The 55059-nt window shown below is 70.5% G+C and carries 56 protein-coding genes and 1 pseudogene (1 of these 57 only partly in view); 41 read left to right on the forward strand and 16 right to left on the reverse strand.

Annotated elements, in window-relative coordinates; all coding sequences use genetic code 11:
- From ACODT0_RS11575 to ACODT0_RS11595, 5 genes and pseudogenes are all read left to right on the forward strand, one after another.
- A pseudogene (locus ACODT0_RS11575) lies at positions 1-119 on the forward strand (branched-chain amino acid ABC transporter permease); the annotation flags it as partial.
- A gap of 90 nt (positions 120-209) precedes the next feature.
- Positions 210-1679: a GDSL-type esterase/lipase family protein gene (locus ACODT0_RS11580; protein WP_489041344.1), complete on the forward strand. Its 1470-nt coding sequence runs from the start codon at positions 210-212 to the stop codon at positions 1677-1679.
- Between the two features lie 60 nt (positions 1680-1739).
- Positions 1740-2504: an SDR family NAD(P)-dependent oxidoreductase gene (locus ACODT0_RS11585; protein WP_422099669.1), complete on the forward strand. Its 765-nt coding sequence runs from the start codon at positions 1740-1742 to the stop codon at positions 2502-2504.
- Positions 2505-2515: 11 nt separating this feature from the next.
- Entirely contained in the window at positions 2516-2773 is a 258-nt protein-coding gene (locus ACODT0_RS11590; protein ID WP_057597808.1) for a hypothetical protein, read from the forward strand.
- Positions 2774-2946: 173 nt separating this feature from the next.
- Positions 2947-3345 carry a hypothetical protein gene (locus ACODT0_RS11595; protein WP_422099670.1) on the forward strand — a complete coding sequence of 133 codons (399 nt, stop codon included), beginning with the start codon at positions 2947-2949 and terminating at the stop codon, positions 3343-3345.
- Between the two features lie 15 nt (positions 3346-3360).
- Here the strand turns inward: ACODT0_RS11595 and ACODT0_RS11600 are convergent, their stop codons facing one another.
- Positions 3361-4344 carry a Bug family tripartite tricarboxylate transporter substrate binding protein gene (locus tag ACODT0_RS11600; RefSeq protein WP_261215100.1) on the reverse strand — a complete coding sequence of 328 codons (984 nt, stop codon included), beginning with the start codon at positions 4342-4344 and terminating at the stop codon, positions 3361-3363.
- 291 nt (positions 4345-4635) lie between these two features.
- Here ACODT0_RS11600 and ACODT0_RS11605 point away from each other — a divergent pair, with 291 nt between their 5' ends.
- Positions 4636-5013: a VOC family protein gene (locus ACODT0_RS11605; protein WP_261215102.1), complete on the forward strand. Its 378-nt coding sequence runs from the start codon at positions 4636-4638 to the stop codon at positions 5011-5013.
- Positions 5014-5017: 4 nt separating this feature from the next.
- Here the strand turns inward: ACODT0_RS11605 and ACODT0_RS11610 are convergent, their stop codons facing one another.
- Genes ACODT0_RS11610 through ACODT0_RS11630 form a run of 5 tightly spaced genes read right to left on the reverse strand, consistent with a single transcriptional unit; the run spans position 5018 to position 12098 of the window.
- Positions 5018-5599: a superoxide dismutase gene (locus ACODT0_RS11610; RefSeq protein ID WP_413761743.1), complete on the reverse strand. Its 582-nt coding sequence runs from the start codon at positions 5597-5599 to the stop codon at positions 5018-5020.
- A 49-nt stretch (positions 5600-5648) separates the two neighbouring features.
- Entirely contained in the window at positions 5649-6335 is a 687-nt protein-coding gene (locus tag ACODT0_RS11615; RefSeq protein ID WP_489041345.1) for a helix-turn-helix transcriptional regulator, read from the reverse strand.
- 50 nt (positions 6336-6385) lie between these two features.
- Positions 6386-7885, reverse strand: a complete 1500-nt coding sequence (locus ACODT0_RS11620) for an efflux transporter outer membrane subunit (protein ID WP_489041346.1) — start codon at positions 7883-7885, stop codon at positions 6386-6388.
- The gene (locus ACODT0_RS11625) at positions 7882-10992 is read right to left on the reverse strand and encodes a MexW/MexI family multidrug efflux RND transporter permease subunit (RefSeq protein WP_489041347.1); all 3111 of its coding nucleotides are present in this window, start codon (positions 10990-10992) and stop codon (positions 7882-7884) included. Before ACODT0_RS11625 ends, ACODT0_RS11620 begins: the two co-directional genes overlap by 4 nt.
- Complete coding sequence (locus ACODT0_RS11630) at positions 10989-12098, reverse strand: efflux RND transporter periplasmic adaptor subunit (RefSeq protein ID WP_057593589.1); 1110 nt, start codon at positions 12096-12098, stop codon at positions 10989-10991. The genes ACODT0_RS11625 and ACODT0_RS11630 overlap by 4 nt, the downstream gene beginning before the upstream one ends.
- Positions 12099-12373: 275 nt before the next feature.
- On the opposite strand from ACODT0_RS11630, the gene ACODT0_RS11635 reads away from it, so the two are divergent.
- Positions 12374-12700, forward strand: coding sequence for an ArsR/SmtB family transcription factor (locus ACODT0_RS11635; protein ID WP_093355146.1), 327 nt, complete (start codon positions 12374-12376; stop codon positions 12698-12700).
- Positions 12701-12722: 22 nt separating this feature from the next.
- On the opposite strand, the gene ACODT0_RS11640 is transcribed toward ACODT0_RS11635, so the two are convergent.
- Positions 12723-13139 (reverse strand): DsrE family protein, encoded by a 417-nt coding sequence (locus ACODT0_RS11640; RefSeq protein WP_261215120.1) that lies wholly within the window; start codon positions 13137-13139, stop codon positions 12723-12725.
- A gap of 123 nt (positions 13140-13262) precedes the next feature.
- On the opposite strand from ACODT0_RS11640, the gene ACODT0_RS11645 reads away from it, so the two are divergent.
- The 21 genes from ACODT0_RS11645 (at position 13263) to ACODT0_RS11745 (ending at position 30655) form a co-directional block, all read left to right on the forward strand.
- Entirely contained in the window at positions 13263-14216 is a 954-nt protein-coding gene (locus ACODT0_RS11645) for an MBL fold metallo-hydrolase (RefSeq protein ID WP_489041348.1), read from the forward strand.
- On the forward strand, positions 14213-14683 hold the full coding sequence (locus ACODT0_RS11650; protein ID WP_489041349.1) for a thioredoxin domain-containing protein: 471 nt from the start codon (positions 14213-14215) through the stop codon (positions 14681-14683). Before ACODT0_RS11645 ends, ACODT0_RS11650 begins: the two co-directional genes overlap by 4 nt.
- 164 nt (positions 14684-14847) lie before the next feature.
- Complete coding sequence (locus ACODT0_RS11655) at positions 14848-15150, forward strand: c-type cytochrome (protein ID WP_409976580.1); 303 nt, start codon at positions 14848-14850, stop codon at positions 15148-15150.
- A gap of 19 nt (positions 15151-15169) precedes the next feature.
- On the forward strand, positions 15170-16513 hold the full coding sequence (gene soxC / locus ACODT0_RS11660) for a sulfite dehydrogenase (protein ID WP_057593580.1): 1344 nt from the start codon (positions 15170-15172) through the stop codon (positions 16511-16513).
- Entirely contained in the window at positions 16497-17555 is a 1059-nt protein-coding gene (locus tag ACODT0_RS11665; protein WP_489041350.1) for a c-type cytochrome, read from the forward strand. The genes soxC and ACODT0_RS11665 overlap by 17 nt, the downstream gene beginning before the upstream one ends.
- Positions 17556-17604: 49 nt before the next feature.
- Positions 17605-18060, forward strand: a complete 456-nt coding sequence (gene soxY / locus ACODT0_RS11670) for a thiosulfate oxidation carrier protein SoxY (RefSeq protein ID WP_057593578.1) — start codon at positions 17605-17607, stop codon at positions 18058-18060.
- Between the two features lie 47 nt (positions 18061-18107).
- Complete coding sequence (gene soxZ / locus ACODT0_RS11675) at positions 18108-18419, forward strand: thiosulfate oxidation carrier complex protein SoxZ (protein ID WP_172705585.1); 312 nt, start codon at positions 18108-18110, stop codon at positions 18417-18419.
- 9 nt (positions 18420-18428) lie between these two features.
- Positions 18429-19232: a sulfur oxidation c-type cytochrome SoxA gene (soxA, locus tag ACODT0_RS11680; RefSeq protein ID WP_057593576.1), complete on the forward strand. Its 804-nt coding sequence runs from the start codon at positions 18429-18431 to the stop codon at positions 19230-19232.
- A gap of 11 nt (positions 19233-19243) precedes the next feature.
- Positions 19244-19909 (forward strand): sulfur oxidation c-type cytochrome SoxX, encoded by a 666-nt coding sequence (gene soxX, locus ACODT0_RS11685; protein WP_057593575.1) that lies wholly within the window; start codon positions 19244-19246, stop codon positions 19907-19909.
- A 22-nt stretch (positions 19910-19931) separates the two neighbouring features.
- Positions 19932-21659 carry a thiosulfohydrolase SoxB gene (gene soxB / locus ACODT0_RS11690; RefSeq protein ID WP_057593574.1) on the forward strand — a complete coding sequence of 576 codons (1728 nt, stop codon included), beginning with the start codon at positions 19932-19934 and terminating at the stop codon, positions 21657-21659.
- Positions 21660-21709: 50 nt separating this feature from the next.
- Positions 21710-22819, forward strand: coding sequence for a YeeE/YedE family protein (locus ACODT0_RS11695; protein ID WP_093355170.1), 1110 nt, complete (start codon positions 21710-21712; stop codon positions 22817-22819).
- Positions 22820-22901: 82 nt separating this feature from the next.
- Positions 22902-23942, forward strand: a complete 1041-nt coding sequence (locus ACODT0_RS11700) for a MerR family transcriptional regulator (RefSeq protein WP_413761735.1) — start codon at positions 22902-22904, stop codon at positions 23940-23942.
- 50 nt (positions 23943-23992) lie between these two features.
- Positions 23993-24700 (forward strand): phytanoyl-CoA dioxygenase family protein, encoded by a 708-nt coding sequence (locus ACODT0_RS11705; RefSeq protein WP_296732194.1) that lies wholly within the window; start codon positions 23993-23995, stop codon positions 24698-24700.
- Positions 24701-24762: 62 nt separating this feature from the next.
- A complete protein-coding gene (locus tag ACODT0_RS11710; RefSeq protein WP_489041351.1) occupies positions 24763-25164 on the forward strand; it encodes a PaaI family thioesterase in 402 nt (133 codons plus the stop codon).
- A gap of 142 nt (positions 25165-25306) precedes the next feature.
- Positions 25307-25429 carry a hypothetical protein gene (locus ACODT0_RS11715; protein WP_296732183.1) on the forward strand — a complete coding sequence of 41 codons (123 nt, stop codon included), beginning with the start codon at positions 25307-25309 and terminating at the stop codon, positions 25427-25429.
- On the forward strand, positions 25426-25524 hold the full coding sequence (gene kdpF, locus ACODT0_RS11720) for a K(+)-transporting ATPase subunit F (protein WP_057593567.1): 99 nt from the start codon (positions 25426-25428) through the stop codon (positions 25522-25524). The genes ACODT0_RS11715 and kdpF overlap by 4 nt, the downstream gene beginning before the upstream one ends.
- A gap of 1 nt (position 25525) precedes the next feature.
- The gene (kdpA, locus tag ACODT0_RS11725; protein WP_489041352.1) at positions 25526-27331 is read left to right on the forward strand and encodes a potassium-transporting ATPase subunit KdpA; all 1806 of its coding nucleotides are present in this window, start codon (positions 25526-25528) and stop codon (positions 27329-27331) included.
- Positions 27332-27344: 13 nt separating this feature from the next.
- Positions 27345-29522, forward strand: coding sequence for a potassium-transporting ATPase subunit KdpB (gene kdpB, locus ACODT0_RS11730; protein WP_296732176.1), 2178 nt, complete (start codon positions 27345-27347; stop codon positions 29520-29522).
- 12 nt (positions 29523-29534) lie between these two features.
- Positions 29535-30116 carry a potassium-transporting ATPase subunit KdpC gene (kdpC, locus tag ACODT0_RS11735; RefSeq protein ID WP_057593564.1) on the forward strand — a complete coding sequence of 194 codons (582 nt, stop codon included), beginning with the start codon at positions 29535-29537 and terminating at the stop codon, positions 30114-30116.
- Positions 30117-30144: 28 nt separating this feature from the next.
- Positions 30145-30528 (forward strand): hypothetical protein, encoded by a 384-nt coding sequence (locus ACODT0_RS11740; RefSeq protein WP_057593563.1) that lies wholly within the window; start codon positions 30145-30147, stop codon positions 30526-30528.
- Positions 30518-30655 carry a hypothetical protein gene (locus ACODT0_RS11745; RefSeq protein WP_172705584.1) on the forward strand — a complete coding sequence of 46 codons (138 nt, stop codon included), beginning with the start codon at positions 30518-30520 and terminating at the stop codon, positions 30653-30655. The genes ACODT0_RS11740 and ACODT0_RS11745 overlap by 11 nt, the downstream gene beginning before the upstream one ends.
- A 35-nt stretch (positions 30656-30690) precedes the next feature.
- On the opposite strand, the gene ACODT0_RS11750 is transcribed toward ACODT0_RS11745, so the two are convergent.
- Entirely contained in the window at positions 30691-32055 is a 1365-nt protein-coding gene (locus ACODT0_RS11750; RefSeq protein ID WP_489041353.1) for an MFS transporter, read from the reverse strand.
- A gap of 113 nt (positions 32056-32168) precedes the next feature.
- Between ACODT0_RS11750 and ACODT0_RS11755 the strand changes: the two genes are divergently transcribed.
- The 4 genes from ACODT0_RS11755 to fusA all read left to right on the forward strand — a co-directional run bounded on the left by ACODT0_RS11755 (position 32169) and on the right by fusA (position 38283).
- Complete coding sequence (locus tag ACODT0_RS11755; protein WP_489041354.1) at positions 32169-34907, forward strand: DUF4118 domain-containing protein; 2739 nt, start codon at positions 32169-32171, stop codon at positions 34905-34907.
- A gap of 5 nt (positions 34908-34912) precedes the next feature.
- Positions 34913-35605, forward strand: a complete 693-nt coding sequence (gene kdpE, locus ACODT0_RS11760) for a two-component system response regulator KdpE (protein ID WP_093355193.1) — start codon at positions 34913-34915, stop codon at positions 35603-35605.
- A 111-nt stretch (positions 35606-35716) separates the two neighbouring features.
- Positions 35717-35953 (forward strand): hypothetical protein, encoded by a 237-nt coding sequence (locus ACODT0_RS11765; RefSeq protein ID WP_489041355.1) that lies wholly within the window; start codon positions 35717-35719, stop codon positions 35951-35953.
- Between the two features lie 311 nt (positions 35954-36264).
- Complete coding sequence (gene fusA, locus ACODT0_RS11770; RefSeq protein WP_489041356.1) at positions 36265-38283, forward strand: elongation factor G; 2019 nt, start codon at positions 36265-36267, stop codon at positions 38281-38283.
- Positions 38284-38330: 47 nt separating this feature from the next.
- On the opposite strand, the gene ACODT0_RS11775 is transcribed toward fusA, so the two are convergent.
- From ACODT0_RS11775 to ACODT0_RS11800, 6 genes are all read right to left on the reverse strand, one after another.
- A complete protein-coding gene (locus ACODT0_RS11775) occupies positions 38331-39461 on the reverse strand; it encodes a zinc-binding dehydrogenase (protein ID WP_057593558.1) in 1131 nt (376 codons plus the stop codon).
- 112 nt (positions 39462-39573) lie between these two features.
- Positions 39574-40176 carry a dual specificity protein phosphatase family protein gene (locus ACODT0_RS11780; RefSeq protein ID WP_489041357.1) on the reverse strand — a complete coding sequence of 201 codons (603 nt, stop codon included), beginning with the start codon at positions 40174-40176 and terminating at the stop codon, positions 39574-39576.
- Entirely contained in the window at positions 40173-40664 is a 492-nt protein-coding gene (locus ACODT0_RS11785) for a hypothetical protein (protein WP_057593557.1), read from the reverse strand. Before ACODT0_RS11785 ends, ACODT0_RS11780 begins: the two co-directional genes overlap by 4 nt.
- Positions 40661-41809 (reverse strand): MGDG synthase family glycosyltransferase, encoded by a 1149-nt coding sequence (locus ACODT0_RS11790; RefSeq protein WP_057593556.1) that lies wholly within the window; start codon positions 41807-41809, stop codon positions 40661-40663. The genes ACODT0_RS11785 and ACODT0_RS11790 overlap by 4 nt, the downstream gene beginning before the upstream one ends.
- A gap of 330 nt (positions 41810-42139) precedes the next feature.
- Complete coding sequence (locus tag ACODT0_RS11795; RefSeq protein WP_489041358.1) at positions 42140-43585, reverse strand: nicotinate phosphoribosyltransferase; 1446 nt, start codon at positions 43583-43585, stop codon at positions 42140-42142.
- A gap of 72 nt (positions 43586-43657) precedes the next feature.
- Positions 43658-44731, reverse strand: coding sequence for a bifunctional nicotinamide-nucleotide adenylyltransferase/Nudix hydroxylase (locus ACODT0_RS11800; protein WP_261215180.1), 1074 nt, complete (start codon positions 44729-44731; stop codon positions 43658-43660).
- A gap of 206 nt (positions 44732-44937) precedes the next feature.
- Here ACODT0_RS11800 and ACODT0_RS11805 point away from each other — a divergent pair, with 206 nt between their 5' ends.
- The 6 genes from ACODT0_RS11805 (at position 44938) to ACODT0_RS11830 (ending at position 50068) form a co-directional block, all read left to right on the forward strand.
- Positions 44938-45738, forward strand: coding sequence for a pseudouridine synthase (locus ACODT0_RS11805; RefSeq protein ID WP_057593553.1), 801 nt, complete (start codon positions 44938-44940; stop codon positions 45736-45738).
- Positions 45705-46838 carry a winged helix DNA-binding domain-containing protein gene (locus tag ACODT0_RS11810; RefSeq protein ID WP_489041359.1) on the forward strand — a complete coding sequence of 378 codons (1134 nt, stop codon included), beginning with the start codon at positions 45705-45707 and terminating at the stop codon, positions 46836-46838. Before ACODT0_RS11805 ends, ACODT0_RS11810 begins: the two co-directional genes overlap by 34 nt.
- Before the next feature lie 194 nt (positions 46839-47032).
- Entirely contained in the window at positions 47033-47689 is a 657-nt protein-coding gene (locus ACODT0_RS11815; protein WP_057593551.1) for a response regulator, read from the forward strand.
- On the forward strand, positions 47686-49071 hold the full coding sequence (locus ACODT0_RS11820) for a sensor histidine kinase (RefSeq protein WP_057593550.1): 1386 nt from the start codon (positions 47686-47688) through the stop codon (positions 49069-49071). The genes ACODT0_RS11815 and ACODT0_RS11820 overlap by 4 nt, the downstream gene beginning before the upstream one ends.
- Before the next feature lie 124 nt (positions 49072-49195).
- Positions 49196-49528, forward strand: coding sequence for a hypothetical protein (locus ACODT0_RS11825; RefSeq protein WP_261215183.1), 333 nt, complete (start codon positions 49196-49198; stop codon positions 49526-49528).
- A 198-nt stretch (positions 49529-49726) separates the two neighbouring features.
- Positions 49727-50068 (forward strand): hypothetical protein, encoded by a 342-nt coding sequence (locus ACODT0_RS11830; protein WP_057593548.1) that lies wholly within the window; start codon positions 49727-49729, stop codon positions 50066-50068.
- Between the two features lie 82 nt (positions 50069-50150).
- Here ACODT0_RS11830 and aqpZ read toward each other — a convergent pair whose 3' ends face one another.
- Both aqpZ and ACODT0_RS11840 read right to left on the reverse strand, forming a co-directional pair.
- Positions 50151-50894, reverse strand: coding sequence for an aquaporin Z (gene aqpZ / locus ACODT0_RS11835; RefSeq protein WP_261215185.1), 744 nt, complete (start codon positions 50892-50894; stop codon positions 50151-50153).
- A 183-nt stretch (positions 50895-51077) separates the two neighbouring features.
- Positions 51078-52085, reverse strand: a complete 1008-nt coding sequence (locus ACODT0_RS11840) for a zinc-dependent alcohol dehydrogenase family protein (protein ID WP_489041360.1) — start codon at positions 52083-52085, stop codon at positions 51078-51080.
- Between the two features lie 98 nt (positions 52086-52183).
- On the opposite strand from ACODT0_RS11840, the gene ACODT0_RS11845 reads away from it, so the two are divergent.
- The 3 genes from ACODT0_RS11845 to htpG all read left to right on the forward strand — a co-directional run.
- The gene (locus tag ACODT0_RS11845; protein WP_057593545.1) at positions 52184-53092 is read left to right on the forward strand and encodes a LysR family transcriptional regulator; all 909 of its coding nucleotides are present in this window, start codon (positions 52184-52186) and stop codon (positions 53090-53092) included.
- A 54-nt stretch (positions 53093-53146) separates the two neighbouring features.
- Positions 53147-54187 carry an ABC transporter substrate-binding protein gene (locus ACODT0_RS11850; RefSeq protein ID WP_489041361.1) on the forward strand — a complete coding sequence of 347 codons (1041 nt, stop codon included), beginning with the start codon at positions 53147-53149 and terminating at the stop codon, positions 54185-54187.
- Positions 54188-54334: 147 nt separating this feature from the next.
- Positions 54335-55059 carry the start of a molecular chaperone HtpG gene (gene htpG / locus ACODT0_RS11855; protein WP_057593543.1) on the forward strand. It continues 1312 nt past the right edge of the window, so the window shows 725 of its 2037 coding nt (coding positions 1-725); its start codon is at positions 54335-54337; its stop codon lies beyond the right edge, outside the window.

Here is a 55059-nt window from a genome sequence, read left to right on the forward strand (position 1 = left end):
TGACCATGGTCACGGGCCTGATCTTCGTGATCTGCGTGCTCGCCTTCCGCAAGGGAATCATGGGCGAACTGAACAGCCTGATCGAGCGCCTCGCCGAGGGCCGCAAGCGCGGCAGGTAGCCGCGGTCCCTCTCCCTTCTTTCTCGATCAGCGAGGTGTCGATGTAGAGCGCGAATCCAACCCGGAAAGTCAGCAACTCAAGGAGGCAACATGAAAAGAAAGTTCGAAACGTTGTTCGTGGGCCAGGTCCTGTTCAAGACGGTATGGCGCACGGCCTGGGCGACGGTGGTCGTCGGGGCCGTGGCAGCCTGTGGTGGTGGAGGCGGCGACGACAACGCAAACGCCGCGGCGATCGCGGCGGTCGTTGCCGCCAATGCGGCAGGGTCCTCGGGCCCGCCTCCACCCGCCGTCGTGCCCGTGCCGCCGGTCGAGCCGTCGGTGCCGACGGAAGTGGCTCCTACCGAGAAGAAGACCAAATGGGCCACGACCTGGCAGGCCGCGCTGTACCCCAACATCCCGCAGAACGAAAACTCCGACACGGTCCGGATGCGCATCCGGACGAGCGTGGGCGGCGAGGGCGTCCGGATCCGGCTGTCCAATGTCTTCGGCACCGCCACCATGCGCGTCGACCATGCCAGCGTGGCGCTGCCCGATGCCGGCAAGGCCTCGGATCCGACGGCCATCGACCTCGGCACGCGCAAGGTCCTGACCTTCAATGGCGGCAAGACCCTGGCCGAGGTTCCCGCGGGGACGGAGTTGCTGAGCGATCCCGTGTCGATGAACGTGCCGAAGCTCTCCGACCTGCTGGTCACCCTGCATTTCCAGGGAAGCACCCAGTATGCGGACATGCACATGGAAAGTGCCGTCCCGCTTCCCGGGTACTTCGTGGTGAGGAATCGCGATGTCTCGGGCGAAGCATCGATCAAGGCGGCGGCACCGAACTATCAGACCTACAACGGGGCTTTCAGCCTCAGCGAGGTCAAGGTGCTCGCGCCCGAAGAGACCCGCGTCGTCATTGCGATGAGCGAATCGATCACGGCCGGATTCGGCGCCAAGGGCATTCAGGAGCCATGGCCCGCCGTCTTGTCGAAGCTGGCGAATTCCAATGGCGAACCGCTCGGCGTGGGCAATGCGGGCATCAGCGGCAACTCCATGATCGACTCGGGCAGCGGCCCCTCCCTGCGCAGCCGGTTCGAGCGCGACGTGCTGTCCCGCGATCCGACGGACATCGTCATCCTGGCCGGCGACAACGACCTCAACCGCTACACCCCGGAACAGATCATCGAGCAGTACAAGCATTTCGTCCAAACGGCCCGCGAGAGGAAGATCAGGGTCTATGGCGGCGTCAACACGCCGATCGGAAACATTCCCGGCATCGGGGAAGCGGGCAGGACCTATTTCGTCGACAACCCCGCCAACTACGGCAAGTGGCTCAAGATCAACGAATGGATCAAGACGCCCGGAAACTTCGATGGCGTCATGGATTTCCCCGCGGTGGTGAGCAATCCCGCGAGCATGCCGCTCGCGCTCTCGAGCGATTGCTACATGCCGGGCAGTCCCATCCACCTGAACACGCGCGGTCTCGACGTGATGGGGACCCTGGCCTACGACGTCCTGTACGGAAAGAAGGAGAAGCCGGCCGCGCCTTGCAACGGGCTCGAATTCCCGCCATCCAACTGAGCGGACCGGGCATGGAGGAGGGCAGCGGCGTCTCCTCGGCGCGATGACTATCATCGCCCCATGCCCACCTCCCACCTCTACCTCATCACCGGCGCATCGCGCGGCCTCGGCCGCGCCATGGCCGAACAGCTGCTGCAGCCCGGCCACGTCCTGCTGTGCATCTCGCGCCGCCAGAGCCCCGAGCTCGCCGAACAGGCGAAGGCGGCCGGCGTCGAACTCGTGCAATGGGAACAGGACCTGTCCGATCCCGTCGCCTCGGCCGCGCGCCTGCGCGAATGGCTGACGGCGCAGGACGCCCAGCGCTTCGACGCCGTCACGCTGATCAACAACGCGGGCACGGTCGGCAATCCGGCGCCGCTCGCGGCCGCGGTCGATGCCGAGCTCTCGCAGGCGCTGCGCATCGGGCTCGAAGCGCCACTGCTGCTGACGGCGGCCTTCCTCGGCGGTACGCGCGGCTGGCGCGGCGCGCGCAAGGTGCTCAACATCTCCTCGGGCCTGGGCCGCAACGCGATGGGCAGCCAGGCACCGTACTGCGCGGCCAAGGCCGGCATGGACCACTACTCGCGCGCGGTCGCGCTCGAGGAGGCGAACCTGCCGAACGGCGCGCGCATCGTGTCGCTGGCGCCCGGCGTGATCGACACCGACATGCAGGTGCAACTGCGTGGCGCCTCGGCCGAGAACTTCCCCGACCGCACGCGCTTCGAGAAGCTCAAGAGCGAGGGCCTGCTCGACAGCCCCGCGAGCGCGGCCGCGAAGGTGCTCAAGTACCTCGCGCGCGCGGACTTCGGCGCCAAGCCGGTGGCCGACGTGCGCGATCCGGACTGAGCACCCGCGCCATGGCCACCGCCCAGGGCATCGACACCGGCGAGTACAAGCTCTTTCCCTCGCCGCGCAACCGGCACCGCGTCGTCTTCACGCACCAGGTCTTCGTGCCGTACCCGTACGCGCTGATCGTGATGGACGAATTCGGTTTCCAGGGCCGCTACAGCCTGTTCGCGGCCTGCCGCGCGAGCGACGGCAAGATGGGCCAGCTCGCGGCCTTCGAGCTCGAGTCGGACGTGGCGGTGTTCAACCGCAAGTTCGTGCCGGACTGAGACGGGCTCCGGATGACGAGAACGTAACCGGGCGGATAAGTCCGCGTCGGTTTGCGTTCCTAGTGTGTGGGCGTGGAGAGATCGACGCCCCGGATGGCACGCCCACGCACCTCGCCGTATCTCCACCCCCGCGCCTGACATCCAGCCGCGGGGAACAACCACAGGAGATATGCATGTCGAACAGAAAAATCCTCGCGCTCGCGGCCGCTTCCGTCCTGGCTGGCCTCGTGCCGGCCGTGGCCCTTGCCCAGCAGAGCGTGCAGCACGTCGATGCGCCTTCGCACTTCGCGGCCAACGAAGCGGGCATCAAGACCCATGCGGAACTGGCCGGCTCGGGCAAGTCGACGGACCAGGTCGGCCAGGAGCTGGCGACGGCGCGAAGCGATCCGAAATGGAAGAACTTCCTGGCCTACGGCACGCCGGTTCCGGCGACCAATGCCCAGCCGAAGACGCGCGCCGAAGTGACGGCCGAACTCGAGCGTGCGCAGCGGCACCCCGGATGGGACCGGGCTTCGCGCTCGGGCGCGCCGCTGGTGCTGCCCGCCGCGCCGATGCCCGTGTCGGCGCGCTGAGGTCCGGCGTCGCGCTTACTCGATGGTCGCGCCCGAGGCCTGCACGATGCCCTTCCACTTCTCGTAGTCGGTCTTGAGCAGCGTGCCGAACTGCTCGGGCGTCATGCTCTGCGGTTCGGCGCCCTGCGCGATGATCGCGGCCTGCATCTCGGGCGTGGCCAGCAGCTTGTTGACCTCGGCGTTCAGGGTGGCGATCACGTCCTTGGGCGTCTTGGCCGGCACGAACAGGCCGTACCAGGTGCTCACGTCGAAGCCCTTGTAGCCGAGCTCGGCCACGGTGGGCGTGTCGGGCAGCGAGCTGCTGCGCTTGGCCGAGGTCACGGCCAGCGGGCGCAGCTTGCCGGCCTTGATCTGGGCCATGGCCGAAGGCACCGACGACACCATCAGGTCGACGTTGCCCGCGAGCACGTCCATCATGGCCGCGTTCGAACCCTTGTAGGGCACGTGGCGCATCTTGATCTTGGCCGCGCCGTTGAAGATCTCGCCGGCCAGGTGGATGGTGGTGCCGTTGCCGGGCGAGCCGTAGGTGACGGTGTCGGGCGCGGCGCGCGCGGCCTTCACCACGTCGTCGAGCGTCTTGTACTTGGAGTTGGCCTGCGTGACGATCACCACGGGCGTGAAGGCCACGTGGGCCACCGCGGTCAGGTCCTTGGTCGGCTCGTAGCTGAGGTTCTTGTAGAGCCAGGGCGCGACGACCATGTTGTCCTTCTGGCCCATCACGATGTCGTAGCCCGTGGGCGCGGCGCGCGCGGCCTCGGCGATGCCGATCGTGCCGCCGGCGCCCGCGCGGTTGTCGGGCACCACGGTCCAGTGGTTGGTCTCGGTGAGCTTCTGGGCCACCAGGCGCGCCAGGATGTCGGTGCCGCCGCCGGGCGGGAAGGGCACGATCATGCGCACGGGCTTGGCGGGCCAGGCCTGGGCCTGAGCGGTGGAGGCGGCGCCGAAGGCCAGCGGAAGCGCCAGCGCGAGGGCCAGCGGACGAAGGAGTCTGCGGATCATGGGTGTTGTCTCTGCTCTAGGGGTTGGGGCCTGGCGCCGGCCACCGGGGCGGGTCTCGCCGCGCCGGGGATGCAGTGTGCCGGAAGCGCTCGGCGCGGGTTTTCGCGCTTCGCGATGGCCCTCGTCTCGGTGCGCGCTGGCCCGGGGACGGCGATTCTCTCCGATGAGCCCGCGCGGCGCCGCGGCAACGGCTTTGTGACGAGCCTTGACGCGGCTTGACAGGGCGCCCGGGGAGATCGAATACTTCACCGAACGGTTGAGTATTCATTGCTGCCCACAACAGGAGGCTCCATGCTCGGAAACATCGATGCCGTGGCCAATCTCGCGGTGAAGGACCTGGCGGCGGCGCGCCGCTTCTACGAGGACACGCTGGGCCTGGCCCAGGTCGACGCCGAGGGCGACGAGGTCATCGTCTACCGCAGCGGCAACACGCGCCTCAACGTGTACCGCTCGTCGTTCGCCGGCACCAATCAGGCGACGGCCGTCACCTGGCAGGTAGGGGCGGACATCGAGCGCCTCGTCGCCGCCCTCCGGGCCAAGGGCGTGCGCTTCGAGCGCTACGACATGCCCGGCACGCGGCACGAGGGCGACCTCCATGTCATGGGCGACATGAAGGTCGCGTGGTTCAAGGACCCCGACGGGAACATCCTGAACCTGATCAACGGCTGATCGATCAGCCGAAGTTCTTTTCGGCGAAGCCCCAGTTGACCAGCTTGGCCAGGAAGGTCTCGACGAACTTCGGACGCAGGTTGCGGTAGTCGATGTAGTAGGCGTGTTCCCAGACGTCGACCGTCAGCAGCGCCGTGTCGGCGGTCGTCAGCGGCGTGCCGGCGGCGCCGGTGTTCACGATGTCCACGCTGCCGTCGGCCTTCTTCACCAGCCAGGTCCAGCCCGAGCCGAAGTTGCCCACGGCCGACTTCACGAAGGCTTCCTTGAAGGCGTCGTAGCTGCCCCACTTGGCATCGATGGCCTTGGCCAGCGCGCCACTGGGAGCGCCGCCGCCCTGCGGCTTCATGCAGTTCCAGAAGAAGGTGTGGTTCCAGATCTGGGCCGAGTTGTTGTAGATGCCGCCGCTGGACTTCTTGACGATCTCCTCGAGCGTCATCGACTCGAACTCGGTGCCCTTCTGCAGGTTGTTGAGGTTCACCACGTAGGCGTTGTGGTGCTTGCCGTAGTGGTACTCGAGGGTCTCCTTCGAGTACTCGGGTGCCAGTGCGTCGAGGGCGTAGGGCAGGGGAGGCAGGGTGTGTTCCATCGTGGGGTCCTTCTGGTTGGTAAAAAAGAAAAAGATGCGGGTCGGGCGCTCAGCCGGCGCCCTTGCCCGCCTTGGGAACGACGCGGTACGCGCAGCGCCGCGCGCCCGCGAGCATGTGCTCGACGCGGCTCACGGCCACGTCGGGCCCGAGCACCTCGTCGAAGAGCTGCAGCTCGCTGCGGCAGAAGCCCGTGCAGGCGCGCGCCGCGGTACAGATCGGGCAGTGGTTCTCGATGAAGAGGAAGCCCTCGCCCTCGTCGTCGGGGCGGTACTCGGCCATGTAGCCCTCGCGGCTGCGCACCTCGGCCAGCCGCTCCAGCCGCGCGGCGATGCCGCGCGCGCCGCGCAGCGCCTCGCGGTAGCTGGCGCGCATGGCCTCCTCGCGCGCGCCGATCAGCTGGTCCATGCCCTTCTCGCCGAACACCTGGATCACGGCGCTGATCATCTGCACCGTCATCTCGGCATGGGTGTCGGGAAAGCGCGCGTGGCCCGAGGCCGTGAGCCGCCAGATCTGCGTCGGCCGGCCGCGCCCGGCGCTGCGGCTCTCGGCGTCGACCAGGCCCTCGGCCTGCAGCTTGGCCATCTGCTGGCGCACCGCCTCCACCGTGACCTGCAGCACCTTGGCGATGTCGGGGATGCCGAGCGCGCCGCGGGTCTTGAGCGTCGAGAGGATGCGGTCGGCCGGCTGGTGCGGGGTCCAGGCGGTCTTGGCGTCGGCGGTGTCGTTGGCGGACATGGCGCGGTCTTCGTGGGGAGCGGAACGTAAAGGCGGCAACCCTTGCATTGTCAGGTGCTCGGGGCGTCCTTCGCGGAAACGCCCGAAAGCCCCTTGGCCGCGCCCGCGTCGTGGCCCGCGGTCGGGGCGTCCGGCGCCTGCCATCCGCCGCCCACGGCCTTGTAGAGCGCGACCAGGCTGGTGTACGAGGCGGTCTCGGCCTCGGCCACCGCATCCTGCGCGCGCAGCAGCGTGCGCTGCGCATCGAGCACCGACAGGTAGGGCGCGGCGCCTTCGCGGTAGCGCACCTCGGCCAGCTCGGCCGCGCGCGCGCTCTGTTCCGAGGCCAGCACCAGGCTTTGCAGCCGCTGCTGGTTCTGGCCGTAGCCGGTGAGCGCGTTCTCCACGTCCTCGATGGCGCGCAGCACGGTCTGCTCGTAGGCCGCGCGCTCGCCCTGCGCGCGCGCCTGCGCGCCGCGCAGTTGCGCGCGCACCGAGCCCAGCCGCAGCGCGGGCCAGCTCAGGCCCGGCGTGAGGCTGAAGGCGCGGCTCGACCCGCTGCCCAGGTCCGAGCCGCGCAGCGCGATGAAGCCGAGGAAGCCACCGATGTCGAGCCGCGGGTACAGCGCGGCCGTGGCCGCGCCCACGTCGGCCGTGCTCGCTGCCAGGCCGCGCTCGGCGCGCAGCACGTCGGGCCGGCGGCGCAGCAGGTCGCCGAGGTCGCCCACCGGCAGCCGCTTGGCGAGCAGCCGCAGCGGGCGCGGCGCGAGCATCGGCTCGAGCTCGGCCGGCTGCAGTGCCGCGAGCACCGCCACGCGATGCGCGGCCTGGCGGCGCGCGGTCTCGAACAGCGGCAGCTGGGCCTCGGTGCTCGCGAGGTTGGCGCGCGCGCTCGCGAGGTCGCCCGCGAGGCCGCGGCCGATGCCGACCTGGGCCTCGGTCACGCGCAGGCTGTCGCGCAGACTCTGCAGCGTGCGCTGCGTCACCGCGAGCCGCTGCTCGGCACCGCGCATCTCGTAGTAGTTGCGCGCGAGCTCGGCCACCACCACGATGCGCGCCTGCTCGAGGTCGGCGGCCTGGGCCTCGGCGCGCGCGCTGGCGGCCTCGTCGAGCCGGCGCAGGCGGCCGAACAGGTCGATCTCCCAGCCGGCGTCGAAGCCCAGGCGGCTGCTCTCGGCCAGCGTGCGGGCCTCGGCCGGCACGCCGTTGCCCTGCGCGATGCCGCGGGTCTTGCTCGCACCCATCGTCACGGTGGGCCAGCGGTCGAGCTCGGCCTCGTCCTGCACGGCGCGGGCTTCGAGCAGCCGCGCCTGCGCGATGCGGATGTCGTGGTTGGCGGCCAGCGCGCGCTCGATCAGCGCGTCGAGCTGCGCATCCTCGAGCTGGCGCCACCAGTCGCGCTGCACCGCGTCGGGCGCGAACAGGTGGCGCTCGGGCGCGGCGATCGTCACCGGCGAGGTCTCGGGCGCCGCGTAGCGCGGGCCGACCGCGCAGCCGGCCAGCAGCAGTGCCGTGGCCAGCGTCGACGGGGAAAGGGTCAAGGCCTTCATGGTCGTTCTCCCGTGCTTCATGCGTGACTGCCCGCGGTGGCCGGTGTCGCCGGGCCGTCCTCGAGCGCCGCGAGCTCCGCCGCGCGCTTCGATTGCCCCGCGGCGCGGTGGTCGCGCGCGAGCAGCGTGTACATCGTGGGCAGCACGAACAGCGTGAACAGCGTGCCCACCAGCATGCCGACCACGATCACCAGCCCGATGCTGAAGCGGCTGTTGGCGCCCGCGCCGCTCGCGAACAGCAGCGGCACCAGGCCCACCACCATCGCGGCCGTGGTCATCAGGATCGGCCGCAGGCGGATGCGCGCGGCCTCCTCGATCGAGGCGCGGCGGTCGAAGCCCTTGCGCATCTGGATCTCGTTGGCGAACTCCACCATCAGGATGCCGTGCTTGCTGATCAGCCCGATCAGCGTCACCAGCCCGATCTGGGTGTAGATGTTGATGGTCGCGAAGCCCAGCGCCAGCGGCACCAGCGCGCCGCAGATCGACATCGGCACGCTGACCAGGATGATCAGCGGGTCGCGCAGGCTCTCGTACTGCGCGGCCAGCACCAGGTAGATCACGACGATCGCGAACACGAAGGCCAGCACCAGCGCCGAGCCCTCCTGCGTGAACTGGCGCGCGTCGGACTGCCAGTCGTAGCTGAAGCCGGCCGGCAGCTTCTTCGCCTCGGCGCTCAGGAAGGCCACCGCGTCGCCCATGGTCACGCCGGGCATCGGAATGGCCTGGAAGGTGGCGGCGTTGAGCTGGTTGAACTGCGTGAGCTTGTTCGGGCCCACGCTGGTCGACAGCTGCACCAGGTTGGCCAGCGGCACCGGCTGGCCGCTCGCGCTCTTCACGAAGTAGCGCGACAGCGCCTCGGCCGTCAGCCGCTGCTCGCGTGGCGTCTGCGGAATCACGTCGTAGGAGCGGCCGTCCATGCCGAAGCGGTTGACGTAGTTCTCGCCCACCAGCACGGCCAGCGTGTCGCCGATGGACTTCATGGTCACGCCCAGGCTGTTGGCCTTGGCGCGGTCCACGCGCACCTCGACCACCGGGTTGTTGAACTCGAGGTCGCTGTCGACCACGGCGAACTTGCCGCTCTCGCGTGCCGCCTTCTTGAGCGCCTCCATGGCCTCGAACACGCTGCGGTGGTCGCCCGGGCTGCGGATCACCATCTGCACCGGCAGCCCGCCGGTGGAGCCCGGCAGCGAGGGCAGCTGGAAGGCGAAGATATTGCTGCCTTCCACCGCGCCCATGCTGCCCTGCACCTCGTGCTGGATCTGGTCGGCGTTGCGCTGGCGGTCCTTCCAGTCGGACAGCTGCACGCCGCCGATCGAGTTCGACACGCCGTCGGAGCCGTTGATCAGCCAGCGGCCGGTGTTCTCGGGCAGCGCGGCGAACACGTCGTCCCACTTCTTGCCGAACTTCTCGACGTAGTCGATGTTGGCGTGCTGCGGCGACTTGATCGCGGTCAGCACCATGGCCTGGTCCTCGCCGGGCGCGAGCTCGCGCTGCGCGGCGTTGTAGAGGAAGGGCAGGCTCGCGAGCACCACCGCGGCCAGCGCGCCCGTCACCCAGCGGTGGCGCAGCGACACGTCGAGCACGCGGCCGTAGCCGGTGGCCAGGCGGTGGAAGAAGCCCTCGGCCAGCCGCGCCATGCGCGTGCCGGTGGCGTCCTGCGGCAGCAGGAAGGAGCTCATCACCGGCGACAGCGTGAGCGCGATCACGCCCGACACCACCACCGCGCCCGCGAGCGTGAAGGCGAACTCCTTGAACAGCGAGCCGGTGAGCCCGCCCATCAGGCCGATCGGCGCGTAGACCGCGGCCAGCGTGAGCGTCATCGCGATCACCGGGCCGGCCACTTCGCGCGCGCCGATCAGCGCCGCCTGCACGCGCGACTTGCCTTCCTCGATGTGGCGGTGCACGTTCTCCACCACCACGATCGCGTCGTCCACCACCAGCCCGATCGCCAGCACCATCGCCAGCAGGGTGAGCAGGTTGATCGAGAAGCCGAACAGCAGCATCAGCGCCGCGGCGCCCAGCATCGACAGCGGAATGGTCACCACCGGGATCAGCACCGCGCGTACCGAGCCCAGGCACAGGAAGATCACCAGCACCACGATCACCACCGCCTCGAGCAGCGTGTGGCGCACCTCGTCGATCGAGGCCTCGATGAAGCGCGCGAGCTCGAACGGCAGCTGCACCTCCACGCCCGCGGGCAGGTTTTGCTTGATGCCGGGCAGCAGTTCGCGGATGCGCTTCACGATCACCAGCGGATTGCCGTTGGGCGCGGCCTGCAGGCCGAGGTAGATGGCCTTGTCGCCGTCCATCATCGCGCTGACGTCGGCGCTCGCCGCGCCGAGCTCGACCGTGGCCACGTCGCCCAGGCGCACCAGCGCATCGCCGTCGCGCTTGATCACCATGTCGCGGAACTCGGCCACGTTCACCAGGTCGGTGTTGACGCGGATGTTCGACACCACGTACAGGCCCTTGACCTGGCCCGGCGCCGCCTGCACGTTGTTCTGGCGCAGCGCGTCGGCCAGCTCGCCGGCCGAGATGCCGCGCGCGGCCATGCGGTTGGCGTCGAGCCACACGCGCATCGCCAGCGTCTGGCCGCCCGAGACCTCCACGCCCGACACGCCCTCGATCGACGCGAACTGCGGCTGCACCACGCGCGAGAGGTAGTCGGTGAGCGCCGGCATGCCCATGGTCTTGCTCGAGAAGCCCACGTAGGCCACGGCCGTGGCCTCGCCCGAGGACTTGAGGATCACCGGGTCGAAGGCCTCCTGCGGCAGCCGGTACTTGACCTGGCTCACCTGCGCCATCGCCTGCGTGAGCGCCTGGTTGGCGTCGGCGTTGAGCTTCATGCGCACGGTGATCACGCTGCGGCCCAGCGTGGAGGAGGACGACAGGTAGTCGACGTTCTCGATCGTGGCCACCGCCTGCGCGATCGGCTGCGTGACGAAGCCCTGCATCAGCTCGGGCGAGGCGCCCGGGTACTGGGTGGTGATGGTCAGCGTGGTGCTCTCGGTCAGCGGGTACTGGCGCACCGGCAGCGAGCCGAGGGCACGCGCACCCAGCAGCAGGATCAGCGTGCTCACCACCAGCGCCAGCACCGGCCGGCGCACGAACAGGTCGGTGAATCTCATGACTTGCGCTCCCGCACGGCCAGCGTGTCCTTGTCCATCGGCTGCACCGCGGCGCCGCCGTACAGGCGCAGCTGGCCCGAGGTCACGACGCGCTCGCCGGCCTGCAGGCCCTTCTCGATCACCACCTGGCCGTCCTGCCGGTCGCCGGCCGTCACGAACAGCTGCTGCACCACGAAGCCCTCGCCCTTGTCGGCCGGGCGCACCACGTAGACCGAGTCGCCGTGCGTGCTGTAGGTGATGGCGGTCTCGGGCACGGTGATGGCGTCGGCGCGCGGCGGCAGCGCCACGCGCGCGCTCACGTACATGCCGGGCGCGAGCGCGCCGTCGGCGTTGTCGATCGCGGCCTGCAGCCGCACGGTGCGCGTGTCGCTGCCGATCTGCGGCTCGATCGCGCTGAGCCGGGCCTGGAAGGCGCGGCCGGGCCAGGCGTCGACGTTGAGCAGCACCTGCTGGTTGCGCTGGAGCGCGGGCAGGGCGGCCTCGGGCAGGGTGATGGTCGCGAGCAGCGTGCGGGCGTCGGTCAGCGAGACCAGTGCATCGCCGGCACGCACGAACTGCCCGAGGTTGACCTTGCGCAGGCCCAGCCGGCCGTCGAAGGGCGCCACGATGCGCTTCTGGGCGATCTGCGCCTGCACCCGCCGCAGCTCGCCGCTGGCCTGGTCGTAGCCGGCCTGCGCCTGGTCGAGCTGCTCCTGCGTGGCGGCCTGCTGCGGCAGCAGCCGGCGCGTGCGCTCGAGCAATGCCTTCGCATTGGCGCGCTGCGCCTGCAGCCGTTCGAGGTCGCCCTGCTCGGGTGCGTCGTTGAGCTGCACCAGCAACTGGCCCGCGCGCACCTCGGCACCTGCGGTGAAGAGGATCTTCGCGATCCGCCCCTCCACCTCGGCCGGCACCTCGACCTGCCGGTTCGCCTCCAGCGTGCCGATGCCGCTGAGGAAGCGCGGCAGTTCGGTCTGCCGCGCCGCGGCCACCGCCACTTGCGCCGGCGGCATGCCGCCGCCACCGCCGCCGTCGGCCGCTCTGGATTTCGCCACGAGGCCATAGCCGGCCCCTCCCACCACCACTGCCGCGAAGCCGGCACCGAGCCAGGCCCTTGATCGTGCGTTCATGATCATACCGTTATTAATCAAAGAAAGTGCTTGGATTATTGGCGAGCTCGTGGCGGCCTGTCGAATAAAGGAAAGCAATGCCCCCGATGAAGGCGGGCTATCCGGGTCGTGTCGCGCATCTGGAATCTCCGAAGGTCGAGCGGCACATGCCGCTGCAGCGAAGACGGGCGATGGGGAGGGTTTGTGACGCGCGCGATTCACCGGTCCGGCGGCCGTGCATTGCGCGCGGGGCCGGGGGCCGATGTACATTGCGGCCTGCTCAAAAATCTTTCAGCATGGCCACCAAGTCCCGAAAAAAGCCCGCGGCCGTCACCGAGGACGAGGTCTTCGACATCGCTGCCGAGCTGTTCCGGGCCATGGCCGCGCCCATGCGGCTGAAGATCGTCAGCCTGCTGTGCAACGGCGAGAAGAACGTGAGCGAGCTGCTGGCCGAGATCGACACCACGCAGCCCAACATGTCGCAGCACCTCAACACCCTCTACCAGGCGGGCGTGCTCGCGCGGCGCCGCGAGGGCGTGAGCATCTACTACAGCATCGCGAACGAGACCGTGGTGGCGCTGTGCCGCAGCATCTGCGTGCAGATCGCCATCGAGCAGGCCTGAGGCCCGTGGCGGGCCGCCGCCCTCAGGGCTTCAGGTAGACGTAGCCTTCCTGCGCCTGCAGCCGCGCCACCTCGGCCACGCCCGAGGGCACCACCTTCGCTTCCATCAGCAGCCGGCCCGCGTCGATGTTGCGCGTGGTCAGCGTGTTGTTGCAGACGTCGAACACCACGCCGCGCGCGGCCAGGGCGCTCACCGGGCCGCTGAACTCGCGGCCCTTGCTGTCCTTCGCGTCGCTCAGCAGGAAGTCGATGCCGGGGCCGTGCGTCACCACCACGATCTTCGCCTTCGGGTCGGCGTTGAGGTGGTTCGTGATGTTGGCGAGGATGGCCGCGCTGGTCTCGACGCCGGTGTTGACGTGATAGACCGCCTTGACCACCTGCTGCGCGCCGGCGAACGACGCCGCGATGGCCAGAAGGAACGCGATGAATGCCTGTCTCATGGGGAAACCCTCGGTTGTTGTTGTGGACCTCAAAATATCATCTTCTACTTATATTTACAGCCGGGCAAGTCCGGGGTCGCGCGGCGATGCATCGCGCGACGATGAAAAAAGAGAGACGCCACGATGTTCCCGCTCCTTCTTCGCGCGCTTCTTCGCACGCTGTGGCCGCTGGCCTTCGGCCTCTTCGTGGCGAGCGCGCTCGCCGCGCCCGACATCGCGCCGCGCGCCGTCGCGCCCGATGTCTACTACGTGCAGGGCGTGCCGGCACTGGGCTCGGCCGAGAACCAGAACTTCATCTCGAACGCGGGCTTCGTCGTCACGCGTGACAGCGTGGTGCTGATCGATGCGCTCGGTTCGCCGGCCGCGGCCGAGCGGCTGGTGCGGGAGATCCGACGCATCACGCCCAAGCCGATCAGCCACGTGATCCTCACGCACTACCACGCCGACCACATCTACGGCCTGCAGGTGTTCAAGGCGCTGGGCGCGCAGGTGATCGCCCATGCGCTGGCCAGGACCTACCTGTACTCCGACGCGGCGCGGCTGCGCCTCGAGGCCTCGCGCAAGGACCTCGCGCCATGGATCGACGACAGCACGCGGCTGGTGCCGGCCGATGTCTGGCTCGAGGGCCGCACGGAGATGACGATCGGCGGCACGCGCTTCGTGATCCAGCCCGCGGGCCCGGCCCACACGCCCGAGGACCTCGCGATCTACCTGCCGCAGCAGCAGGTGCTGTTCTCGGGCGACGTGGTGTTCCGCAACCGCATTCCCTACGTGGGCACGGCCGACAGCCGCCACTGGATCGCGGCGCTCGATGCGCTGCTCGCGCTCGATGCGCGCACCATCGTGCCGGGCCACGGGCCGGCCTCCTCCGATCCGAAGCAGGACCTGCAGCTCACGCGCGACTACCTCGTGTTCCTGCGCGAGGCCATGCGCAAGGCCGCGGCCGACATGACGCCCTTCGAGGAAGCCTATGCGGCCACCGACTGGTCGCGCTATGAAGCCATGCCGCTGTTCAAGGCCGCGAACCGCATGAACGCCTACAACACCTACCTGTTGATGGAGCAGGAGACGCGATGAACGCGCGCGGCCCCACGCGGCGCGGCGCCCTCGCTGGCATCGCGCTGTCGTGCGTCTGGCCCGTGGCGCATGCCGCCGAGTCGGCGCTGCCCGCGCCCGACTCTCTGGCCGATGCGCTCGCCAATGCGCTCGCGCGTTCGCAGCCGCTGGTCGTGATGGCCAGCCTGCGCGGCTGCCCCTTCTGCCGCATCGTGCGCGAGCACTACCTGATGCCCGAGCTGGCGACGGGCCTGCCCGTGGTGCAGATCGACCTGCGCGACCGCCGCATGGTGCGCGACTTCGACGGTGCGCCGCGCACGCACGAGGCCCTGCTCGCGGCCTGGGGCATCGCGGTCGCGCCCACGCTGCTGTTCTTCGGCCGCGGCGCGCGCGAGGTCGCCGAGCGGCTCGCGGGCGGGGCCTCGGATTTCTACGGTGCCTACCTCGAGCAGCGGCTGAACCAGGCCCGTACAGCCGTGCGCGTGTGATCGCGAGCTAGCGTTATGCATGAGCGTGCCGAGCGGGTTTCCCCCAGGCACGAAGCCCTTCCCATCGACGCACGGACTCCTAAAATCAATACATAACGATTTACTTATTTAACGATGAAACTGGCAGCTTCGATGCGAGTTTCGAGGAGACGAAATTGAAGTTGTTGCCGTCGCTCGCGGTCGCCGCCGCATTGCTGATCTGCGCCCAGGCGCATGCGAGCAAGGAGCTGGCCCAGAAGAACGCCTGCCTCGCCTGCCACGCGACCGACAAGAAGCTCGTGGGTCCGGCCTACCAGGACGTCGCGAAGAAGTACGCGGGTCAGTCCGATGCGCTGGCCGTGCTCACCGCGAGCATCCAGAAGGGCAGCAGCGGCAAGTGGGGGCCGGTGCCGATGCCGGGCCAGCCGGCGTTGAGCGAGGCCGACGCCAAGTCGCTGGCCGCCTGGGTGCTGGGCGGCGCCAAGTAGGCAGTTGCGAAGGCCTGCGATGAGCAACATCCAGCAGCCCGGCCAGGTGCGCAAGGCGCCCGAGAACTTCGTCGACGCGCAGGGCGTGCGCACCGTGTTCTCGGAAGCGCGCAAGGGCCGGCGCGATTTCATCCGCGGTGCCTTCGCCGCTGCCGTCGCGGGCGGCGCGGCAACGGCGGCGCTCGCGCAGGCCGATGGCGATCCCGCGATCCTCCAGCTGCCCGCGCACAGCACCGGCCTCGGCCAGCCCGTGGTCACCGACGGCTACGGCAAGCCCTCGAAGTACGAGGCCAACGTGCAGCGCCGCCAGAGCCCCGGCCTCACGCCGACCGCGCAGGCCTCGGTCTCGTTCGCGCCGCTGCAGTCGCTGTTCGGCATCGTCACGCCCAGCGGCCTGCACTTCGAGCGCCATCACCAGGGCTGGTGGGACATCGATCCTTCGAAGCACCGCCTGATGATCAACGGCCTCGTGAAGGCCGCCAAGGTTTTCACGCTCGACGAGCTGATGCGGCTGCCCTCGGTGTCGCGCTTCCACTTCATCGAATGCGGCGCCAACACCGGCATGGAATGGGGCAACGTCGCCGTGCCCACCGCGCAGTACACGCACGGCATGCTCTCGTGCAGCGAGTTCACGGGCGTGCCGTTGATCACGCTGCTCGAGATGGCCGGCGCCGACCTCAAGGGCGAGCGCTTCGTATTGGCCGAGGGCGCCGACGGCTCCTCGATGACGCGCACCATCCCGATGAGCCTGGTGCGCTCGGGCGAGGTGCTGGTGGCCTACGGCCAGAACGGCGAGATGCTGCGGCCCGAGCAGGGCTACCCGCTGCGCCTGGTGGTGCCGGGCGTGCAGGGCGTGAGCTGGGTCAAGTACCTGCGTCGCATCGAGCTCGGCGACATGCCCTACGGCACCAAGGACGAGACCGTGCACTACGTCGACCTGATGCCCGACGGCCAGCACCGCCAGTACACGAGCGTGCAGGAATGCAAGAGCGTGGTGACCACGCCCTCGGGCGGGCAGATGCTGCTGGACAAGGGCTTCTACAACATCACCGGCCTCGCCTGGTCGGGGCGCGGCAAGGTGAAGCGCGTCGACGTCAGCGTGGACGGCGGGCGCAACTGGCGCAGCGCGCGGCTCGAGTCGCCGGTGCTCTCGAAGTGCCTCACGCGCTTCAACATCGACTGGGTGTGGGACGGTTCGCCGGCCATCATCCAGAGCCGCGCGATGGACGACACCGGCTACGTGCAGCCCGGCTACCGCCAGCTGCGCGCGGTGCGCGGCACGCGCTCGATCTATCACAACAACGCGATCCAGTCCTGGCAGGTGCAGGCGAGCGGGGAGGTGGCGAATGTCCAGCTCGGCTAGCCGCATCGTGCTGCGCGCGCTGCTGGCGCTCGCGGGCTGCGGCGTCTGCATCGCCACCTGGGCGCAGCCGAAGGCCGCCTACCCGGGCATCGGGCGCGACGCCACACCGAAGGAAGTGGCGGCCTGGGACATCGACGTGCGCCCCGACTTCAAGGGCCTGCCCAAGGGCTCGGGCTCGGTCGCGCGCGGCCAGGACCTGTGGGAGAGCAAGTGCGCCTCGTGCCATGGCGTGTTCGGCGAATCGAACCAGGTGTTCAGCCCCATCGTCGGCGGCACCACGGCCGAGGACATCAAGACCGGCCACGTCGCGCGGCTCAAGGACCCGGCCTTTCCGGGCCGCACCACGCTGATGAAGGTGGCGAGCCTCTCGACCGTCTGGGACTACGTCTACCGCGCCATGCCCTGGAACCAGCCCAAGTCGCTGACGCCCGACGACGTGTTCGCCGTCACCGCCTACATGCTGAACCTCGGCGGTATCGTGCCCGACGACTTCACGCTGTCGGACCGCAACATCCGCGAGGTGCAGGCGCGCATGCCGAACCGCGACGGCACCACCACCGCGCACGCGATGTGGCCCGGCAACGAATTCGGCCGCGCGGCGAAACCCGACGTGGCGGCGGTCGCCTGCATGCGCGACTGCGTGCCGGCCACGCAGACCGTGTCGCAGCTGCCGCCGCATGCGCGCGGCAGCCACGGCAACCTCGCCGAGCAGAACCGGCTGGTGGGCCCGCAGCGCGGCATCGACACCGCGCCGGCCGCGAAGGCCGGTGCCCCCGCCGCGGCGGCACCGGCCTCGAAGGCCCCGCTCGCCGTGCTCGAGAAGAACAGCTGCGTCGCCTGCCACGGCATGACGCAGAAGCTCGTCGGCCCCGCCTTCTCCGACATCGCGAAGAAATACCCGGGCCAGGTCGACCACCTGCTCGAGAAGATCAAGAGCGGCGGCAGCGGCGTATGGGGTGCGATCCCGATGCCGCCGCAGACCATCGGCGACGACGATGCCAGGGCCGTGGCGCGCTGGCTCGCCGAAAGCGCCGGGCCATGACGCGGCAGCCACGCACCCGGCCCACCATCGATTCGACAGGAGACAAGCCATGAAGAACCGCAGACAGATCCTCCAGCAGTCCGCCGCGCTCGCGGGCCTCGCCGCCACCGGCGCCTGGCTGCCGGCCAGCGCGCTGGCCTACACCAAGGAAGCCTTCGAGGCCAAGAGCGTGGCCGATGCGCTCAAGGCCGTGGGCGCGGGCACGCCCACCGAGAGCAAGGAGGTCACGATCACCGGCCCCGACATCGCCGAGAACGGCGCCGTGGTGCCGCTCAGTGTCGCGACCTCGCTGGCCGGCGTGAAGCAGCTGATGCTGCTGGTCGAAAAGAACCCGAACGCGGTGGTCGCGATCTTCAACACCTCGGAGTTCGTCGAGCCGAACTTCACCACGCGCGCCAAGCTGGGCCAGTCCTCCGACGTGTACGCGATCGCCGTCATGAACGACGGCAAGGCGCTGTTCGCGAAGAAGGAAGTCAAGGTCACGCTGGGCGGCTGCGGCGGCTGACGCGCGCGCCGTCCCCACGAAGAAACAACGAGAGAAGGAGACCCACCATGGCAGATCCCATGCGCATCCGCGCCCAGGCCGCGGGCGACAAGACGACCGTCCGCATCCTGATGGCGCACGAGATGGAAACCGGCCAGCGCAAGGACGCCGCCGGCAAGACCATTCCGGCCTGGTTCATCCAGGAGGTCACGGCCTCGCTCAACGGCAAGACCGTGCTCACGGCCGACTGGGGCCCCGCGGTCTCGAAGAACCCGTTCATGCAGTTCACGCTCAAGGGCGCGAAGGCGGGCGACAAGATCTCGGTGACCTGGAAGGACAACCGCGGCGACACCCGCACCGACGAAGCCACCGTCAGCTAGGCGGTCGCCATGCGCAAGATCCCACTCCCGTGCCTGCTGCTGCTGGCGGGCAGCCTGTCGCTGCACGCCGCCGCGCAGAAGACCACCGCCGAAGGCATCGCCGAGTACCGCGCGCTGCTGCAGGACGGCAACCCGGCCGAGCTGTTCGAGGCCAAGGGCGAAGACCTCTGGAAGCAGAAGCGCGGGCCCAAGGGTGCCTCGCTCGAGAAGTGCGACCTCGGCAAGGGCCCGGGCGTGGTCAAGGGCGCGTTCGCCGAGCTGCCGCGCCACTTCGCCGACACCGGCCGCGTGCAGGACATGGAGTCGCGCCTGCTGACCTGCATGCAGACCCTGCAGGGCTTCGATGCCGCCGAGATCGCGAAGACGCCGTTCGGCAGCGGCGAGCAGAAGAACCTCGAGGCGCTGGTGGCCTGGATCTCGGCCGAGTCGAAGGGCATGGCGCTGAACCTGCCGCAGTCGCATGCGAGCGAGCGCCGCGCCTACGAGGTGGGCAAGCGCCTGTTCTTCCTGCGCGCCGGACCGCACGACTTCGCCTGCGCCACCTGCCATGGCGCCGACGACAAGCGCATCCGGCTGCAGGACCTGCCGAACCTCACGAAGAGCCCCGGCGCCGGCGACGGCTTCGGTGCCTGGCCGGCCTACCGCGTGTCCTCGGGCGAGCTCTGGGGCATGCAGCGGCGGCTCAACGACTGCTTTCGCCAGCAGCGCTTTCCCTACCCGGGCTATGCCAGCGACGCGACCATCGCGCTGGCCGTGTACATGGGCGTCAACGGCAAGGGCGTGAAGACCACGGCCCCGGCCATCAAGCGCTGAAGGAACGCGACATGAATGCCGACCACATCCTGGGCGCCGTCGCGGCCGCCTGCGCGCTGGCCCTGTTCGGCTGCGCGAGCGCCGACAGCGCCGCCGACATCGACCGCTACACCGCCGAGGCCCTGAAGAGCTCGTTCCGCGACCAGGGCATCGCCAAGGTCGACCGCCTCGTGCAGGACCCGGCCAACCGCGCCTGCAGCGAGGCCGACGCCAGCGGCAAGCCGCTCGACGAGAAGACCGCCAAGGAGATCGAGGCGGCCAACATGAAGACCATCCGCTGGCCCGCCGACGGCAGGTTCGTCGGCGACTGGCGCGAGGGCGAGAAGATCGCGCAGAACGGACGCGGCCTGACCTGGACCGACGCGGCTGCCTCCGCCAAGGGGCCGGCCAACGGCGGCAACTGCTACAACTGCCACCAGATGTCGAAGGAGGAGATCTCCTTCGGCACCCTCGGTCCCAGCCTCTACCAGTACGGCAAGCTGCGCGGCGTGAGCGACCCGGCGGCCGCGGCCTCGAAGCCGATCGTCGAGTACACCTGGGGCAAGCTCTGGAACGCGCGCGCCTACAACGCCTGCTCGAACATGCCGCGCGTCGGCCACTCGGGCATCCTCGACGAAGCGCAGATCCGCGACGTGATGGGGCTGCTGCTCGATCCGAAGTCGCCGGTCAACCGATAGACGCAGAGGGCCCGCCGCTTCCATGAACCTTTCCAAGCGCGAGTTCCTGCAACTGCTGGGTGCCGGCAGCGTGGCCGGCCTGGGCCTGGGGCGCCACGACGGCGCCGGCGCGGCCGGTGCCGTCGATGCGATGTACGCGCTGCCGCGCTTCGGCAACGTGTCGCTGCTGCACATGACCGACTGCCATGCGCAGCTCAAGCCGCTGTACTTCCGCGAGCCCAGCGTGAACATCGGCCTGGGCAGCATGCGCGGCAAGGTGCCGCACCTGGTCGGCGAGCAGCTGCTCAAGGCCGCGGGCGTGGCACCGGGCACGCGCGTGGCGCATGCGCTCACGCACCTCGACTTCGACCGCGCGGCGCAGCGCTACGGCAAGGTCGGCGGCTTCGCGCACCTCGCTACCCTGGTCAAGCAGCTCAAGGCCAGCCGGCCCGGCGCGCTGCTGCTCGACGGCGGCGACACCTGGCAGGGCTCGGCCACCTCGCTGTGGACCCAGGCGCAGGACATGGTCGATGCCTGCAAGCTGCTCGGCGTCGACGTGATGACCGGGCACTGGGAGTTCACCTACGGCATGGAGCGCGTGAAGGAGATCATCGAGAAGGACTTTGCGGGCCGCGTCGAGTTCGTCGCGCAGAACGTCAAGACCGCCGACTTCGGCGACCCGGTCTTCAAGCCCTACGTCATGCGCGAGATCAACGGCGTGCCCTGCGCCATCGTGGGCCAGGCCTTTCCCTACACGCCGATCGCCAACCCGCGCTACATGGTGGCCGACTGGACCTTCGGCATCCAGGACGACAACCTGCAGCGCGTGGTGGACGAGGCGCGTGCCAAGGGCGCGCAGGTGGTGGTCGTGCTCTCGCACAACGGCATGGACGTGGATCTCAAGATGGCCAGCCGCGTGCGCGGCGTCGACGCCATCCTCGGCGGCCACACGCACGACGGCACGCCCATGCCCACGCTGGTGAGCAATGCCGGCGGCCAGACCATCGTGGTCAACGGCGGCTCCAACGGCAAGTTCCTCGGCGTGCTCGATTTCGAGGTCAAGGGCAAGAAGGTCAGCGACTTCCGCTATCGCCTGCTGCCGGTGTTCTCCGACCTGATCCCGGCCGACCGCGAGATGGACGCGCTGATCGCGCGCATCCGCGCGCCCTACGAAGCGAAGCTGTCGGAGACGCTGGCCCACACCGACGGCACGCTGTACCGGCGCGGCAACTTCAACGGCACCGGCGACCAGCTGCTGCTCGACGCGCTGATGGAGGTGCAGGACGCGCCGATCGCCTTCTCGCCGGGCTTCCGCTGGGGCACCTCGCTGCTGCCGGGCCAGCCCATCACGCGCGAATGGCTGATGGACATGACCGCCACCACCTACTCGTACGCCACCGTCACGCCGATGAGCGGCGAGATGCTCAAGACCGTGCTCGAGGACGTCTGCGACAACCTGTTCAACCCCGACCCCTACTACCAGCAGGGCGGCGACATGGTGCGCGTGGGCGGCCTGCAGTACGCCTGCGACCCGACGGCCGCGATGGGCCAGCGCATCCAGGACATGCGCCTGGACGGCAAGCCCATCGAGGCCGGCCGCACCTACAAGGTGGCGGGATGGGCGCCGGTGAGCGAGGAGGCGCGCAGCGCCGGCAACAAGCCGGTGTGGGAGGTGATCGAGCCCTGGCTGAAGTCGCGCAAGGTGGTGGCCGCGCGCGCGCCCGAGGCGCCGGTGCTGAAGAACGTCGCGCCCAATCCGGGGCTGGCCTGAGGGCCGCGGGTGGGAGCGTGGCCGCACGCCGCGCTCCCTAGAATCGCCGCATGTCTGTCGAACAGGTCTCCCTCCTCACCTCGTTCGCGCTCGCGGCCGCCTTCGCGCTCTCGGCCGTGTTCGGCGCCGTGGCGCGCGCCACGCGCTTCTGCACCATGGGCGCGATCAGCGACGTGGTCAACCTCGGCGACTGGACGCGCGTGCGGCAATGGGCCGCGGCCGGCGGCGTCGCGCTGATCGGCTTCTCGGCGCTGGTGTTCGCGGGCTGGGTCGATGCCGACCGCACGCTCTATGCATCGAACCGCATCCTCTGGCTCTCGGCGCTGGTGGGCGGCCTGCTGTTCGGCTTCGGCATGGTGCTGGCCTCGGGCTGCGGCAACAAGACGCTGGTGCGCGTCGGCGGCGGCAGCCTCAAGGCGCTGGTCGTGCTGCTGGTGATGGGCATCGCGGCCTTCGCCACGCTCAAGGGCATCACCGCCGTGCTGCGCGTGGCCACCGTCGACGCGGTGCACCTGGAGCTGGCCGTCAATGCCTCGCTGCCCGAGGTGCTGGCCGGCGCGCTGCGCATGCAGGCCGCGCCGCTGCGGCTCGCGATCGGCCTGGTCGCGGGCGGCGCGCTGATCGCGTGGGCCGCCTGGGGCCGGCGCGATGCGCGCAGCCTCGCGGGCGGGCTCGCCATCGGCGCGCTGGTGGTGGCCGCCTGGTGGCTCAGCGGCCACTGGGCCGTGGTCGAGGAGCATCCGCTCACGCTCGAACACGTGTTCCTCGCCACCAACTCCGGCCGCGCCGAGGCGCTGAGCTTCGTCACGCCCGTGGCCTATGCGCTCGACTGGCTGATGTTCTACAGCGACGCCAACAAGCTGCTGACCCTGGGCATCGCCTCGGTGGCCGGCGTGATCGTGGGTGCCGCCGCGCAGGCGCTGTGGACGCGCGAGTTCCGCTGGGAGGGCTTCGCCGGCAGCGGCGACCTCGCGCACCACCTGGGCGGCGCCGTGCTGATGGGCATCGGCGGCGTCACCGCCATGGGCTGCACCATCGGCCAGGGCCTGAGCGCGCTCTCCACGCTGAGTCTCGCGAGCCTGCCCGCGATCGTCGGCATCGTCGCGGGCGCGGTGGCGAGCCTCAAGTACCAGGCCTGGCAGCTGCAGCGCGATCTTTGAGTGCGTGGGGCGCGCCATGCTTGACCCGGCCCCTGCGGCCACCTCGATAAAGACGGCATCGCAGCAAAACCGAGGTGATTCCGTGAACCCTTCGTCCCGTTTCCTGAACCCGTCCGAGGCCGCGCGCCGGCTCGGCGTGTCCGCCAAGGCCCTGCGGCTGTACGAGCAGCGCGGCCTGCTGGTGCCGGCGCGCACGGTGGCCGGCTGGCGTTCCTACGGGCCCGCCGAGATGGCGCGTGCCACCGAGATCGTCGCGCTGCGCGCGCTGGGCCTGAGCCTCGCGCAGGTGGCGCGCGTGCTCCAGGGCGACGCGCAAGGCCTGGCACCAGCCCTGGCGGCGCATCAGGCGGCGCTCGAAGCCAAGGCGCGAGAGCTCGACGCCACGCTGGACAGAGTGCGCGGCCTGCGCGACGAACTCGCGCGCGGACGCCTGCCCGCGCCCGGCGAACTCGCGCGCCTGCTGCAGCCCGACACCCGACCCGCGCTCGAATTCGAGCTGCCCTGGCCCTGGGGCGGCGAACGCTTCGCGCTCAACGACATCCGGCCCATCAACCACATCGTCGGCCCGCTGGGCAGCGGCAAGACGCGGCTCGCGCTGCGCATCGCCGAACGTTTTCCGGGCGCGGTCTTCCTGCCGCTGGACCGCGCCGAGGGCGATGCCACCGCCACGCGGTTGCGCGAGGACGCCGGCCTGCGCGCGCGCGTCGATGCCGCGCTGGCCTGGCTCGTGGAGGACGGTGCCACCGGATCCGAAGCCCTGGTCGCGCTGCTGGCCGGCCTCGAAGCCGAAGGCCCAGCCGCCATCGTCGTCGACATGGTGGAACAGGGCCTCGACCACGCGACCCAGGAAGCGCTGATCGCCCATCTGCGCCGCCGCGGCGCCGGGGCGCGGCCGCTGTTCCTGCTCACGCGCTCCAGTGCCTTCCTCGATCTCGCGGCGGTCGGCGCGCTCGAGTCGATCCTGCTGTGCCCGGCGAATCACAGCCCGCCGACCTATGTCGCGCCGTTCGAAGGCGCACCCGGTTACGAGGCCGTCGCCACCTGCCTCGCGACACCCGAGGTGCGCGCGCGCACGCAGGGCGTGATCGCGTGGCGGCCGACGGTGTCGGATCCCGCCGGCTGACGCCGGGCCGCCAGCGTGTTCCACTGGCGGCAGTTGCTCCCGATGCTTCCATGAGCCCCACGCAGATCGATCGTTTCAAGACCCACGGCTGTCTCCACCTCGAAGGCTTCCACCCGAAGTCCCGCGTGGCCCCGCTGCGCGAGAAGCTGCGCGACGAGCTCAAGCGCATGGCTGGCGCCAAGGGCGGGATGGGCGCGGTGCGGCGCCTGCCGCTGTTCCAGCAGATCGGCAAGCTCTCCGCGCTCGTCAACGTGCCCGGCCTGCATGAAGCCCTGGTCACGCCGGCGCTGCTCGATCTCGTCGCCGAGCTCGGCGGCCTCGCGTCGCCGCCCGCGGCGGGCCCCCAGGGCACGCAGCTGCTGCTGTCGCCGCCAGGGCAAGGCGACTGGACCCTGCAGGCCCTGAACTGGCATGTGGACCTCGCGGCGCGGCCGCAGGATCCGCTGCCCGGCGTGCAGGCCTTCTTCCTGATCGACGACGTGGCACCGCATGGCGGCGCCACGCTCGCGCTCGCGGGCTCGCACCGCATCGACACGCGTCGGCCGGCCTCGGATTCGCAACCCGCGCTGCGCGAGCTGCTCAAGGACCCGATGGACCTGGAGCGCCGCCTGGGCGAGCAGGGCCTGGCCATCGTCGAGATGTGCGGCCGCGCCGGCGACGTGTTCCTGATGGACATGCGCGTGCTGCACACGCCCTCGGTCAACGCGACGAGGCAGCCGCGGATGATGGCGACCACGCGCTGCATCTTCGGCACCTGACGCGCCGCGACAAGACGCCGAGGCGTCATGGCGCGGCTCACCGGCCACGCGAAAATTCCTGCATGGATAACGAAAAATTCCCGAGCGCGCTGATGCACACCATCGGCTTTTCGCAGCTGCTGCGCAGTGATGCCGAGGCCGGCCTCGCGCGCGTGCGTTTCGTGGCGCGGCCCGAGTTCGCGCACAGCAACGGCACGGTGGTGCAGGGCGGGCTGGTCACCGCATGGCTCGATTGCGCGATGGCCTTCGCGGTGAACGCGAAGGACGCCGAGGCCGGCCTCGCGAGCCTCGAGCTCAAGATCTCGTTCCTCGACCGGGCCGACGTCGCCAGCTTCGAGGCCGAGGCGCGCATCCTGCGCTGGGGCCGCAGCGTGGTGTTCCTCGAGGCCGACCTCTGGGCGCTCGATGGCCGGCTGATCGCGCGCGCCTCGTCCACGGGCAAGCTGCTGCGCCGCGCCGGCTGAGCCGAGCGCCCACCTGCGGGTCCCGCGGCGCTCCCGCGCGGCGTTTTTACGCTTTCTTTACGGCCCCCCACCGACTCTTTCCCCCGTTTTGACGCGCATCTGCCGAGACTGCCATTCATCTTTTTGATAGCAGGAGTGATGCATGGACATCGTCTGGATGGGCGCCTTGCTGGCGCTGTGGGTCGTGGTGGCGGCCATGGTCGTCGGGCTGAACCGGCTCGAGGGACCGAACCCGCCGGCGGCGAAAGAGGGAGAGGCATCGTGATCGGCCTCGACGTCCTCTACGGCTTCGGCGCGCTGATCGCCGTGGTGCTGTTCGCCTACCTGGTCTTCGCGCTGATCTGCGCCGAGGAATTCTGAAATGACGGGTTCCGCCTGGGGCCTGCTGGCCCTCTTCTTCGCGCTGCTGCTGCTGCTGGCCTGGCCGGTCGGCCGCTTCCTCGCGGCGCTGTGCAACGAACGCGTGCCGCGCTGGATGGCGCGCGTGGAGTCCCCCTTCTACAAGCTGGCCGGCGTGGCGCCGGCGCAGTCGATGAGCTGGCGCGTCTATGCGCTGGCGCTGCTGGCCTTCAACACGGTCGGCGCGATCGTGGTCTACGGCCTGCAGCGGCTGCAGGGCCTGCTGCCGCTCAACCCGGCCGGCATGGGCGCGGTGTCGCCCGACTCGGCCTTCAACACCGCCGTGAGCTTCGTCGCCAACACCAACTGGCAGGGCTACGCGGGCGAGTCGACGATGAGCTACCTCACGCAGATGCTCGGCCTCACGGTGCAGAACTTCGTGTCGGCCGCGACCGGCATCGCGGTGGCGTTCGCGCTGGTGCGCGGCTTCGCGCGCCGCGGCGAAGGCCAGGGCCGCGGCCTGGTCGGCAACTTCTGGGCCGACATCGTGCGCATCACGCTGTGGGTGCTGGTGCCGATCTCCTTCGTGCTGGCGGTGGCGCTGGTGGGCCAGGGCGTGATCCAGAACTTCGACGCGTACAAGGCCGTCGACACGCTCGAGACGACCGCGTTCCAGCAGCCCAAGGCCGGCCCCGACGGCCAGCCGCTGAAGGACGACAAGGGCGCGCCGGTGATGGAGGACGCCACCACCGCGACGCAGACGCTGGCCATGGGCCCGGTCGCCTCGCAGGAGGCGATCAAGATGGTCGGCACCAATGGCGGCGGCTTCTTCAACGCCAACTCGGCGCATCCCTACGAGAACCCGACCGCGCTGTCGAACCTGCTGCAGATGCTGGCGATCTTCCTGATCCCGGCCGCGCTGTGCTTCACCTTCGGCCGCGTGGTGGGCGACATGCGCCAGGGCTGGGCGGTGTTCGCGGCGATGGCGGTCATGTTCGTGGTCGCGGTGGCGGTGCTCACGTCGGCCGAGCAGGGCGGCAACCCGCTGCTCACGCCGCTGGGCGTCGACCAGGCCGCGGGCGCGCTGCAGTCGGGCGGCTACATGGAAGGCAAGGAGGTGCGCTTCGGCATCGACGCCTCGGCGCTGTTCGCCGCCGTGACCACGGCCGCCTCGTGCGGCGCGGTCAACCTCATGCACGACTCGCTGACGCCGATCGGCGGCCTGGTGCCGCTGGTGCTGATGCAGCTCGGCGAGGTGGTGTTCGGCGGCGTCGGCTCGGGCCTGTACGGCATGCTGGTCTTCGCGATGCTCGCGGTGTTCATCGCCGGGCTGATGATCGGCCGCACGCCCGAGTACCTCGGCAAGAAGATCGAGGTGCGCGAGATGAAGCTGCTGTCGATCGCGATCCTGGTGACGCCGATCCTGGTGCTCGTGGGCACCGCCATCGCGGTGGCCTCGGGCGCGGGCAAGGCCGGCATCGCCAACCCCGGCGCGCACGGCTTCTCCGAGATCCTCTATGCGCTGACCTCGGCCGCCAACAACAACGGCAGCGCCTTCGCGGGCCTGTCGGCCAACACGCCCTTCTACAACGCGCTGCTGGGCCTGGCGATGTGGTTCGGCCGCTTCGCGATGATCGTGCCGGTGCTCGCCATCGCGGGCTCGCTGGCCGCCAAGAAGCGCCTGCCGGTCACGGCCGGCACGCTGCCCACGCACGGGCCGCTGTTCGTTTCCCTGCTGATCGGCACCGTGCTGCTGGTCGGCCTGCTCAATTACGTGCCGGCGCTGGCCCTCGGGCCGATCGTCGAGCACCTGGTGCTCTGGAAGTAAGGAGGAGCACGCCATGACCCCAACCAAGACTTCCCTGTCGCTGTTCGACGCGGCACTGGTGCGCCCCGCGCTGCGCGGCGCCTTCGCCAAGCTGAACCCGCGCACCCAGTGGCGCAACCCGGTGATGTTCATCGTCTACATCGGGAGCATCCTCACCACGCTGCTGTGGATCCACACGCTGAGCTTCCCGGGCGACACCGGCATGTCGCCGACCTTCGTGCTCGCGGTCACCGTGTGGCTCTGGTTCACGGTGCTGTTCGCCAACTTCGCCGAGGCGCTGGCCGAGGGCCGCAGCAAGGCCCAGGCCGCCTCGCTGCGCGGCCTGCGCAAGGACACCTGGGCCAAGAAGCTGGCCGAGCCGCAGCGCGACGCGAAGTGGCTCCCGGAGCAGGCGCCCAACCTGCGCAAGGGCGACGTGGTGCTGGTCGAGGCCGGCGACGTGGTCCCGCTCGACGGCGAGGTGATCGAAGGCGTGGCCTCGGTCGACGAGAGCGCCATCACCGGCGAATCGGCACCGGTGGTGCGCGAATCGGGCGGCGACTTCTCGGCCGTGACCGGCGGCACCCGCGTGCTGTCCGACTGGCTGGTGGTGCGCATCGCGGTGAACCCGGGCGAGTCCTTCCTCGACCGCATGATCGGCATGGTCGAGGCCGCGCGCCGCCAGAAGACGCCCAACGAGATCGCGCTGACCATCCTGCTGGTGGCGCTCACGCTGGTGTTCCTGATGGTCACGGTCACGCTGCTGCCGTTCTCGGTGTTCAGCGTGGAAGCCGCGGGCGCCGGCACGGTGGTCTCGCTGACCGCGCTGGTCGCGCTGCTGGTGTGCCTGATCCCCACCACCATCGGCGGCCTGCTGTCGGCCGTGGGCGTGGCGGGCATGAGCCGCATGATGCAGGCCAACGTGATCGCGACCTCGGGCCGCGCGGTGGAAGCCGCCGGCGACGTCGACGTGCTGCTGCTCGACAAGACCGGCACCATCACGCACGGCAACCGCCAGGCCAGCGCCTTCCTGCCGGCGCCCGGCGTCACCAAGGCACGGCTCGCGCGCGCCGCCATGCTGGCCTCGCTGGCCGACGAGACGCCCGAGGGCCGCAGCATCGTGGAGCTCGCGCGCCGCGACGGGCTGGAACCCGCGCCGGTCGAGAACGCGCGCTTCGCCGACGGGCCGTCCCGAGGCGAAGCCGCCCCCTCGGGGGGCAGCGAAGCACACGCAGTGGCGAGCGTGGGGGCTCGTTTCGTGGCCTTCACCGCGCAGACCCGCATGAGCGGCGTCGACCTGCCGGCCGCGCCGAACAGCCTGGACACCGATCCCATCGTGCTGCGCAAGGGCGCGGTCGAGGCGGTGCGCCGGCACGTCGAGGCGCTCGGCGGCACGATGGCGCCCGAGCTGCTGCGCGCCGCCGAGGAGGCCTCGCGCCGCGGCAGCACGCCGCTGGCGGTGGCCGAGCGCGACCGCGTGCTCGGCATCGTCGAGCTCAAGGACATCGTGAAGACCGGCATCAAGGAGCGCTTCGCCGAGCTGCGCCGCATGGGCATCAAGACGGTGATGATCACCGGCGACAACAAGCTCACCGCCGCCGCGATCGCGGCCGAGGCCGGCGTGGACGACTTCCTGGCCGAGGCCACGCCCGAGGACAAGCTGGCGCTGATCCGCAAGTACCAGGCCGAGGGCCGGCTGGTCGCGATGACCGGCGACGGCACCAACGACGCGCCCGCGCTCGCGCAGGCCGACGTGGCGGTGGCCATGGGCAGCGGCACCCAGGCCGCGAAGGAGGCCGGCAACATGGTCGACCTGGACTCGAACCCGACCAAGCTGCTCGAGGTGGTGGAGACCGGCAAGGCGCTCCTGATGACGCGCGGCTCGCTGACCACCTTCTCGATCGCCAACGACGTGGCGAAGTACTTCGCGATCATTCCCGCGATCTTCGTCTCGACCTATCCGCAGCTCGCGGCGCTCAACGTGATGCGCCTCGCGAGCCCGTCGTCGGCCATCCTGTCGGCGGTGATCTTCAACGCGCTGGTGATCGTGTTCCTGATCCCGCTGGCGCTCAAGGGCGTGCGCTACCGGCCGGTGGGCGCCGCCGCGCTGCTGCGCCGCAACCTCGCCATCTACGGCCTGGGCGGCCTGCTCGTTCCCTTCATCGGCATCAAGCTGATCGACTGGCTGCTGGTGGCAGTCCACCTGGTCTGAGGAGTCCCCATCATGAGCAACACCACCGGCGGCATCGTCCGCCCCGCCATCGTCGTCTTCGCGTTGCTGAGCGCGCTCACCGGCCTGATCTATCCGATGGCCGTCACCGGCGCCGCCAAGGCGGCCTTCCCCGCGCAGGCGGCCGGCAGCCTGATCGTGCTCGACGGCACCACCGTCGGCTCGAAGCTGATCGGCCAGAACTTCAGCGACCCCAGGCACTTCTGGGGCCGCCCCTCGGCCACCGCGCCGCAGCCCTACAACGCGAGCGCCTCGGGGGGCGCGAACCAGGGCCCGCTGAACCCGGCCCTGACCGACGCCGTGAAGGCGCGCGTGGAAGCGCTGCGCGCGGCCGACCCGGGCAACACCGCGCCGGTGCCGGTCGACCTGGTGACGGCCTCGGGCAGCGGCCTCGACCCCGACATCAGCCCGGCCGCGGCGCGCTACCAGGCACCGCGCGTCGCGCGCGAGCGCGGCCTGCCGTTGGGGGAAGTCAACGCGCTGATCGATCGGCAGACCCAGCAGCCGCTGTGGGGGCTGCTCGGCGAGCCGCGCGTGAACGTGCTGGCGCTGAACCTCGCGCTCGACAAGCGCTGAACCCCGGACCCAGGCAAAGGAGACCTGTATGGCCTACGCCGCTTATCGCGAACATCCCGTGTATTTCCGAAGTCCCGCCGCGGCCGGTGCCGCGATCGCGGCCGCCCGCAGGACGGCCGCCGACAGCTTCCATGTGCTCGACGTCACCGTGAGTTGCGCCGACGCGCTGCGCGTGCGCCGCAGCCTCGCGGGCTGCGCCGATGCCGGCGTGGTGCGCTGCGAGCCGCTGCTGCACGGTTGCAGCTCGCAGGAGAGCGACGCGCCCTGCGTGCGGCTGATGATCCGCCTGCCGATGCGCAGCTACGCCGAGGTGCTGCACCGGTTGATCGAATGCGTGCCCTCGGGCGAGATCGGCCGGCTGGTGAGCTGGCGCGAACATCTCGCGCGCTGCGGACTGCGCCATGGCCACTGACTGGCTCCATGCGCTGCTCGCGCTGGCGGCGCTGTTCGTGCCGCTGGGCTTCGCCTGGCTGGTGCTGTCGCGCACGGCGCGGCGCCACGAGCATCGTGCCCGGCGCAAGAACGGAGCTTCCCGTTGATGTGGCCGCTTGCGCGACCGATGTCCGCTGCCGGTTCAGCGCGGCCGCGCGGTGCGCCACGCGCTGGCGGCGCAGCCGGCCTGCACCGCCGCGCCCGCGAGCATCGCGCAGCGCAGGCCCGCGGCGCCGCCGCCCGCCATGGCATAGAACGCACCCAGCGCGGCGACGCCGATCGTCGCGCCCGCGATGCGCGCGACATTGATCAGCGAGCCCGCGGTGCCCGAGCGCGCGGCATCGACCGCGCCCACGGCCTCGGCCATCAGCGGCCCGGTGGCCAGTCCCATGCCGAGGCCCGCGAGCGCCAGTCCGGCCTCGGCCCAGGCGATGGACGCGTGGCCCGCGCCCAGCGCCACCAGCAGCAGCCCGCCGGCGATGACCGCCACGCCCGCGCAGCTGACCGCGCGCGCACCGAGCCGCGCCACGATGCGGCCGCTGAACGGCGACAGCGCGACGAACAGCAACGCCATCGGGATCAGCGCGAGGCCGGCCCGCGTGGCGTCGAGCAGGCCCGCCTGCTGCCAGTGCAGCGGCAGCAGGAACAGCAGGCCGTACATGCCGAAGGTCATGCCGGCGGTGGCGATCATGGCGGCGCGGAAGGCGGGCAGGCCGAACAGGTCGAGCGGCACCAGCGCGGTCGCGCCGCGCCGGCCTTCGATGCGCACGAACAGCACGAACGCCGCCAGCGCGACCGCCAGCGCCGCGATCGCGACCCGCGGCGCCTCGTGCGACTCGATCGCCGCGAAGGCGAGCGCGCCGAGCGCGAGGCCACCGGCGAGCTGCGCGCCCGCGTCGAGGCTGCGCCCGCGCGGATCGGACGACTCGGGGATCGAGGGCCGTGCCAGCAGCAGCGCGGCGAGGCTGAACGGCAGCACCGCGAGGAAGATGCCGCGCCAGCCGAAGCGGTGGATCAGCACGCCGCCCAGCGGCGCGCCGATGGCCATCGCCAGGCCGTTGCAGGCGGCCCAGATGCCGAGCACGCGGCCGCGCTCGCGCGCGTCCTGCCACACCACGCGCACGATCGCGAGCGAGGCCGGCATCAGCAGCGCGGCGCCCAGGCCGGCCAGCGCGCGGCCCGCGACCAGCATCCAGACCGAAGTGGCCGCGGCGCACAGCACGGTGGCACCCGTGAAGACGGCCGCGCCGAGCATGAAGATCCGGCGCCGTCCGTACAGGTCGGCCAGCAGGCCGCCGGTGAGCAGCAGCACCGCGTAGGCGAGGTTGTAGCCGTCGACCACCCATTGCAGGGCGGTCACGCCGGCGCGGAAGTGCTCGCCGATCGGCCGGGTGCCGAGGTTGACCACGGCCATGTCGACCTGCGCCACCAGGACCGCGAGGCACAGCGTGAGCAGGGCGAGGCCGCGGCGCGGCGCGGCCGGGCGGGCGGGATGTCTGTCGTTCATGGGGGAACAGCCTTCTTGGAACCAGACGGCCCATTGTGCGAAGCCGGCGTCGCCATGCTTCGGCGCGCACCGAAGCGTCGGTGCGCGGGGCGATGCGCTAACCTGCGCTCCCGATGAGCGAGCTGTCCCGCCCCGACCCCGACGCGCTGATCGCCCAGCTGCGCAGCGACGAGGCGCGCGCGCGGCGCGGCAAGCTGCGCATCTACTTCGGCGCCAGCGCCGGCGTGGGCAAGACCTGGGCCATGCTGAGCGCCGCGCAGCGCGAGCGCAAGGCCGGGCGCGACGTGCTGATCGGCGTGGTCGAGACCCATGGCCGCGGCGAGACCGCGGCGCTGCTGGCGGGGCTCGATGCCCTGCCGCTGCGCGAGATCGCCTACCGCGGCCGCACGCTGGCCGAGTTCGACCTCGATGCCGCGCTGGCGCGCCGGCCCGCGGTGCTGCTGGTCGACGAGCTGGCCCACACCAACGCGCCCGGCTCGCGCCATGCCAAGCGCTGGCAAGACGTGCAGGAGCTGCTGGCCGCGGGCATCGAGGTCTGGTCGGCGCTCAACGTGCAGCACCTCGAGAGCCTCAACGGCACGGTCGGCGCCATCACCGGCGTGCGGGTGCACGAGACCGTGCCCGACTCGGTGCTCGACGAGGCCGACGAGGTGGTGCTGGTCGACGTCACGCCCGACGAGCTCACGGCGCGGCTCGCGGCTGGCAAGGTCTACCTGCCGCAGCAGGCCGAACGCGCGGCGCAGAACTTCTTCCGCAAGGGCAACCTGATCGCGCTGCGCGAGATCGCGTTGCGCCGCACCGCCGAACACGTGGAGGACGACGTGCGCGGCTGGCGCGTCGAGCAGTCGGGCCCGGGCACCGGCCTGCAGGCCTGGCACACCTCGGGCGCGATCCTCGCGTGCGTCGGCCCGCACGAGGGCGCGGCGCAGACGGTGCGCACCGCGGCGCGGCTCGCGGGCCAGCTCAACGTGCGCTGGCATGCCGTGTATGTCGAGACGCCGCGGCTGCAGCGGCTGGCCGCGGCCGAGCGCGACCGCATCCTCGCGGTGCTGAAGCTGGCCGAGGAACTGGGTGCGGCCACCGCGGTGCTGACCGGCGACGACGTGGCCGGGCAGCTCGCCGAGCAGGCGCGCCGGCTCAACTGCGCGACGCTGGTGCTCGGGCGCGCCGAGCCCGCGACCGGCTGGCGCCGCCCGTGGATGGCGGCGCGGGTGCCGCTGGCGCGCGCGCTCGCGCGACTGGCACCCGCGCTCGACATCCTCGAGGTGGGCCGCGCCGACAGCGCGCGCCGGCTATCGCGCTCGCCGCTGGGCGTGGCGGGGGCGCGCATCGACAGCGACGACCACGAGCAGGCGCCGATCCACTGGCCCGGCTATGCCTGGGCCGCGGCCACCAGCGTGGCGCTCACGCTGCTGTGCACGCCGCTGACCGGCGTGCTCGAGCTGTCGAACATCGTGATGCTGTTCCTGCTCGGCGTGGTGGGCGTGGCGATGCGCTTCGGGCGCGGGCCCTCGGCGCTGGCGGCGCTGCTCAACGTCGCGGCCTTCGACTATTTCTTCGTGCCGCCGCGGCTGTCGTTCGCGGTCAGCGACGTGCAGTACGTGCTGACCTTCGCGATCATGCTGGGCGTGGGCCTGCTGGTGGGCCAGCTCACGGCCGGGCTGCGCTTCGCGGCCGGCGTGTCGACCAGCCGCGAGCGCCGCGCGCGCTCGCTGTTCGAGCTCACGCGCGAGCTCTCGGCCGCGCTCGAGAGCACGCAGGTGGTCGCGCTCGGCGCGGCCGCGGTGCAGGGCCACTTCGGCGGCCATGCGCTGGTGCTGGTGACCGATGCCGCCGACCAGTTGGTGGCGCCGGCCGATCCGCCGCCGGGCTTCGACGCGCAGGTGGCCGACTGGGCCTTCCGCCATGGCCAGAGCGCGGGCCTCGCCACCGCCACCCTGGCCGCGCAACCCTGGCACTACGTGCCGCTGCAGGCGCCGATGCGCGTGCGCGGCGTGCTCGCGCTCGAACCGGCGCAGCCGCGCTGGCTGCTGATCCCCGAGCAGGCGCAGCAGCTCGACACGCTGGCGCGGCAGATCGCGATCGCGCTCGAGCGCGTGCACTACGTGGAGGTGGCGCAGCAGGCGGTGGTCGAGATCGAATCGGAGCGGCTGCGCAACGCGCTGCTGGGCGCGATCTCGCACGACGTGCGCACGCCGCTGACCGCGCTGATCGCGCTGGCCGAATCGCTGCAGACCCTGCCGGCGGAAGAACATGCCGAGGCGGCGCGCGCGATCGTTGCGCAGGCGCACGAGCTGCATGCGCTGGTCAACAACCTGCTCGACATGGCGCGGCTCGAGAGCGGCATCGCGGGCGGCGCGGTCAACCTGCGGCGCGACTGGCAGTCGGTCGAGGAGGTGGTGGGCTCGGCCATCCGCGCGGCGCGCACCGCGCTCGGCGCCACCGTGGTCCAGACCGCGCTCGATGCCGGGCTGCCGCTGGTCGAGTTCGACGCGGTGCTGATCGAGCGCGTGCTGGTGAACCTGCTCGAGAACGCCACCAAGTACGGCGCGTCGCCGATCGTGGTGGGCGCGCGCGCCGAGCCCGGCACGCTGGTGCTGAGCGTGCGCGACCACGGCCCGGGCCTGCCCGCGGCGCTGCTGGGCCACGAGCAGAAGCTGTTCGACAAGTTCACGCGCGGCGAGGTCGAGTCGGCCACGCCGGGCGTGGGGCTGGGCCTGGCGATCTGCAAGGCGGTGGTGAGCGCCCATGGCGGCGAGATCGTGGCCGCCAATGCGCGCGGCGGCGGTGCAGAATTCACGGTCACGCTCCCGCGCCGGGAGCCGCCCGAACCGGCCGAAGCGCCGCTCTGACCCCCATGCCTGCCCCCACCGCCATCGTGATCGAGGACGAGCCGCAGATCCGCCGCTTCGTGCGCGGCGCGCTCGAGGCCGAGGGCTGGCTGGTGCACGAGGCCGGCACGCTGCGCGACGGCCTCGCCGCGGCCGGCACGCGCCAGCCCGACCTGCTGGTGCTCGACCTGGGCCTGCCCGACGGCGACGGCGTCTCGCTGATCCGCGACGTGCGCGGCTGGTCGGCGGTGCCGATCATCGTGCTGTCGGCGCGCAGCGACGAGGCCGACAAGATCGCCGCGCTCGACGCCGGCGCCGACGACTACCTGACCAAGCCCTTCGGCACCGGCGAGCTGCTCGCGCGCGTGCGCGCCAACCTGCGGCGCCCGCGCGCGGCCAGCAGCGAGGAGGTGCCCGAGGCACTGTTCCGCTTCGGCGAGATCGAGCTCGACCGCGCCGCGCGCATCGTGCGCCGCGCGGGTGCCGAGGTGCATCTCACGCCGACCGAGTACCGGCTGCTGTCGGTGCTGGCCGCGAACGCGGGGCGCGTGCTGACGCAACGCCAGCTGCTGCGCGAGGTCTGGGGACCGTCGCACACGGACCAGAGCCACTACCTGCGGATCTACATGGGGCACCTGCGGCAGAAGCTCGAGGACGATCCGGCGCAGCCGCGGCATCTGTTGACCGAGACTGCGGTGGGGTATCGGCTGGTCGTCTGAGATTTCTGAAATCGGGATCGGGAACCGGACGCAGAGGACGCGAAGGTTTCGCGAAGGGCGCGAAAGGAAGACAGAAAGATGTGGCGAGTCGTCTTTCGAAGGCCTTGGGTCTTGCCGATCGCTAAGAAGGGGAGCAACGCCCGCACCGGCGCTTCCATTTTTCATGGCTGTTCTTTCGCGTCCTTCGCGAAACCTTCGCGTCCTCTGCGTCCGGCTGCCCGCATTCATGCGCGTGGCATCCACCCAACGGCAACGAAGCGCGGCTTGCCATCGACCGCAGGCAAGCCCACAATCCGCCCCACCATGAAATTCACCCAAGCCATCGAAGCCGGCCTCACCGCCACCTGACATCGCCTTCGATCGCGTTCGGAAGGCGTTGCGCCTTCCGGTACTGAAAACCCCGGCAGGCCCGTCCTCCGGGGTTTTGTCTTTTCCGCCTCTCACTTCTTCATCGCCATGCGTACCTACGACAAGCTGATCGCCACGATTCGCCTCCGCCGGAGCCTGGCTTCCGTGCGCCCGGGCTCCGGCCGCCGCATCAGCAGATTGCACGACACCGTTCGTCGCTAGCCCTCAGGCGAATCCTTTCCGCCTGGGGTTGGCACATGCCCACCAGGCGCTCGAAGCCGTGCTTCGAGCCAGAGAAAGAAAGATTCGCCATGACCCACACACCCAGGAACCTGCGCAACATCGGCATCATTGCCCACGTCGATGCCGGCAAGACCACCACCACCGAACGCATCCTGTTCTACGCCGGCGAGAGCCATCGCATCGGCGACGTGAGCCGCGGCACCGCGCGCATGGACTTCGATGCGCAGGAGCGCAAGCGCGGCATCACCATCAGCAGCGCCGCCATCACGCTGCAGTGGAACGCGACCCAGATCAACCTGATCGACACGCCGGGCCACATCGATTTCAACATCGAGGTGAACCGCTCGCTGCGCGTGCTCGACGGGGCCGTGGTCGTGTTCGACGGCGTGGCCGGCGTGGAGCCGCAGACCGAGACCAACTGGCGCCTCGCGGACCGCTATCGCGTGCCGCGCATCGCCTTCGTCAACAAGCTCGACCGCCTGGGCGCGGACTTCCCGCGCGTGGTCGCGATGATGGAAGAACGCCTGGGCGTGAAGGCCGTGCCGGTGCAGTGGCCGATCGGCGCGGAAGGCGACTTCCGCGGCGTGGTCGACCTGCTGGGCCTGCGCGCGCTGGTCTGGGACCTCGACGATGCGAGCCGGCCGTACCGCGTGACCGAGGTGCCCGCCGGGCTGATGGCCACCGTGTTGCAGCAACGCGCGCGGCTGGTGGAGCTCGCCGTCGAGCAGGACGAGGCCGCGATGGGGGCCTACCTGAACGGCGAGGAGCTGCCGGCCGAGGTGCTGCGCGCTTGCATCCGCAAGGGCGTGCTGGCCGGTGCCTTCGTGCCCGTGCTCGCGGGCTCGGCCTTCCGCAACCGCGGCGTGGAACCGCTGCTCGACGCCATCGTCGACTGGCTGCCGAAGCCCGGCGAGGTGGCGCTGCCCTGCGATCCGCGGGCGCCGTTCGCGGCGCTGGCGTTCAAGGTGGCGAGCGACGACCACGGCGCGATGGTGTTCGTGCGTGTCTACAGCGGCCGCTTGCGGCGCGGCGACAGCATGCTCGACGCCACCACCGGCCGCATCGAGCGCGCGGCACGGCTGTACGAGGTGCAGGCGGGCGACCGCATCGAACGCGACGAACTGGTGGCCGGCGACATCGCCGGCATCGTCGGGCTGAAGGACACGCTGACCGGCCACACGCTGTGCGACCGGCAGCATCCGGTGCAGCTCGAACAGATCGGCGTGCCCGAGCCCGTGCTCCACGTCGCGATCGAGCCGAAGGCGCAGGCCGACCAGCAGGCGCTGGCGAAGGCGCTGCAGGTGCTGCTGCGCGAGGACCCGAGCCTGCGGCTGCGGCAGGACGCCGAGTCGGGCCAGACCATCGTGTCGGGCATGGGAGAGCTGCAGCTCGAGGTCTCGATCGAGAAGCTGCGCGAGCGCTTCGGCGTCGAAGTGTCGGTGGGACGGCCCCAGGTCGCCTGCCGTGAAACGGTATCGAAGGAAACGGAGGTGCACCATGTGCACAGGAAACAGAACGGCGGCCAGGGCCAGTTCGCGGAGCTGAAGCTGCGCATCGCCCCGCGCGGGCGCGGCGAAGGCATCGCGTTCGAGAACCGGGTGGTGGGCGGCGCGATCCCGCGCGAGTTCATTCCCGCGATCGAGGCCGGCATCCGCCGTGCCGCGCAGTCGGGCGTGCTGGCCGGCTATCCCTGCGTGGACTTCGTGGTCACGCTGCTCGATGGCAGCCACCATGAACGCGACTCGTCGGCGATGGCCTTCGAGTTCGCGGCCGCCGCGGCCTTCCGCGAAGCGGCGGCGCAGGCCGGGGGGCAGTTGCTCGAGCCGGTGATGGCCGTGGAAGTGACCACGCCCGCCGAGCACGTGGGCGACTGCATCGGCGACCTGCACCGGCGACGCGGCATGGTGCGCGGCCAGGCGATGCGCGGCAACGCGATCGTGGTCGAGGCCCATGTGCCGCTGGCGCGGATGTTCGGCTACATCGGCAATCTGCGCGCGCTGTCCTCGGGCCGCGCGCAGTACGCGATGCAGTTCGACCACTACGCCGTGGTGCCCGCGGGCGAAATGGCCGGCCTCGTGAAACGTTGACGGCCCCAGAGGGCGACCCGCGAGGGTCGCCCTTTTTTTCGTCTATCTCAGGCCGCGATGCCCTTGTTGGGATTGAGCAGGAACTTCTCGCCCGTCGCCTGCTTGCCGTAGACGCCGATCGCATCGAGCTGCAGCGCCTCGGTCAGCGAGACCTCGCGCGTGTAGCGGCTCGCGAAGGTGGTCTTGAGCTCGGCAACCACGCGTGCGCGCAGCCGCTGCGTGCCTTCGGCGCCGAGCTTCTGCAGGAACGGGAACAGCAGCCAGCCGCCCATGCCCCAGGCCATGCCGAAGTTGCGCACGAACTCGGTCGGGCCGCGGTCGAGGCCGCCGTAGATGTAGACCTGCTTGTGCGTGGTCGAGCCGTAGCGGCTGTATTCCTTGGCGGTGCGGTTGAGCGCCGCTTCCATGCAGCCGAGGATCTGGCCCGCGAGCTTGCCGCCGCCGGTGGCGTCGAAGGCCAGGGTGGCGCCGGTCTCGACCAGGGCCTGCGTGAGATCGTCGAGGAAAGTGGGCGAGGCGGCGTTGCAGACGTACTTGGCGCCGAGGCCGCGCAGCAGCGCTTCCTGCTCGGGCTTGCGCACGATGTTGACGAGCGCGATGCCGTCCTTCTGGCAGATCTTGTTGAGCATCTGGCCGAGGTTGGAGGCGGCTGCCGTGTGGACCAGCGCGGTGTGGCCTTCGCGCTTCATGGTCTCGACCATGCCGAGCGAGGTCAGCGGATTGACGAAGCACGACGCGCCATCGGCCGGCGCGGTGCCTTCGGGCAGCTCGAGGCATTGCGCGACGGCCACCGCGCGGTACTGCGAGTACATGGCGCCGCCGATCGCGGCCACGGTCTTGCCGAGCAGGGCCTGGGCCTCGGGCGACGAACCGGCCTTCACGACCGTGCCCGCGCCCTCGTTGCCCACGGGCATCGACTGGTCGAGCCGGCCCGCCATCGCGGGGCGCGCGCGCTCGGGCACGGTGGCTGTGACGACCGGGCGCTCGGCGCTGCCCGAGGCCTTGGCGGTCGCCATGTCGGCGGCACCGAACAGCAGGCCGAGGTCCGAGGGGTTCATCGGCGAAGCCTCGACGCGGATCACGACCTCGTGGGCCTGCGGTTCGGGGATGGGTTCGTCGTGCAGCGAGAGTTCGAGCTCGCCGTTCGAACGGACGAGCGAGCGCAGTTGGAGTGCCATGGCGGATGCCCCTTGTGAAGCGGATGAAGCGTGTGCGGAAGGTGGGTGCGACCGGCCGCCGGGGGCCGTCGCGGGCCAGTATAGGAGCGGGCCGCGAAGCCTGCTGGCGCCTTCAGGACAGCCCTGGAGCCGCCGGCACGGCCGGTGCCTGGGCCAGCGCGTGGCGCATCTTCTCGGGGTCCACGCGCTCGATGTAGCGCGGGATGTTGCGCCACAGCGTGTGGTAGCCGTAGCCGCCGCGCAGCATCTCCTGGCGCGCGGCCTCCTTGTCCCAGCCCTGCAGCGCCATGCGGTAGACGGCGGAGACGACACCGGTGCGGTCGGCGCCGTGCATGCAGTGGATCAGCACCGGCCCGTCGTGCTCGGCCGCGAGGATCGCGCGCAGCGCGCGCTGCACCTTCGCGTCGTCGATGTCCCAGGTGTTGATCGGCACGCGCACCAGCCGGATGCCGCTGCCCGCGAACACCTTGCGGTCGTCGTTGAAGGAACGCAGGCTGACCACGGTGCGGATGCCGAGCGACTGCAGCGCCGCCACGTCCTTCGCGCGCGGCTGGGCGCTGCGGTAGAGCGTGGGCGTGAGGCGGTGCAGGTTCTCCACGCCCAGCGCATCGAGCGGATCGGCCCAGTGGTCGGGCCGCTCCACGGGCGCGGCCTGCGCCTCGCGCTGCGCCCGGCGGGCCTCGCGCATGCGGCGCACGATGTTCGCGCGGCTCATCGGCGCGGCCAGTGCCGGCGCACCAGGATCAGCGCGGCGACCGCGAGGCCGCCCCAGTAATCGACCGGCGCGCCCCACATCCAGTGCTTGTGCCAGAAGGCCTTGGTGGGGTTGAAGTTGTCCCAGCCGAAGGCCGGGTTGATGAGGAACCAGAGGAAGTCCTCGCAGACCCAGAACACGATCAGGCCCGCGAGCGCGAGGCCCCAGTCGCGCAGCTTCCAGCGGCCCGAGAAGGCCAGCGGCGAGAAGAACACCAGCGCCATGAAGGTGAAGACCCAGGCGTGGTAGCCGGTCATCGCGCGGCCGCCCCAGAAGATGTCGAGCCAGATGCTGTTCTCGATGCGCCAGGTCGGCAGCGAGGTGGCCCAGCCGGCGCCGCCCTCGATCTGGATCTCGGCATTGGCGAAGAAGAAGGCCATGGTGACGACCCAGAGCAGGTACACCAGGGTGCGGCCCACGGTGGGCTTGTCTTCGTTTCTCCAGCTCATGCCGAGGGCCCCAGCACGCGATCGAGCACCGCGCGCGCGGCCCGTGGCTTGCCCAGCGCCTTGCTGCGCTGGGCCATGTGGGCGAGCTTGGCCGGATCGGCCATCAGCCGCGCGACCTTGTACTCGAGGCCGATGGCATCGTAGGCAAGCCAGCCCGCGCCTTCCTCCATCAGGAAGCCGGCGTTGTGCTCCTCCTGGCCGGGGATCGGCGAGATCAGCAGCATGGGCTTGCCGAGCGCGAGGCATTCGGAGACCGTGAGGCCGCCGGGCTTGGTGACGACGAGGTCGGACGCGGCCATGAGCTTGTGCATCTCGTTGGTGAAACCGACGGCCACCACGCGGCCCGGATGGCGCGCCGCGAGGGCCTGCAGCCGGCCGTGCATCTCGGCATTGCGGCCGGCCACGGCGATCACCTGGGAGCGGCCGCCGGGTTCGTCTCCGGCCCCGAGCGCGAGCACGCGCTCGACCATGCTCGAGAGATCGCCCACGCCGGCGCCGCCCGAGACCATCAGCAGCACGGGCCGCGCGGGATCGAGGCCGAGCGCGGCGGCGCAGGCGTCGCGTTCCAGCGCATCGGGTTCGGAGAAGGCGGGCATGACGGGAATGCCGGTGACGTGGATGCGCTCGGGCGGAATGCCGCGCGCGCGCAGCCGGAACGCGACCTCCTCGGTGGCCGCGAGGTAGCCGGTCATGCCCGGCACCAGCCACATGTTGTGCAGGTCGTAGTCGGTGACCTGCAGCCACACCGGATACTCGATGCGCCCGCGGTTGCGCTCGCGCATCAGCAGCTCGGCCGGCAGGAAGTGGGTGCAGATCACCGCATCGGGCTTCTCGCGCCGGATCTCGCGCACCAGCGCGACGGTGCTCAGCCGCTCAATGCCGCGGCGCATGCGCTGCGAGGGCGCGTGGTGCGGCGTGACGTCGGTGCGCTGGTGCAGGTACGACCAGAGCTCGGGCGCGCGGTTCACGAGCTGGATGTACCAGTCGGTGTAGACCTTGCGAAAGCCCGCGGGCACGTGGGCCATGGCGTCGATGTGGACCGCCGGGCAGGGCGGGCTGAGGGTTTGGGCGGTGGCGGCAAGGGCCTGGGCGGCCCGCACGTGGCCGTTGCCCGCGCTCACGCTGAGGATCAGGAGTTTGGTCATGTGTTCGGCGGTCTGCGCGGATTATGGCGAGGGCTTGTGGCAGTGCGGAATCGGGGGCCGGGGCGCCGGGGTGGGCTCACGCCGACGGTGTGCTCCCCTCCGCGAATGTCCCCCGCCCTTCGGGCTCCTCCTTGATTTCGCTGCGGGGAGCACACCATCGACGTGAGCCTGGACACCGCGGTAGAACCGGCCGCACAACCCGAGCGCGTCTCGTGCACAGGGCAGTGGGTGCTTCCCGCAGCGAAATAAAGGAGGAGCCGAAGGCGGGGGACATTCGCGGAGGGAAGTACCCGCTGTCCTGTGCACGCGCCCCCGCCCCAAACAAGCCGATCAGAGCGGCGCCCGAGAAGTAACCAACCGCCCCACCCCAGAAGCGGCAAGTCCACGGATCCCTTCGAAGCTGCTCTCCCGAACGATCCGCCCGTTCTCATACACGGTCTCGAGCAGATCCACCTGCCCAGGCTCCAGAACTTGCTCGGCACGTTGCGTACGCACTTCGCCATCGGCGGAAGCCGCCAGCACCAGCCGCCCCTTCTTCGAGGTCTTGCTCGTGTCGCCCACGGGCGCCTTGTAGACGTCGCGCCATTCGCCGTCGACCTGCATTGCCGAGCACTTCATCGCCCATTGCATGGTGTCGCGGTTCACCTGCTGCAGCAGCCCGCCGCCCATGCCGAAGGCGATGTTCTCGGCCGAGAAGCCGTTGTGGAAGAAGTTCGAGAGGCACAGCCGCAATGAATCGAGCGTCACCCCGTCGCCCTGGATGATGCGCACGTTGTTCAGCACCCGGAAGCCCTTGGCATTGGTGGTCGTGCCGAAGCGCTCGGCCAGGATCTGCGCCACCTTCAGCGTCGTCTCGGCCGGATCGCCCGAATCGGGGCGCACCACCAGCGTCGCGCCCGAGCGGATCACCTGCTCCCGCAGTGCATCGCCCCACAGGCGGGCGCAGGCGTTGAAGATGTCGTAGCTGTCGCTCACCACCGCGAAGATCGCGCCCGGCTTGCCGAACTGCGCCACCATGTTGCGGTAGGCATCGGCCTCGTGCTCGCGGCCCCAGCCCGTGATGGTGCTGTGCTCGGCCGCGGGGATCGAGAAGCCCGCCACGTCGCAGTCGTAGTAGCGGCGCGCGGCCAACAACGCGCTCAGCGTGTCGGTGCCCATGAAGTTGACCAGGTGCGCCATGCCGCCGAGCGCGGCCGCTTCGAGACTCGAGACCCCGCGCGCGCCGAAGTCGTGCAGCTTGAACGCGATCTGGCCCTGCGGATCGTCGCAGGTGGCCTCGAGGTAGCGCAGCAGGGTGGTCTTGGCCGCGGCCGAGACCGTGGCCACGGTGGTCGGGTACCAGATCGCGCGCAGAAGTTCGGTCTCGAGGAAGCTCGTGACCCAGAAGAACTCGGGGTCGGTGTTCTCGATCGTCGCGAGCACGTTGTGCACCGGCAGCACGCTGCCCTCGGGCACCGCGCGGATGCGCACCGGCATCAGCCCGCCGTGCTTCTCGATCAGCCGCAGCCAGCCTTCGCGGTTGAAGGGCTCGCCGTGCACCGCCATCAGCGCGGCGGCTTCGTCCACGTCGTCGCGCGTCACCGGTGTCTGCAGATATTCGCGCAGATAGGCCTGCAGTCCGAAGAACAGCGAATGGCTGAAGAGCCCGCCGCGCGACTCGATGTAGCTGAACACCGTCTGCGTGCCCGGCGGGTATTGCATCCAGTGCGACACCTTGTAGGAGTCGGTGCGCAGCAGCAGGTTGCTGCCGAGGGAGGGAGAGAGCGTGCGGTTCATGTGAAAGCTCCTTTCACGGTGGCACCCGTCAACCGGGGCCGTTCTTGCCGACAAGGCTTGGGCCAGGTTCTCTCAGGACTTGCCCAGGCCACCCAGGAAATGATTGGCGATGAAGAAGTGGTCTTCGTAGACCCGCTCCTGCATGCCGAGGAATTCGGCGATCGGCACCCAGCGCACCGCGGCCGCGTCGTCGTCGGCGCGCACGTCCGACAGGCCCGCCCACTGGTTGTGCGCGAGCTCGAAGAAGAAGCCGTGCGTGATGGTGCGGCCGCGCTGCGAGCGCTCGGGCGCGTCGAACACGTGGCTGCCCTTCATGCTGCCGTGGAGCACGGGCACCGGCACCTTGAGACGGGTTTCCTCCTTGAGTTCGCGCACCGCGGCATCGAGCAGCCGCTCCTGCTGGCCCACGAAGCCGCCGGGCAGCGCCCAGGTGCCGCGCCCCGGATGGAACTTGCGCTGCACCATCAGGATGTGGCCGGCCTCGACCACCACCGCGTCGACCGTGGTGTAGATCGGCGGGAAGTCGCTGCCCGCGTAGCGGTACTTGTCGCGGTAGTCGGCGAGGAAGGCGCGCTCCTCGCAGAGCTCGGCATAGTCGGCCGTCGAGGTAAAGCGTTCGAGAAAGGCCGCGCTGCCCTCGGGCAGATCGGCGCGCGCGAGCTGGCCGCGGTTCTCGGGATCGAAGTAGAGGTTTCGCACGTCGGTGGCGTTGAGGCTCTCGACGTTGTGCTGGCCCACGAACTCCCAGTGCGGGAACAGCTTGAGGTAGTAGCTGGAGGCGTCCTTGAGGTGCCCCACCAGCGCGACCCTGGCCTGCGCGGGCGCGAGGCCGTCCTGCAGGATCAGCCGCTCGACCGCCGACTGGATCGACGCGATCCACAGCTGGTCGTTGTAGGGCGAATCGCCGACGCCGACCACGCTCACGCGCATCTGGTCGCCGCCGCGCAGACAGGCGCGCACCATGCGTTCGCGTTCGTCGAAGGTGAAGGGGTTCTTGACGCTGCGCGGCGTGCGGTCGGAGCCGACCACCACGATCACGCGATCGGCCGCGCGGGCGGCTTCCTCGATGAGTCTCTGGTGACCGAAGTGGACGGGCTGGAAGCGCCCGATGACGATGGCGTAGTGGTACTTGCGTGCGGTGCTCATTTGGGAATCCCCCAAAAAGGGCGCGATCAACTCGCGCTTGCCGCCACGATAGCACCGGCCTCGCATGCGGCGCAAGCCGGACAAAAGGCTTACGCCCTGCGCGCTGGCGATAATCGGCCATGCCCGCGCCTCCTTCCTCCAACGGTCCGTCCTCCTTTCGCCGCGCACCCGCGCCGCAGTCCGCGCAGGCCCCGGCCGACGGCCCCATGCGGCTCAACAAGCGCATGGCCGAACTCAAGATCTGCTCGCGCCGCGAGGCCGACGAATGGATCGCCAACGGCTGGGTCAAGGTCAACGGCAAGCCGGCCGAGATGGGCGTCAAGGTCACGCCCGCCGACCGCATCGAGATCGACAAGGCGGCCAAGGGCCAGCAGGCCAACCAGGTCACCATCCTGATCAACAAGCCCATCGGCTACGTCAGCAGCCAGGCCGAGGACGGCCACGAGCCCGCGGTCACGCTGTTCACGCCCGCCAACCGCTGGGCCGAGGACAACGCGCGCTTCTTCTTCAACCCGCAGCAGCTGCGCGGCCTCGCGCCCTGCGGCCGGCTCGACATCGATTCCATCGGCCTGCTGGTGATGACGCAGGACGGCCGCGTCGCGCGCCAGCTGATCGGCGAGGACTCGACGATGGAGAAGGAGTACCTGGTGCGCGTGGCCTACCACGGCCTGGGCCAGCCCGCGCCCACGGGCCAGCTGGTGCGCATGGACGACGACGACCCGGTCACGACCAACGTGCAGGCCGTGTTCCCGCCCGCCATGCTCGCCAAGCTGCGCCACGGCCTGAGCCTCGACGGCCAGGCGCTCAAGCCCGCGCGCGTCGAATGGCAGAACCCCGAGCAGCTGCGCTTCGTGCTGACCGAAGGCAAGAAGCGCCAGATCCGCCGCATGTGCGAGCTGGTCGGCCTCAAGGTGGTGGGGCTCAAGCGTGTGCGCATCGGCAAGGTCATGCTCGGCAACCTGCCGCTGGGTCAATGGCGCTACCTGGCACCGCACGAGAAGTTCTGAGCCTGCGCGCGCTGAACCGCGCCACGCTGGCGCGGCAGATGCTGCTGGCGCGCCAGCGCCTGCCGGTCGCGCAGGCCATCGAGCGCCTCGCGGGACTGCAGGCGCAGGCACCCAATCCGCCCTACGTCGGCCTCTGGAGCCGGCTCGAGGATTTTCCGCGCGAAGCCTTGACCGAGGCGCTGCGCCGGCGCCGCGTGGTGCGGCTGTCGATGATGCGCGCGACCCTGCACCTGGTGAGCGCGCGCGATGCGCTGGCCTGGCGGCCGTTGCTCGATGCGGCGCACCAGCGCGGCCTGCTGGGCAACCACAAGCGCGCGCTCGAAGGCGTCGACCGCGCCGAGGCGCTGGCCCTGGGCCGCGCACTGCTCGACGAGCGCGCACGCACCAGCACCGAGCTCGGCCAGGCCTTGCTCGAACGCTGGCCCCGCAGCGAGCCGGCCTCGCTCGCCGGGCTGATCCGCAACAACCTGCCGCTGGTGCACCTGCCGCCCGCGGGCAGCTGGAATTCGCACCAGAACGCGCTGCTGCAGCGGCTCGGCACCTGGCTCGGCAAGGACGAAGAAGAGCAGGGCGCTGCCACGCAGGACGACCTGCTGCTGCGCTACCTCGCCGCCTTCGGCCCCGCGACCCTGGCCGATGCGGGCGCGTGGTCGGGCCTCACGGGCTGGAAGGCCGTGGCCGAGCGGCTCGGTACGCGGTTGCGCCGCTTCGAGGGCCCGCAGGGCGAAACGCTGTTCGACCTGCCGCGCGCGCCGCGTCCCGACGAAGCCACGCCCGCGCCGCCGCGCCTGCTCGCCGAGTGGGACAGCCTGCTGCTCGCGCACGAGGACCGCGGCCGCGTGCTCGACGAGGCGCATCGCCCGCGCGTGTTCACCATCAACGGCATCGTGCGCGGCACGGTGCTGATCGACGGCTTCGTCGCCGGCACCTGGAAGATCGAGCGCGCGAAGGGCGCCGCCACCGCCGTGCTCGAACCCTTCGCGCGCTGGCCCGAGGCCGGGCGCGAGGGCGCCGAGCAGGAGGCGCTGCGCCTTCTGGCCTTCGCCGCCGACGCGCCCGGCGAACGCCATGCGGTGCGCGTCGCGCGGCCCGCTGCCTGAGCGGCGCCTGACCCCACGGCGCGCCTGGCGCCTAAGCACCGTCTAAGTATTCGCCCCTAGTCTGCGCCACGGCGCAGGCACTACCGATCATCCCGTTCGCGTGCTACCTTGCGGCCCGGACCCGACGCCCCCTGGCGCACGGCCGCGCCGCGAGGCGGTGCGGCGCTTTCTGCGTGAATTGAGGAGTCGCTGCGATGCGCGTTCTGCTGGTGGAAGACGATGAAATGATCGGGCGCAGCCTGAAACAGGCGCTCGAGGGCGCGGGCTGGTCGGCCGACTGGGTGCGCGACGGCGAGCTCGCGCAGAGCGCGCTCGGCGACGGCGGCTACACCTGCGTGCTGCTCGACCTGGGCCTGCCGCGTCAGGATGGCACCGAAGTCCTGCGCCGCGCGCGCGAGCGCGGCGATGCCACGCCGGTGCTGGTGCTCACGGCGCGCGACGGCCTCGACGACCGCATTCACAGTCTCGACCTCGGCGCCGACGACTACCTGCTCAAGCCCTTCGAATTTCGCGAATTGCTCGCGCGCATGCGCGCCATCGTGCGCCGCCGCGACGGCGCCGCGCATTCGCTGGTGGGCAGCGGCGCGCTGCAGCTCGACCTCACGACGCGCGAGGTGGTGGTCAACGGCAACCGCGAGGCGCTGACCGCGCGCGAGTTCGCGCTGCTGCATGCGCTGCTCGAACGCCCGGGCGCGATCCTCTCGCGCGAGCAGCTCGAGAACCGCATCTACGGCTGGGGCGAGGAGGTCACGAGCAACGCGATCGACGTGCTGATCCACGGCATGCGCCGCAAGCTCGGCGCCGAGTCGATCCGCAACGTGCGCGGGCTCGGCTGGCGCGTCGCCGCGTGAGCGCCGGCAAGGGTGGCTGGCGCCGGCCGCGCTCGCTGCGCACCCAGCTGCTGCTGTGGCTCATCACGCTGCACCTCGCGGCAGCGGTGCTCACGGCCTGGTTCTCGTTCCTGGCCTACGGCAACCTGGTGCACAACGCGCTCGACGACCAGATGCGGCTGGTGGCCGAGTCGTACGCGGGCGGCGACCAGTCGCGCACGCCGCGCCTCGTGAACAGCGACGCCGTGCTCGAGCGCGGCGCCTTCGTGGTGCAGATCTGGAGCCCCGACGGCAGCCGGCTGCTCAGCAGCTCCTGGCCCGACCTGCCGATGCCGCTGCAGCCGCGCCCTGGCTTCGGCGACCTGCGCACCGGGCCGCAGGCCTGGGCCCACTGGCGTGCCTTCACCGCCGAGCCCGGCACGCATGCCGACCAGCGGCGCGTGCAGGTGCTGCAGAACGAGGACTACCGGCGCCGGCGCGCCCTGCGCCGCGCGCTGCTCGAGGGCCTGCCGATCACGCTGCTGCTGCCGGTGGCGCTGCTCGCGCTGTGGCTGATCGTCTCGGCCGCCTCGCGCTCGCTGCGCGCGGTGGCGCGCGACGTGGCCTCGCAGGACGAGCGCAGTCCCACCGACCTGCCGCTGGCGCGCGTGCCCGACGAGATCGCGCCGCTGGTGGCCTCCTTCAACCACCTGCTGGGCCGCGTGCGCAGCGCCTTCGCCACGCAACGCCGCTTCGTGCAGGACGCAGCGCACGAGCTGCGCACGCCGATGGCCGCGATCGGCCTGCAGATCGAGAACCTGCGCGCCCACATCCCGGCCGGCGAGGCCACCGAGCGCTTCGTGCAGCTCGAGGCCGGCGTGACGCGCGCGCAGCACCTGATCGAGCAGCTGCTGAGCCTCTCGCGCCAGGACGCGCCGCGCCGCGCGATGGCGCGCGAGGCGGTCGACATCGAGGTGCTGCTGCGCGAGAGCGTGAGCCAGCTCATGGTGCTGGCCGATGCGCGCCAGGTCGACGTGGGCTTCGAGGGCAGCATCGCGCCCGTGGTGTTCGCGCCCGCGGCCGAGCTGCGCAGCGTGTTCGACAACCTGATCGACAACGCGCTGCGTTATGCGCCCGAAGGCGGCGTGGTCGACGTGAAGCTGCACGCGGTCGATGGCCATGGCGTGGTGGACGTGCTCGACAACGGGCCCGGCATTCCGGCCGATGCGATGGCGCGCGTGTTCGACCGCTTCTTCCGCGTGCCGGGCGCTGCCGCCGGCGGCAGCGGGCTGGGGCTCGCGATCGCGCGCACCGCGGCCGAGCGCAACGGGCTGCGCATCGAGCTCAGCAACCGCGAGCACGGGCGCGGCCTGCGCGCGCGCGTGCACCTGCCGGCCGAGCCCGAGGCGGCGGCGAAGGCGTAGCGAGGCCCTCACGCGGCGCGAAGTTTTTGCTCAGTGCCCGCTGAGACTCCAGGCCTAGAGTGATCTCCAGGGCCGAGGGGCCGCATGTCGCGGCCGTCGCGAGCCCGCATTCAAGGAGTTCGCCATGCAGATCGCATTCCTCTCTTCGCGCCGGTTCGCCCTCATCGCGGGCGCGATGGTGGCGCTGGCCCCGATGGTGGCCGCGCAGGCCGACGAGGCCGACGGTTCGGAGCACGCGTTGCAGTTCCAGTCGCAGCGCTCGCGTGCCGACTTCGCGCGCGATGCCGCCCAGGCCTCGCAGACCGCGACCGCCTCGCCGATGCTGTCTCAGGAGACCGCGCCGCCGATGGAGCGCGCGCAGCCGGGGCTCACGCGCGAGAGCGTCAGCGCGCTCGCGGCGCAGGCCGAGCGCGAGGGGCGCATTCCCTATGGCGAGCTCGGTGCCGCCGGCGAATGAATGCCTTCGTGCCCAGTGCGGCGCGCGCTGTAGGAAATTCGGTCAACGTCGGCGAAGAAGTCTTCAACGCCCGCTAAGGCCCTCGTAACTCTTTACTCACGCTGCCCTCAGTCGGCCTGCATAGAGTGCGTTCAGGCCTGCCGCGCGCCCATCGGCGCCGGCACGAGGCCGGGGACAACTGTGACCAGGAGAACACGCATGCGCACTTCCTTCAAGCTTCTCGCCGTCGCCTCCTTCGCCGCGCTCGCGGCGACGGGCGCGATCACCGCATCGGCCCAGGAAAAGATGGACGGTTCGGACTACCACCCGCTGCAGATGAATTCGCCCGCCAGCGCCGAGATCCAGGCCGCGGCCATGGCCGCCGCGCGCCCGAGCGGCACCGAGTCCATCGGCCAGTCGACCAGCGCGCCCGCGATGAATTCGGTGACGCCGGTGTCGGACATCCAGGCCGGCGCCTACGCGGCCTCGCATCCGAGCGGCACCGAGTCGATCGGCCAGTCGACCTCGGCGCCGCTGGTGAAGTCGGCCACCGGCAGCTGAGCGACCGGCGCGTCGGCACGACGAAAAAAGGGGGGAGGCAGCGATGCCTCCCCCCTTTTTTCGTTTGCGCGCCGCGCGTCGTTCAGAGCGCGCTGTCGCTGCCGCTTCCGCTGCCACCGTTGCCGCGCAGCCGCAGACCGCGGTAGATCAGCGCGCCGATCACGGCACCCGCGATCGGCGCCACCCAGAACAGCCACAGCTGCTCGATCGCGTAGCTCGGGCCGAACAGCGCCACGCCGGTGCTGCGCGCCGGGTTCACCGAGGTGTTGGTGACGGGGATCGAGATCAGGTGGATCAGCGTGAGGCACAGGCCGATGGTCAGGCCCGCGAAGTTCTGCGCCGCGCGGCGGCCGGTGGCGCCGAGGATCACGACCAGGAACACGGCCGTGAGCACCACCTCGATCAGCAGCGCCGACACCAGGTTGTAGCCGCCCGGCGAATGCTCGCCGTAGCCGTTGGTGGCGAAGCCGCCGAGCTGCGCGCCGGCCTTGCCGCTGGCGACCAGGTAGAGCAGGCCGCCGGCGGCGATCGCGCCCAGCAGCTGCGCCACGATGTAGGCCGCGAGCTGCGCCGGATTGAAGCGCCCGGCCGCGGCGAGGCCGATCGAGACCGCGGGGTTGAAGTGGCCGCCCGAGATCGGGCCGAGCGCATAGGCGCCGGTCAGCACGGTGAGGCCGAAGGCCAGCGCGACGCCCGCGAAGCCGATGCCCAGTTCCGGGAAGCCCGCGGCGAGCACCGCGCTGCCGCAGCCGCCGAAGGTGAGCCAGAAGGTGCCGATGAATTCGGCGGCCCATTTCTGCGGTGCACTGAAGTCCCTGCGTTCCATGTTCGATGTCCTCTCTCTGATGTTCTCGATGTCAACGAAAACGCCGGGAAGGCCCGGCGCGCGCGGATTCTGAAACGGGAAACGAAGGGGAAACGTTCGGGCGCCCGCACGGGGCCGGGAAAGCCGGGCAACTCTTCACGAAAACGCCGCGCTTTTCCGTGCCGCGCGGCGGTCGGCGCGGGCTCAGAGGGTCACGACGATCTTGCCGAAGGCGCCGCGCGCGAGGTGGTCGAGCGCCTGCGGCAGCGCATCGAAGCCGTAACTGGCGGCGATCGCGGGGCGCAGGCCGTTGGCGTCGACGGCGCGCACGAGGTCCTCGAGCGCGCGCCGGTGGCCCACGCCGATGCCCTGCACCGTGACGCGGCCGAACACCAGGCCGTAGAAGGAGGCGTCGAGCGTGGTGCCCTCGAGCATGCCGATGACCGACACCCGCGCGCCCTGGGCGGCGGCCTGCAGCGAGCGGTCGAGGTTGGGGCCGCTCGCGAGCTCGAGCACGTGCTCGGCGCCGCGCCCGCCGGTCAGGCGCCGCACCTCGGCGGGCCAGTCGCTGTCGCGCGCCAGCATATGGCTGGCGCCGAGGGCGCGCGCGGCCTCATGCTTGTCGGCACTGCCCGAGACCACGATGGCCCGCGCCCCATGCAGCCGCGCGATCTGCAGCCCGAACAGCGCCACACCGCCGGTGCCGTGGATCAGCACCGTCTGGCCCGCGCGCAGCGCGCCGAGCTCGGCCAGCGCGAACCAGGCCGTGAGCCCGGCGCAGGGCAGGGTGCTGGCCTCGGCCAGCGAGAGCGTGGCGGGCGCGGCCACCGCTGCCTCGGCGTCGATGAGCACGTGCGAGGCCAGCATGCCCGGCCCGGGGCCTCCCGCGGGCACGGCATGGGCGGGCCAGTGGTGGTCGATCCAGCCGTTCCAGAAGGTGTTGATCACGCGGTCGCCGGGCGCGAAGCGGCGCACGCCGTCGCCGACCGCCTCGACCGTGCCCGCCATGTCCGAGCCCGGCGTGAACGGCAGCGCGAGCGGCATGCCCATGCCGTCCTCGGTCATCAGCAGGTCGCGGTAGTTGAGCGCGACCGCGCCGACGCGCACCAGGATCTGGCCGGGGCCCGGCGCGGGCAGCGCTGCCTGCACCTGTTCGAGATGGGTGCGGCCGTAGGCGGGAAGTTGCCAGCGGCGCAGGGTGGTTTCGGGCATGAGGGGCCTCCGTGAAAAGAAGAAGGCCTCATGCTATTGACGCTCGATAGGCATCGGTGGTGGATAATTTTCCCAAATTTGTTGCCTGAAATTCGCCAATGAGCCAACGCCTGCAAGGCATCGAGGAATTCGTCGCCGCCGTCGAGGCCGGCAGCTTCGCGCTCGCCGCGCAGCGCCTGCACGTCACGCGCTCGGCGGTCGCCAAGAGCATCGCGCGGCTCGAGGCGCGGCTGCACACGCGGCTGTTCCTGCGCACCACGCGCAGCCAGAGCCTCACCGAGGAAGGCCATGGCTACTACGAGCGCTGCCGCAATGCGCTGGCCGAGCTCGAGGCGGCCGAGGCCCTCGCCGATGCGGCGCGCAGCACGGCCTCGGGCGTGGTGCGGCTCAGCATGCCGGCCATGCTCGGGCGGCTCAAGGTCGGGCCGCTGCTGCTGGCACTGGCGCGCCGTCATCCGCAGCTCTCGCTCGAACTCGCGTTCAGCGACCGGCGCGTCGACCTCGCGGAGGAGGGGCTCGATCTCGCGATCCGCAGCGGCGATCTCGGCGACAGCGCGGCGCTGATCGCGCGGCCCGTGGGCACGCAGTGGATGGTGCTGTGCGCCGCGCCGTCCTACCTGGCCGAGCGCGGGCATCCCGAAGGCATCGAGGACCTGAAGCCGCCGCACGAGGCGGTGCTCTACGCGCGCGACGGCGAGGCCTCGGCCTGGCGCTTCCACACCGGCGATCGCCTCGCCGAGATCCTGCTGCCCTCGCGGCTGCGCTGCGACAGCGCCGAGGTGCTGCTCGAGGCGGCCATCGGCGGCATGGGGCTCGCGCGGCTGCCGGCCTGGCTCGCGGCCGAGGCGCTGGCGGCCGGCACGCTGGTGCGCGTGTTCGAGGAGCCGCGGCCCTTCGGCTTCGCGCTGCACGTGATCCGCGCGCGCAGCCGCTACCTGCCGCTGAAGACGCGCGTGGTGATCGACTGGCTGGCCGAGCATCTTCCGCCGTTGCTGGCAACCGACTGAACCCTGTCGGCGCCCGCGCGCGCCGGCGCTATCCTGACCTCGAGGAGACCCACGATGCACTTGCTCGCCTTCACCCGCACATTCGCCGCGCTCGGCGCGGCCGCCACCCTGCTCGCCTTCGCGCCGCATGCGGCAGCGCAGGGCACGGTCAACGCGCTGTGCAGCACCGACGCCGGCTGGTGCGAGGCCGCGGCCGCCGCCTTCACGCGCGAGACCGGCATCAAGGTGCTGCAGGCCCACAAGGGCACGGGCGAGATCGGCGCCCAGCTGCGCGCCGAGGCCGCCAATCCCAAGACCGACCTCTGGTGGGGCGGCACCGGAGACCCCTTCCTGCAGGCGGCCGAGCAGGGCCTGCTCGAGCCCTACCGCCCGGCCTACATCAACGACCTGCACGACTGGGCCGTGCGCCAGTACGCGCTGTCGCAGAACATGGTCGGCGGCTTCTACACCAGCGCGATGGGCTTCGGCTTCAACACCGAGCTGCTGAAGAAAAAGAAGCTGCCCGAGCCGCACTGCTGGGCCGACCTCGTGAAGCCAGGCTACAAGGGCGAGATCGAGATCTCGCACCCGGCCACCAGCGGCACGGCCTACACCATCATCGCGGGCCTGGTGCAGCAGATGGGCGAGGAGGCCGCCTTCGACTACCTGAAGAAGCTGCATCGCAACGTCACCAGCTACACGCGCAGCGGCCAGGCCCAGGCGCCCAACGTCGCCAAGGGCGAGGTCGCGGTCGGCGTGAGCTTCATCTTCGGCTTCGAGCGCTGGCGCCACGACGGCTTTCCGGTCAAGACCGCCGCGCCCTGCGAGGGCACGGGCTACGAGATCGGCGGCATCGCGCTGGTGAAGGGCGCGCGCAACAAGGAGAACGCGAAGCGCTACTACGACTGGCTCATGAGCCCTGCGGGCCAGTCCATCGGCGCCAAGGCCGGCAGCCTGCAGTCGCCGGCCAACAAGACCTTCAAGCCCGATCCGCGCATTCCCTCGATGGACGGCGTGAAGCTCATCAAGTACGACTTCCAGAAGTACGGCCAGGCGGCCGAGCGCAAGCGGCTGATCGACCGCTGGACGCGCGAGGTCGAGGCGCTGCCGCGCTGAAGCGCGGGCCCGCGGGCTTCTTCTCCCTGCCGCCGGTAGGGTGTTGTTTTTGCACGAGGCTGTCCCCATTTGCAAAAGTTGGCGAGCCGGCCGTCCTCTGCGGACGGGCCGACTTAGAATTTTTGGGCTTCGATCCTTATCTCACCCATGGCTGACTCCTCCAACACCAAACTCCCGTTCCAGGCCGAAGTCGCGCAACTGCTGCACCTCGTCACGCATGCGCTGTACTCGAACAAGGAAATCTTCCTGCGCGAGCTGATCTCGAATGCATCGGACGCCTGCGACAAGCTGCGCTTCGAGGCCATCGACCATCCCGAGCTCTACGAAGGCCAGTCCGAGCTCGACGTGCGCATCAGCTTCGACAAGGCCGCGCGCACCATCACCATCGCCGACAAGGGCATCGGCCTGTCGCGCCAGGAGGCGATCGACAACCTCGGCACCATCGCCAAGAGCGGCACCAAGGACTTCGTGAGCAAGCTCAGCGGCGACCAGAAGGCCGACGCGCAGCTCATCGGCCAGTTCGGCGTGGGCTTCTACTCGGGCTTCATCGTGGCCGACCGCATCACCGTCGAGTCGCGCCGCGCGGGCCTGCCCGCCGAGCAGGGCGTGCGCTGGGCCAGCGGCGGCGCCGGCGACTTCGAGGTGGCCGACATCGTGCGTGCCGAACGCGGCACCAGCATCACGCTGCACCTGCGCGAGGATGCCGACGAATACCTCAACGCCTGGAAGCTCAAGCAGATCGTCGGCAAGTACTCCGACCACATCTCGCTGCCGATCCTCATGGAGAAGGAGGAGTGGAAGGAAGGCGAGAACGACCAGCCCGGCGACATGGTGAAGACCGGCGAATGGGAAACGGTCAACAAGGCCAACGC

It is taken from the genome of Variovorax sp. FG153 (assembly GCF_057809595.1).

What these genes read in the sequence shown, in the direction of transcription:
- ACODT0_RS11695 (WP_093355170.1), top strand. Translation starts at nt 21,710, where the DNA reads ATGTCTGTCGAACAGGTCTCCCTCCTCACCTCGTTCGCGCTCGCGGCC.
- ACODT0_RS11620 (WP_489041346.1), bottom strand. Translation starts at nt 7,885, where the DNA reads ATGAAGCACGGGAGAACGACCATGAAGGCCTTGACCCTTTCCCCGTCG.
- ACODT0_RS11710 (WP_489041351.1), top strand. Translation starts at nt 24,763, where the DNA reads ATGGATAACGAAAAATTCCCGAGCGCGCTGATGCACACCATCGGCTTT.
- ACODT0_RS11640 (WP_261215120.1), bottom strand. Translation starts at nt 13,139, where the DNA reads ATGAGACAGGCATTCATCGCGTTCCTTCTGGCCATCGCGGCGTCGTTC.
- ACODT0_RS11590 (WP_057597808.1), top strand. Translation starts at nt 2,516, where the DNA reads ATGGCCACCGCCCAGGGCATCGACACCGGCGAGTACAAGCTCTTTCCC.
- fusA (WP_489041356.1), top strand. Translation starts at nt 36,265, where the DNA reads ATGACCCACACACCCAGGAACCTGCGCAACATCGGCATCATTGCCCAC.
- kdpA (WP_489041352.1), top strand. Translation starts at nt 25,526, where the DNA reads ATGACGGGTTCCGCCTGGGGCCTGCTGGCCCTCTTCTTCGCGCTGCTG.
- ACODT0_RS11650 (WP_489041349.1), top strand. Translation starts at nt 14,213, where the DNA reads ATGAACGCGCGCGGCCCCACGCGGCGCGGCGCCCTCGCTGGCATCGCG.
- ACODT0_RS11605 (WP_261215102.1), top strand. Translation starts at nt 4,636, where the DNA reads ATGCTCGGAAACATCGATGCCGTGGCCAATCTCGCGGTGAAGGACCTG.
- soxZ (WP_172705585.1), top strand. Translation starts at nt 18,108, where the DNA reads ATGGCAGATCCCATGCGCATCCGCGCCCAGGCCGCGGGCGACAAGACG.
- soxY (WP_057593578.1), top strand. Translation starts at nt 17,605, where the DNA reads ATGAAGAACCGCAGACAGATCCTCCAGCAGTCCGCCGCGCTCGCGGGC.
- ACODT0_RS11825 (WP_261215183.1), top strand. Translation starts at nt 49,196, where the DNA reads ATGCAGATCGCATTCCTCTCTTCGCGCCGGTTCGCCCTCATCGCGGGC.
- ACODT0_RS11830 (WP_057593548.1), top strand. Translation starts at nt 49,727, where the DNA reads ATGCGCACTTCCTTCAAGCTTCTCGCCGTCGCCTCCTTCGCCGCGCTC.
- soxC (WP_057593580.1), top strand. Translation starts at nt 15,170, where the DNA reads ATGAGCAACATCCAGCAGCCCGGCCAGGTGCGCAAGGCGCCCGAGAAC.
- ACODT0_RS11745 (WP_172705584.1), top strand. Translation starts at nt 30,518, where the DNA reads ATGGCCACTGACTGGCTCCATGCGCTGCTCGCGCTGGCGGCGCTGTTC.
- kdpE (WP_093355193.1), top strand. Translation starts at nt 34,913, where the DNA reads ATGCCTGCCCCCACCGCCATCGTGATCGAGGACGAGCCGCAGATCCGC.
- ACODT0_RS11665 (WP_489041350.1), top strand. Translation starts at nt 16,497, where the DNA reads ATGTCCAGCTCGGCTAGCCGCATCGTGCTGCGCGCGCTGCTGGCGCTC.
- ACODT0_RS11595 (WP_422099670.1), top strand. Translation starts at nt 2,947, where the DNA reads ATGTCGAACAGAAAAATCCTCGCGCTCGCGGCCGCTTCCGTCCTGGCT.
- ACODT0_RS11610 (WP_413761743.1), bottom strand. Translation starts at nt 5,599, where the DNA reads ATGGAACACACCCTGCCTCCCCTGCCCTACGCCCTCGACGCACTGGCA.
- ACODT0_RS11815 (WP_057593551.1), top strand. Translation starts at nt 47,033, where the DNA reads ATGCGCGTTCTGCTGGTGGAAGACGATGAAATGATCGGGCGCAGCCTG.
- ACODT0_RS11775 (WP_057593558.1), bottom strand. Translation starts at nt 39,461, where the DNA reads ATGGCACTCCAACTGCGCTCGCTCGTCCGTTCGAACGGCGAGCTCGAA.
- ACODT0_RS11740 (WP_057593563.1), top strand. Translation starts at nt 30,145, where the DNA reads ATGGCCTACGCCGCTTATCGCGAACATCCCGTGTATTTCCGAAGTCCC.
- ACODT0_RS11795 (WP_489041358.1), bottom strand. Translation starts at nt 43,585, where the DNA reads ATGAACCGCACGCTCTCTCCCTCCCTCGGCAGCAACCTGCTGCTGCGC.
- kdpB (WP_296732176.1), top strand. Translation starts at nt 27,345, where the DNA reads ATGACCCCAACCAAGACTTCCCTGTCGCTGTTCGACGCGGCACTGGTG.
- ACODT0_RS11615 (WP_489041345.1), bottom strand. Translation starts at nt 6,335, where the DNA reads ATGTCCGCCAACGACACCGCCGACGCCAAGACCGCCTGGACCCCGCAC.
- ACODT0_RS11705 (WP_296732194.1), top strand. Translation starts at nt 23,993, where the DNA reads ATGAGCCCCACGCAGATCGATCGTTTCAAGACCCACGGCTGTCTCCAC.
- ACODT0_RS11630 (WP_057593589.1), bottom strand. Translation starts at nt 12,098, where the DNA reads ATGAACGCACGATCAAGGGCCTGGCTCGGTGCCGGCTTCGCGGCAGTG.
- soxB (WP_057593574.1), top strand. Translation starts at nt 19,932, where the DNA reads ATGAACCTTTCCAAGCGCGAGTTCCTGCAACTGCTGGGTGCCGGCAGC.
- ACODT0_RS11850 (WP_489041361.1), top strand. Translation starts at nt 53,147, where the DNA reads ATGCACTTGCTCGCCTTCACCCGCACATTCGCCGCGCTCGGCGCGGCC.
- ACODT0_RS11785 (WP_057593557.1), bottom strand. Translation starts at nt 40,664, where the DNA reads ATGAGCTGGAGAAACGAAGACAAGCCCACCGTGGGCCGCACCCTGGTG.
- ACODT0_RS11750 (WP_489041353.1), bottom strand. Translation starts at nt 32,055, where the DNA reads ATGAACGACAGACATCCCGCCCGCCCGGCCGCGCCGCGCCGCGGCCTC.
- ACODT0_RS11805 (WP_057593553.1), top strand. Translation starts at nt 44,938, where the DNA reads ATGCGGCTCAACAAGCGCATGGCCGAACTCAAGATCTGCTCGCGCCGC.
- ACODT0_RS11800 (WP_261215180.1), bottom strand. Translation starts at nt 44,731, where the DNA reads ATGAGCACCGCACGCAAGTACCACTACGCCATCGTCATCGGGCGCTTC.
- ACODT0_RS11645 (WP_489041348.1), top strand. Translation starts at nt 13,263, where the DNA reads ATGTTCCCGCTCCTTCTTCGCGCGCTTCTTCGCACGCTGTGGCCGCTG.
- ACODT0_RS11780 (WP_489041357.1), bottom strand. Translation starts at nt 40,176, where the DNA reads ATGAGCCGCGCGAACATCGTGCGCCGCATGCGCGAGGCCCGCCGGGCG.
- ACODT0_RS11755 (WP_489041354.1), top strand. Translation starts at nt 32,169, where the DNA reads ATGAGCGAGCTGTCCCGCCCCGACCCCGACGCGCTGATCGCCCAGCTG.
- ACODT0_RS11600 (WP_261215100.1), bottom strand. Translation starts at nt 4,344, where the DNA reads ATGATCCGCAGACTCCTTCGTCCGCTGGCCCTCGCGCTGGCGCTTCCG.
- kdpC (WP_057593564.1), top strand. Translation starts at nt 29,535, where the DNA reads ATGAGCAACACCACCGGCGGCATCGTCCGCCCCGCCATCGTCGTCTTC.
- ACODT0_RS11810 (WP_489041359.1), top strand. Translation starts at nt 45,705, where the DNA reads ATGGCGCTACCTGGCACCGCACGAGAAGTTCTGAGCCTGCGCGCGCTG.
- ACODT0_RS11580 (WP_489041344.1), top strand. Translation starts at nt 210, where the DNA reads ATGAAAAGAAAGTTCGAAACGTTGTTCGTGGGCCAGGTCCTGTTCAAG.
- ACODT0_RS11715 (WP_296732183.1), top strand. Translation starts at nt 25,307, where the DNA reads ATGGACATCGTCTGGATGGGCGCCTTGCTGGCGCTGTGGGTCGTGGTG.
- soxX (WP_057593575.1), top strand. Translation starts at nt 19,244, where the DNA reads ATGAATGCCGACCACATCCTGGGCGCCGTCGCGGCCGCCTGCGCGCTG.
- ACODT0_RS11840 (WP_489041360.1), bottom strand. Translation starts at nt 52,085, where the DNA reads ATGCCCGAAACCACCCTGCGCCGCTGGCAACTTCCCGCCTACGGCCGC.
- aqpZ (WP_261215185.1), bottom strand. Translation starts at nt 50,894, where the DNA reads ATGGAACGCAGGGACTTCAGTGCACCGCAGAAATGGGCCGCCGAATTC.
- ACODT0_RS11845 (WP_057593545.1), top strand. Translation starts at nt 52,184, where the DNA reads ATGAGCCAACGCCTGCAAGGCATCGAGGAATTCGTCGCCGCCGTCGAG.
- soxA (WP_057593576.1), top strand. Translation starts at nt 18,429, where the DNA reads ATGCGCAAGATCCCACTCCCGTGCCTGCTGCTGCTGGCGGGCAGCCTG.
- ACODT0_RS11585 (WP_422099669.1), top strand. Translation starts at nt 1,740, where the DNA reads ATGCCCACCTCCCACCTCTACCTCATCACCGGCGCATCGCGCGGCCTC.
- ACODT0_RS11625 (WP_489041347.1), bottom strand. Translation starts at nt 10,992, where the DNA reads ATGAGATTCACCGACCTGTTCGTGCGCCGGCCGGTGCTGGCGCTGGTG.
- ACODT0_RS11790 (WP_057593556.1), bottom strand. Translation starts at nt 41,809, where the DNA reads ATGACCAAACTCCTGATCCTCAGCGTGAGCGCGGGCAACGGCCACGTG.
- ACODT0_RS11635 (WP_093355146.1), top strand. Translation starts at nt 12,374, where the DNA reads ATGGCCACCAAGTCCCGAAAAAAGCCCGCGGCCGTCACCGAGGACGAG.